Raw genomic sequence first — 56,253 nt, forward strand, 5'->3', positions numbered from 1 at the left:
CGATCACCAGCCACCCACCAGGCCCGGTGACAACACCCCCCGGATCATGACTGCGACTGGGGGCGAGAATCATGCCGGGCCTGGCTGGCCAAAGCCCCGATTATCGGGGCACGAAGATAGTAACGGGGGCGCCGGGTGCGCTCGACGACTGGCTCGACGTGTCGCGCTCATTGCCCGCCGTGCCGGTCGGACTGCCGTCGACGCTCGCGCGCCGGCGGCCCGACATCCGCCGCGCGGAGGCCGAACTGCATGCGGCGACTGCGCGACGTCAACAACGCGCTGGCCGTGTATCCCACCGACCAGACGCGCGCAGCCGCGCTCGACGATGCGGGGAAGGCCGAGCGGAGCGCGCTGGAACTCGCGCGCGATCGTTACCGGAAGGGGTTGTCGCCTCGCCGTTTCTCGACGTGCTCGACGCCGAGCGGCAAGGGTCGGAGGGGCGGCAGCAGGCGGTGCAGGGCGCGTTGCAGACGACGACCGATCTGGTCGCGCTCTACAAGGCGCTGGGCGGCGGATGGCAGAGGACCGGCCCGGCGCGGGAAGCGGCTACGCTCGGGGCGACATCGCCGCCGGCGCAGACGGCCCACGCACCTTGGTCGCGATGAAGCGGCCGGTGCGCGACATCGCGCTTACCGGCACGCACGCGAAAACAGCAGCGAATCGGCGTCGTTGAAGCGAATCCGCACCGGATCGGCATACCCGGCCTTCTGCGCGACGCGGATCGACGCGACGTTGGTCGGCGCGATCAGGCACACGCTGCGCTCGAACCGGTGCTGCGCATCGAGCCAGCCGAGCGCATGCGACAACGCCTCGGTCGCGTAGCCCTTGCCGTGCGCCCAGCTCGCGAGCGCCCAGCCGGCTTCCGGCACGCCGCGAATCGACGGCTCGACCGCGCGACGGAAGTCGGCGAAACCGAGATCGCCGACGTAGCGGCCCGACGTCTTCTCGCGAATCGCCCAGTAGCCGTAGCCGAGCAGCGGCCACAGCCCGCGATACGCGAGCAGCCGCATCCACGAATCGCGCGGCGCCGACGGCTTGCCGTTGAAGATGTGTGCGACGACGGTCGGCTCGGTCCACATCGCGGCGAGCGCGTCGAAGTCGCCGAGCGGGTGGCCTTCGAGAATCAGGCGGGGGGTGTCGAGAACCGGCGGGGACGTGACGGGCGGCAGGGCGCTGAGTGTCATCGGGCGTTCCATGAGGAAAGGAAGGCGGCGCGGTGCGTCGCGCTCGGGCCCCGTACGATACCGCGGAAACCGCGGCGCGGCCGCAAATCCCCGGGTGCGGCGGGGAATGCGATCGCATCGTCCGGCTTGCCATCGTCCGATGATTGCGGCACGGGCTGGCGGCCGCGTGGCGGCATCGCGCCCGTGCCGGGCGGTTTCTACTTGCGGCTTTTCAGGAAACTGCGCCCGTGCGCGGTGATCGACGCACCGGATCGGCCGTTCGCGGCATGGCTGACGAAGCCCGCGCCGACGAGTTCCTGTTCGACCGACCAGCCAAGCGCCGGCGCATCGCGGCCGTAGCGCACATCGGCGAGGCGCTCGAGCGCCCAGATCGCGGAGGCCGACAGGTTGGGGGTGTTGGACGTGACGTTGTCGTTCATCGCTTCCTCGGAGAGTGGTGATTCAGGGTGAACGGCACGAGGCCGTGGGATCGGGCGACGCAGCGTCAGCCCGCCTGCAGCAACGGCAGCAGCGCCTGGAGTGCGGCGTCCTCGTCGGGGCCGGTGGCGAGCACCTGCGCAGACGTGCCGCCATGCATCTGTAGTGCCGCGATGGCCGTCGCGTCCTTCGCGCTGCCGCTGAGCCCGTTGGCGAGCAGCAGGATGTCGCTTTCGAAGCGGTGTGCCGCCGCGACGATCGCGTCACGCGCCGCGATCGCACGGTTGCGGTTCCAGGCGGGGCCGATTTCAACGTAGACGACGGTTGCCACGATGCGGATCAGCCTTGGGGAAAGTTGCCGGAATGCCGTGCAACGGCCGGCCGGCGCCACGGCAGGACCGCGCTGAGCGCGGTTTCCCCACGGGGCGCCGGGTGTTGTACACCAGGCATCGGTGCGTCATTCATCTCGAACATGTCGACATCCTCAGCGAAACCGCCATCAAGTCCGGCGAACGATCGAAAGTTGACGATTATAATACGGCAACGTGTTTATGTGTATTGCATTATAATGTCGTGTGTGCGCCGTGCTGCCCGGTCGATTTGTCGACGGGGCAGCACGGCGCGCGGTCCGGCCACGCGCTTGCGTGTCCGGTATTTTTTTATCGATTGACCTGAACTCCCACCGAATGGAAGCTGCAATGAACGCCGCCCCCGCCTGCCCGCAATGCGCGATGGAAAACACCTACCCGGATGGCACGCTGACCGTGTGCGCGGACTGCGGCCACGAATGGTCGGCCGGCGCCGGCGCCGAAGCGGGCGACGAACCGGCGGGCGACGTCGTCAAGGACGCGAATGGCAACGTGCTGTCGGACGGCGATTCGGTCGTGCTGATCAAGGACTTGCGCGTGAAGGGTTCGTCGATCACGCTGAAGATGGGCACCAAGGTGAAGAGCATCCGTCTCGTCGGCGGCGATCACGAAGTCGATTGCAAGACCGACATGGGCGGCTTCATGCTGAAGGCCTGCTACCTGAAGAAGGTATGACCGCACGCGGTACGAGCGACTCTCCGATCAACCGGGCCTGTCGAGCATGAGCGAGGATCGAATTTCCTATGATGCGTTCCTGCAGTTCCTGGCGGCGCCGTTGAACGACGGCCGTCCGTTCGTGCTCGAGACCAAGCACGCGGTGTCGCTGCACTTCGACCACTTCGGCACGCAGAGCTTCATGTCGCTGAAGGATCCGGTGAGGCTCGAACTCGGCTATACGCGCGTGATGATGGGTTTTCTGCTGCTGCAGCCGGCGCCCGCGCGTATCTGCATGATCGGGCTCGGCGGTGGATCGCTGGCGAAGTACTGCTATCGGCACTTGCCCGACACGGCGATCGACGCGGTCGAGATCAATCCCGACGTGATCGCGCTGCGCGACGTGTTCAGGATTCCAGAAGACGACGCGCGCTTCGCGGTGATCTGCGCGGACGGCGCCGACTACGTCGAACGGCCGGACGTCCAGGCGGACGTCATCCTGCACGACGCATTCGTCGCCGACGGCATGCCGGGCCGCTGCACGGGCACCGCGTTTCTCGATGCGTGCCGTGCGCGGCTGAGCGAAACGGGCGTGCTCGCGATCAACTTCATGGACGATGATCCGGCGTTGCCGCGGCATCTCGAGCAACTGCGCGCGGTGTTCGACGATTCGTGTGCGCTGGTGCCGTGCGGCGACGACAACAACTTCATTGCGTTCGCGTGGAAGAACGGCAACCCGTTGCCGTCGCTGCGCATCCTGCTCGAGCGCGCGCTGGGATTCGGCTCGGCGGGCGCGCTCAAGCTGTCGTCCACCGCTCGGCGCATGAAGGCGGGGGAGCGCATCGATCCCGCGCGGCTCGTCTGGCGCGCGCGCGAACATTCACGATGGGAAATCTGCGCCTGACGGCGCCGCAGGTTTGACCGCGCCTACTTCATCCCTTACTTCACTCGCTTGCCGAGCGCGCTTTTGGTCTTGTACGTGACGCCGTGTTTGTCGAGATACTCGCGGATCAACTGACGCACGACTTGCGACGGTGTGAGGTCCTGCTCGGCGCAGAGCATTTCGAATGCTTCTTTCTTGGCGGGATCGATCAGTACGGTCAGGCGGGCGGTTTTCGTTTCCATCGGGATGGCAGGGGTGGTCGATATGTTAATCAAATTATAATCCATCCGCTTTCGGCGCCATATCCGGATGTGTCATGCCGGGTCGTGCACCGGTTCAACGCCGGTGTACGAGCCGCGTGATCGGTTACGATGCCGGTCGCCGGTGCGAGGTGGCCGCGCCGGCCGGCGCCCGGAAGCCTCGAATTGCTCGAATCATATGGAAAAGATGATAACAAGATTATCATGTGCTGCTGGTTGTATTGGGCTTTAAGTACAATATCGACCGGGGCTGCCGGCTTCGGCTTGCCCGAGCGGCTCCGTCGTCCGCGCGGCCGATGATCCGGCTGCTTCCGTTTCCACGCGGCGTGCGTGCACCGTCACTGCGGTGCTGCCCGGTCGTCACTTCGCCTTTACTGCACAGCCCACTTCGCTATTCGCCTCATGACCCCGATCAAGTTCGTTCTCCGCTACACGGCGATTCCTTTCGCAGCCATCGTGGCCGTCGTGATGTGGGCGGTCGTGCCGTCGTCGAAAGAGGTCGACGCACGCCAATATGCGGCGCTGTCGCGCGGATACGCGAGCTTTCCGCTACCGTTTCGACATGAAATCGCGGAAGCGATGGAGCAGGGCCGTATCAGCGACCGGCGTTACCAGACGCTCGTACGCGATTCGCTGGGTAATGGCGTGGCGCTGGACTGGCCGGCGTCGGGTGTCGCCGACGTCGCTGCCGAGCGGCAAAGACTGGCAGCACTGCTGAAGGCCGATTCCGGCCTGGAGGAACATCAACAATGAAGATTGCGCTGGTTTCGGTGGCTTTCGTGATGATTATCGGAAGCCTGGTTTTCGCACTGTATTTCATGAATCACGACCGGGGCGGCAGCAAGCGGATGGCGTGGTCGCTCGCGGCGCGCGTCGGGCTGTCGATCACGCTGTTCCTGTCGCTGCTGATCGCATACCGGCTCGGGTGGATCGAGCCGACCGGGCTGCCGATCGGGCGGTGATGCGCGGCATTCGACCTCGCCGCCGCAGCACACGAGCTATCGCCGGCTGAAGGATCGCCACTGGCATCCGTTTCAGTCTCCGCGCGATCGGCAGGCCGTCAAAATGCCGCGCAGCAGATCGATCGGCGGCGGTGGACATCCAGGAATCGTCACATCGACGGGCAGCACCGACGAAACGGGACCGCACACCGCATAGCTGTCGGCAAAGATGCCGCCCGTGCACGCGCACTCGCCGGCTGCGACGACCAGCTTCGGCGCCGGCGTCGCCTCGTACGCGGCAAGTACGGCTGCCTTCATGTTCAGCGTGACGGGGCCGGTCACGAGCAGCAGGTCCGCATGGCGCGGGCTGGCGACGAATTTGATCCCGAGCCCTTCGATGTTGTAGTACGGGTTGTTCAGTGCATGGATCTCCAGTTCGCAGCCGTTGCATGAACCCGCATCGATTTGCCGGATGCACAACGCGCGGCCGAGGAGGTCGAGAATGTCCTGACGAATCTGCTGTGCCTCGTGTCGCCAGGCGGCTTCGGCGGTCGGCACGGGCTCGTCGGGAAATTCGGTGCGCGCGAATTGACGGATGAGTTGCCACATCAGAGATCGTGCCCCGCGTAGTTCAGGTTGAACGATTTATTGATCAACGGGAAATCGGGAACGATGTTGCCGATGATCGCGTGCTCGAGTGCCGGCCAGTTCTGCCAGGACGGATCGTGGCAATGGCAGCGCGCGATGGCATCGCCCGACGCCGTCTCGAGCGCGACGAACACGTCGCCGCGCCAGCCCTCCACCCAGCCGATTCCCCTGGATGGCGCCGCCGCGGGCGTGACGGTGGTGGCGATCGGCCCGTCCGGGAGAATCGCCAGCAGTTCGCCCATCAGGCGCAACGATTCGTCGATTTCGGCAAACCGCACGGCGACCCGCGCGGCGACGTCGCCACGCGGATCGCTCGCCGCCTTGACGGCTAGGTCGCCGTAAGGGGCCGGCCGCAGGTTCGCGCGCACGTCGAATGTCTGGCCGCTGGCGCGGGCGGCCATGCCGCGCACGCCGAAATGCGCGACGACGTCGGCATTCAATCGGCCGGTACCGAGAAACCGGTCCTGCAGCCCGGACTGGTCCTCGTAGATCTTCCGCATCACGTGTACTTCGCGTGCGATGCGTTCGCACTGTTCGGTGAGCGCCGCCGCATCCTCGGGATAAATGTCGACGGCCAGCCCGCCCGGCACGATTCGATCCATCAGGTATCGATGCCCGAAGATCCCGTCGTTGGTCCGCACCCAGTTCTCCTTGAGCCGCGAGAACTGCGCGAGACCGAACGCGAATCCGGCGTCGTTGCCGAGCGCGCCGAGGTCACCGAGGTGATTGGCGATGCGCTCGCGTTCGAGCAGGAGGGCGCGCAGAACCAGCGCACGCGCCGGCACGGCTGTGCCGCACGCCTGCTCGAGCGCCATGCAATAGGCCCACGAGAACGCAATGGTCGAATCGCCAGCGACGCGGCCCGCAACGCGATGGCCGTTCGACGCGGCCGTCCGTTCGAACAACCGTTCGACGCCGCGATGCGCATAGCCGAGCCGCTCCTCGAGCCGCAGCACCTTCTCGCCGACGACCGAAAACCGGAAATGGCCCGGCTCGATGATGCCGGCGTGAATCGGCCCGACCGCGATTTCGTGCACGCCGTCGCCGGCAACCTGCACGAACGGATAATCCGCTTCGTTCGATTCGAATCGCTCGATTCCGGTCGCCCGCTTCTGCAGCGGAAAGTAGTCGCTAGGCCAGTTGCCGTGATTGAGCCACGGCCGCGTGTCGCGCGCATCGCGCTCGCGCAGGCCGGTCAGGTCGAAAATCGCGCGCTGCATGCGCGTTGCGGCGGGAAACACGCCCGCCAGATCGGGATAGTCGCCGTCGGCACGCGGTTCCGGCCCGGTCGCGAGACGCACCCACAGGACGCCGTCGTCGCATTCGTAAGCCGCGTTGACTGAAAATTCGCGCTCGGGCGTTTCGCCGCCCCACATCGCGACGAGCCGGCTTCGCTCCGTCCGCGCGGCATGCGCGATGTCGAGCCATCGCGCTTCGTCGACGTCAACCACGGTAGCCGGAACCTGGCCTGCTTCGTGCCCGAGGCGAGTCGAGCCGTCCGCCTGAATCAAGTCGAGTCGCATCGCTTATCCCGCCAGCATCGTTGCAGCCTGGCGATACCACATCGCCAGATAAGGCGGCACGTACAGACCCAGCATCAGGCCGAGCCCCAGATGCACGAACACCGGCAGCAGCGCCGGCCGGTGTTCGAGCGGCGTCGCCGTCGTCGTTTCGCCGAACACCATCCGCTGCACGCGCGCGAAGATCGCCGCGAACGCGACGGCGAGCCCGAGCAGCAGCAACGGCGCGGTCCACGGAAGCGCGTTCATCGCCGTCGTCAGGATCAGGAATTCGCTCGCGAACACGCCGAACGGCGGCAGCCCGAGAATGGCAAGTGCGCCAAGCATCAATGCCCAGCCGACCGTCGGGCTGACCTGCAGCAGCCCGCGAATGCCGTCGATCGCCTGCGTGCCGGCCTTCTGCGCGGCATGACCGACCGCGAAGAAGATCGCCGACTTGACGAGGGAATGGACCGTCATGTGCAGCAACCCGGCGAACGTCGCGATCGGGCCGCCGAGCCCGAACGCGAACGTCATCAGGCCCATATGCTCGATCGACGAGTACGAGAACAGGCGCTTCACGTCCTTCTGCCGGAACAGCGAGAACGACGCGATCAGGACCGACACGAGCCCGAACCCGACCAGCAATCGCCCAGGCAGGCCGTTGCCGAGCGCGCCGTCGGCCAGCACCTTGCAGCGCAGCACCGCATACAGCGCGACGTTCAGCAACAGGCCGGACAGCACCGCCGAAATCGGCGTCGGACCTTCGGCGTGCGCGTCCGGCAGCCAGCTATGCATCGGCACGAGGCCGACCTTGGTGCCGTAGCCGACCAGCAGAAACACGAAGGCGATCGACACGATCGTCGGATCGAGCTGCGTCCTGATCGCGGCCAGGCTCGTCCACAACAGCGCGTCGCCGTCGGTCAGTTGCCGGCTCGCGGCAAGATACAGCAGGATCGTGCCGAACAGCGCCTGGGCGATGCCGACGCCGCACAGGATGAAGTATTTCCATGCGGCTTCGAGGCTCGCGGCGGTGCGGTAGACACTGACGAGCAACACGGTGGCGAGCGTTGCGGCTTCCATCGCGACCCACAGCACGCCGACGTTGTCGGTCAGCAGCGCGAGCAGCATCGCGAACATGAAGAGCTGATACATGCTGTGATACAGCCGCATGCGTGCGGCGGTCATCCGGCCGCGGGCTTCCTCGATCTGCATGTAGGGCCGGGAAAACAGCGAAGTCGTCCAGCCGACGAACGCCGTGAGCGCCACGAGATAGACGTTGAGCGGATCGACGAAAAACGCGCGTCCGAATGCGAACGACGGGCCGTGCTCGACGGTGCGCGCGGCAAGCACCAGCGTTGCCGCGAACGTCAGGAAGCTGAAGCCGACGTTCAGATGGCGCGCGACCCGGCTCGGCCGCACGCAGGCAAGGCACGCCGCTCCCGCGAGCGGCAGGCCGAGCACGGCGAGCACGACGTGGGCGTCATTCATCTTTGAGTTTCTCGAGGTGATGGATGTCCAGGCTGTCGAACTGCTCGCGAATCTGGAACATGAAGACGCCCAGGATCAGGATCCCGATCAGCACGTCGAGCCCGATGCCGAGCTCGACGATCATCGGCATGCCGTTGGTCGCGGCCGCCGCCGCGAAGAACAACCCGTTTTCCATCGACAGAAAGCCGATCACCTGCGGAATGGCCTTCGCGCGCGTGATCATCGCCATGAACGACAGCAGCACGCATGCGAGCGCAATGCCGAGCGTGCCGCGTGCGACCGATGTCGCGAGCTGGCTGATCGGCGCCGCGACATTGAACGCAATGATGACGAGCACGATGCCGATCAGCAGCGTGGTCGGAATATTGATGAGCGGCTCGACGTCGGTCTTGACGTCGAGCCTGCGAACGAGCCGATACAGGAACCACGGAATCACGCCGACCTTCAGCACGAGCGTCAGCGCGGCGGACACGTACAGGTGCACGTCGTCCGTGACGAAGCCGAGGATCAGGTTCGCCGACACGAGCGCGACACCCTGCAGCGTATAGAGATGGATCAGGGACAGGATCCTGCGCTGGCTCAGCATCGCGAACGACAGCATCAGCAGCACAGCCGCGAGGAAATTGATCAGTTGTGTCGCGTAGCCGTGCATTCATGCCCCCAGCAGCAGATGGACGAGCATGCCGATCACGGCCAGCAGGAAGGCGGTCGCCAGGAATTCCGGTACCCGGAAGATGCGCATCTTCGCGTTGGCCGTTTCGACCACGGCGAGCGTGACGCCGCCTGCCGCCAGTTTGACGAAGAGCACCGGCACGGCCAGCAGCAGCGCAACCGGATCGCCCGCATTCGCGATGCCCCAGGGCACGAACAACGCGAGACCGATGCACGAATACGCGAACAGCTTGAGGCTTGCCGCCCACTCCATCAAGGCAAGGTGCCGTCCCGAATATTCGAGGATCAGCGCCTCGTGGATCATCGTGAGTTCGAGATGAGTGGTCGGATTGTCGACCGGCAGCCGCGCATTTTCGGCCAGCGCGACCAGCGTGAACGCGATGCCGGCGAACGCCAGGCTCGGATAGATCGTGAGCTCGCCGCGGCCGAGTGTCGCGACGATGCTCGTCAGCAGCGTCGACTGCGTAATCAGCGAGGCTGACAGGAGCACCATGAGCAGTGCCGGCTCCGCGAGGAAGCCGATCAGCATTTCGCGGCGGGCGCCGAGCGTGCCGAATGCCGTGCCGACGTCCATCGCCGCAAGCGACAGCGTGACGCGCGCGAGCGCAAACAGGCCGACGAGCGCGATTGCATCGGCGGCGGGCGACAGCGGCAACTCGGTCGACAGGGTTGGCACGATCGCGCACGCGAGCGTCATGGCGGCCCAGACGACATAGGGCGCGCCGCGGAACACGGGGCTCGCGCCGTGCGCGATGACCGATTCCTTGTTGAACAGCTTGTGGAGCATCCGGTACGGTTGCCAGATGGACGGCGCACGCCGGTTCTGAAGCCAGGCGCGGCATTGGTTGACCCAGCCCGTGAGCAATGGCGCGGCCGCGATCGCTATCACGATTTCGAGAGTCTGCGAGATGACGCCGGACAGGGTTACCATCGTCTCACCAGCATCAGAAGCACGATCAGCACGACGAAACTGTATGTCAGGTAAACCGCGATCTTGCCCGTCTGCAGGCGGCCCGCCCAGTCGGCGATGCGTTGCGTCAGTGCCGCGATGCGCAAGTAGAGCGCGGACCAGGTGCGATCGGTCACCGACACCCGGTAGGCCGGCTGTGCGTCGAATGGCGACGGCAATTGCCGCTCGATGTGAAGCAGCGGTGCGAAGATTTCGCGGATCGGCTGCCCGAATCCCTCCGCCGTATCCTGCATGCGCGCGGTCGTGAACGGGAAGCCGCAGCCCCACGGCGCTGCGCGTCGCAGCCGGCCGTGATAGAAACGCCGCACCAGCACCCACGCGAGTCCGCAGCAGGCGATGAAGAACAGCATGAACGCCGCCGGCATATAGCTCGCGCGAGCGGCCGATATGGGCGCGAACAGCAGCCAGCCGTGATTGTCCGCGCCGACGCCGGCGCCGACCAGCGTGTGCGTGACGCGATCCAGCAGCTTGACGAACTGCGCCGGCATCAGCCCGAGCAGCACGCTGGCGGTCGCGAACCAGCAGAACGCGAGCCGTTCCCACGTGTTCGCATCGCGGGCGCGGTTCAGCCTCGCTTCTCTCGGTTGCCCGAGGAACACGATGCCGAAGAACTTGACCATCGTGTATCCGGCCAGGGCGGCCGACATGGCGATCAGCGCGGCGGCGATCGGCACGGTCATGGCGAGCACCGAATCCGGCAAGCCTGGCGCGAACAGGAAACTCTGCAGCAACAGCCATTCGGCCGCGAAACCGCTGAGCGGCGGCAAGCCCGCGCTCGCCGCGACACCCGCGAGCACCGCCCATGCGGTCCAGGGCATGAAGCGAATCAGCCCGCCGAGCTTGCCGAGGTTGCGCTCGCCGGTGGCGTGGAGCACGGCGCCCGTGCCCAGGAACAGCAAGCTCTTGAATGCGGCGTGCGCGACGATTTGATAGAGCATCGCGGTCAGCGCGAGCGCGGACAGGCTCGTCATCCCGTATGCGCGAAACAGCACGGCAAGACCGAGCGCGACGATCATCAGGCCGACGTTGTCGATCGACGAATAGGCGAGCAGGCGTTTCATGTCGGTCTGGATGGTGCTGAACACCACGCCCAGCAGCGCGGTGCTGATGCCAAGCACGAGCAGCAGCACGCCCCACCATGCGATCTGTACGTGCAACAGGTCGAACAGGGTGCGCAGCAGGCCGTACAGACCAACTTTCAACACGAATCCGCTGAGGAGCGCCGAGACGGGTGACGGTGCCGCGGGATGGGCCTCCGGCAGCCACACATGCAGCGGGAAGATGCCGGCCTTCGCGCCGAACCCGACGAGCGCGAACAGGAAGGCGAACGATGCGGAGAAGGTATCCAGCGACTGCGCGCGCAGGTTGGCGAAGGTGTAGTCGCCGGTGCGCGCCTGCAGAATGCCGAAGCAGAGCAGCAGCGCGAGCGCGCCGACGTGCGAGATCAGGAAATACAGATATCCCGCACGGCGGATCTCGCCGATCCGGTGGTTGGTCATCACGAGAAACGTCGCGGACAGCGTCAGCGTCTCCCAGGCGACCATGAACACGTATGCGTCGTCCGCGATCAACACCAGTGCGATGCTTGCGACGCAGACGTGGTATTCGAAGCAGATCAACCCGGGCGCGGATCCTTCGCCCTTGCGGAAATAGCCGGCTGAAAAGGCGCCGATCCCCGTGCTGACGAGGCCCAGCACGAACAGGAAATAGCCGGACAAGCGGTCGAAACGCAGATGAAAGGGCAGGCCGGGAAGCCCGATCGGCAGCACGGCGGCAGACGGTTCGGCAAAGATGCCGGCGAGGCCCGCCGCGGCGGCGAACAGTCCGACCAACGCGCCGAGCGGAAAGAGGCCGTGGGCCACGAGCCGCGTGCGACGCAGCGCCCCGAGCCCCAGCGTGCCGACCGCGAGCCACGCGGCCACGGCCAGCAGGACGAAGTGGACGACCGGCACGGGTGCCATCCGGAATGTCTCCAGTACGCTCGGGTTGGACGAGGTGGTTGGAATGGCCGCTTCTCCCGCGACGTATTCCTTGCCCGCATTATGACACCGAAAGACCAATCCGGATAACAAGGTATGATAATGTCGTTATCATTAAAGTCTCATCAATCCTCGGATGGAACGGGCGCCCGTGGCGGTTTGTCGCGGCGTTTCGGGTTCCGCCCAGGGTGTCGTTGTCCCCGGATCCGGGCGAATGAGGGAAGATCCTATGCCAGCGCAGTACTTCCGAGGCCTGACGGGAAAACACCGTAGCGCGGCCGCGAACCGCCAGCTCGGGTTTTCGCTTGCCTTTGTTGCCGGGGCAACCAATGCCGGCGGTTTCCTCGCGGTCAAGCAATACACGTCCCACATGAGCGGGATCGTGTCGGCGATTGCGGATCAGACGGCGCTCGGCGACATCCGGCTCGTGCTGGCCGGAGTGGGTTCGCTCGCGTCGTTTCTGGTGGGCGCCGGCTGCTCGGCAGTGCTCGTCAACTGGGGGCGCCGCCGCGGCCTTCAGAGTCAGTATGTGCTGCCGTTGCTGGTCGAAGCCGCGCTGCTGCTCCTGTTCGGACTGCTCGGCAGCCATCTCGCGCTGTGGGAAGCGTTCTTCATGCCGGTCACGGTCATCTTGCTGTGCTTCATCATGGGGCTGCAAAACGCGATGATCACAAAGCTGTCGGGAGCGGAAATCCGCACGACGCACATGACGGGCATCGTGACGGACCTCGGCATCGAGCTCGGCAAACTCTTTTACTGGAACCGCTCAAATGCAGACGTGCACGCGCAGGCGGTGATCGCGAACCGCGCGAAGCTCAGGATTCACGGAACGATGCTGGCGTCGTTCTTCGTCGGGGGGCTGGCCGGCGCAATCGGCTTCAAGCATGTCGGCTACGTGTCGACCGTGCCGCTTGCCGCGGTGCTCGTCACGCTGGCGATCGTGCCCGTTGTCGACGACGTGCTTGAATATCTCTATCGGCTCGACCGCAGGTCGTGAGCCGGTCGCCGAGCGGGACCAACACGTGTGTGACGAATGTTTTCCGGTGCTGGTGGCAAGGGCCGGTGCATTATAATTGGATTAGCATATTCGCCGACTCTGTCCTGTAATGGAAACGAAAACCGCACGCTTGACCATCCTGATCGATCCCGCCAAGAAAGAAGCATTCGACATGCTCTGCGCGGAGCAGGACCTCACACCCTCGCAAGTCGTGCGGCAGTTGATTCGCGAGTATCTCGAGGAACACGGCGTGAGCTACAAGACGAAAAGCACACTCGGCAAGCGGGTGAAGCGAAGCGCGGGCTGAGTTCGCAAGCCGGCTAGACGTCGATTTCCCAGTGTGCATGCCCCTGCGCATGCCAGATCAAGCGCTTTGGATCGAGGCGCTCTCCTTCCTTCATGCGCCGAGCGGTTGACGACAGCTTGAGTTCGCCGGCAAACGCGAACGAGCGCGCGCGTTCGAACAGCACTCGCCTCGATGGCAAACGAAGCGGCCCTTTCCAGGCGAAAGCGACGAAATTGCTGTCGTCGTCGCAGCGGACAACCGCATACGAAGGGCCGAACACGCAGCCTAGGCGCGCGATGTGAGCGGGCAGCGACGGGTCGTCGTCCGCCAGATTGATCGCGAGCACTCCGGAATCGCTCAATCGCTCGCGACAAGCGGTAAAGAACGCGATATCCGCACACCGGCTCGGCATGCCTTCCGCGACGAAGGCATCCAGCAGGATCACGTCGGTGTGGACATCCTCCCGCGTCACGTACTCCGCGCCATCTGCACAGATCACCTTGAATCGAGAGTCGTCCGCAGGAATCCTGAACACGTCGCGTAGCGCGATGACTTCCGGATTGATTTCGACCGCATCGATGGTCACGGCGGGCAGATGCCGATAACAGTACTTTGCCAAGGAGCCGCCGCCGAGCCCGATCATGCATATATGTTCGGCGGCCGGGTGTAGCAGCAAACATCCCATCATGGTTCGCGTATAGCCGAGCGCCAGTTTGTCGGGCGTGCGAAGCGACATGAAGCTTTGGGTGGCCTGGTGATCGAAGTGCAGCGAGATGGCGTGCTGCGTTTCCAGTACGTACGGTCGCCCGTCATTCAGCGGGGTCGACAGAAATTCGACGAACGCATCGCAGGATGTTCGGTCATGCTCCATGCTCGATCGATCCGGGTAGGCAAGTTGTTGGGGGCGCGTGCAGCGAACGGCAACGACAAGCGGGTTCGCCGTCGGTGAGCGCGCGACGTCACGTTTTCTTGAGAAAGCCCGCGTTGAGCATGACGCCGCCCATGTCGGTCTTGCGGTCGCCGTTGTGATCGCCGCCGACGAGACGGATGCTCTTGACCTCGGGGCCCATCTTCAATGTGATCGACGAACCTTCACGCACAAGTCCTCGATCAGCACGACGGAATCGCCGTCCGACAGGGCGGTGCCGTTCACATCCTTGACCACGCGTTCTACCGATTCGTCTATGGATTCGGTGCTGGCGCCGGCCGGCCTTTCGTGACCGCACTCCACGCGCACGGTCAGCGAGCCGTCCGGGGCAGAGTTCATTGCGACTTTCATTTGTCAGATTCGGGAGCGGCAGGGGAAAACGGGCGTGCATTTTCATCAGCGAGGTTGCCATCGTGCCGTCGGCTCGCGGGTGCGTCCAGCTCAAAGTTTGATGTGCGCAGCATTATAATGCGATACACATTTTTTTATTGCTGTCTTATAATCACATCTTGCCGCCGATCGCCGGAGTTGCGGGCGGATTCGCGGAGGTAGTCGACATGTTCGATCTGGATGGGATGCTACTGCTGCCCGATCGGCGGCCCGTATTCCTGCCGGAGGTCGCGGGAAGCCGAGGGCTTATCGTTGTGGGTGTCGGACGCGGCGGCGAGCGCGGCTTCCAGATGGTTCACCACTTCCATGATGCGGCTGAACGGCTCGCGGCTGCCGGTATCCATCTGGCCTTCGTTTATCCGAGGGAATCGGCTCGGCATGTGATGGATCCGATCTCGGTGGCCAGTGCGCGGTTCCGGCACCACCCGCGTCTGCTTCTCGATGCAGATGGCTGTTGTTTTGCGCAGGGTGTACCTCCTCGATTGCTCAATGCCGTGTATCTGAGCAGCGAGATGAAGCGTCTCGCCGGTTTCGAGATCGACGTGCGCAATGCGGCATGGGAAATCGAGTTCCAGGCGTTTCTGATGGCCTGCCAGGTCGCCCCGTCCCACTGAATACCAGGATATGTATCACGGCACGCGCGAGGAACATGGCAACCGTCGTCCATTTCGAAATGGGTTCCGCATGGAGCCGGGACGGTGCGAACTCCGTCCTTGATGTGCTCGTGGACACGGCGCGCCGTTTCGACAGCGACATCCTGTTGATCGCGAACGGGCGTCGCGGGAATGCAAAGGACGGCATGGCGGTTTCATCGCTTCAGGTGCGTCGCGGCATGTCCGCGCAAGTTCTTTCCAGTATTTGCAAGCGACTTCGTCTCGCTGGGCTTTGAAGGCCGTGAGATGTCCTCCGTACACATCGAGGTCGGCGTCAGATGCGACTGGACACGCCTGAGTGCGTGTCTTGCCACATTTGAGCTCGAGACATGCAGCACCCTTGACCATGATCAAATCTTTGGAGACGCCATGAGCGACAAGGAAACTTCGACGGTTCAAACTATCTCGGCCTCCGCGATCTGGGCGCTCGAGCGCCTTGCCGATATTCGTTATGGTCGCGATACGCCCGCGCTTGGCTGGTCTATTACGCGAGAGCTCATTGGCGCTGGATTCGTGCGCTATCCGACGAACGGTCGAGGAAGCGTTTCGATTACGGCAGCCGGGCAGACGTTCCTGAAAAATCGGAAATAGTGCTTGTCGACGTCGCTCGGGAATCGCACGGTCGCGTTGATTCAAACATCCAAGCGGAGTCGTTCATGTTGTGGGCGGTTGCGTCTGATACGGAAAGCGCCAGCGCGGCAGTGCACGGCTGCGGATTGCTGTCGCGCGCGAAGATGAAGAACGTATCGCTGCGGACATGACAAAAGGCTGAACGTGCTTTCCTTCCTGCGGTCCCTTTTTGTTCGGCGCAAATTTCGCCGGCTTCCGGTGGTTCGTTTTCAATCCAGGCCGATCGATCTGGGCGTCGACGGTGCCCTGCATTCGGGCTGGGAAGTCGCGATCCTGGAGGCGTCCGGCGGTACCGTCGGCGCGGCGACATACAGTCTGGCGCCTCGAACCGATCGGGTCTACGTTCATCAACTGGAAATTCTCGCGTCAATGAGACGCCGCGGCTATGGTCTTGCCTTCCTGTCGTATTTGCATCGAACGTACCAGTTGCCTATCACCGCCATCGACGATCTACCGGAAGTCCGACCGTTCTGGCGCGCAGCGAGAACCTTTCAATCCGGAACATTGCGGGTAACGGCCGGACAATCATCCGATGAGTTCCGCGACGAACTGCTTCAGTGGCGGCATCGGCAGGCCGTCATGCTCGCGTTGCGCCCCCAATCACAAAAATCATCGGATTCCTAGACAAACGCGCATGCCGCCCCTCGCGTAAGCGGCCTTGCTCGCCGGTCATGCGCGACATAGATTGTCTTCATCGAGGTCCGATTTTCTGGAGGGGCTATGGAACTGTTCGTCGAACGCGTTGACGTTTGGGCGGCCACCATCGAGGACAAGCCGGGCGGTCTTGCACGCGTGTTGAACGCGTTGCGGGATGCTGGCGCGGATTTGCAATTCGTTGTCGCCCGGCGCTCACCGGAAGCACCAGGCAAAGGGGTCGTATTTGTCGCGCCGCTGCAGGGAGACAAGGAGATCCGTGCTGCCACGCAGGCGGGATTCAATGCCACTTCAGGCCTTCACTCCATCCGTGTGATGGGACTGGACCAAGCGGGGATCATCGCGGAGCTGACTCAGAAGCTGTCGGACGACGGGATCAATCTTCGCGGCGTATCCGCTGCCGTGCTCGGCTCGCAGTTCATTGCTTATCTCGCGCTCGACTCGCTGGCCGACGCCGAGCGGGCGATGGACGTTTTGCAAAGGGCTTGACTAGCCGTTGTCTCCCACTGCCTTTGCGTGCCTTCGCGCTTCGTCGTGCCATGTGCGGCAAGTTCAGTGCGAGGGCAGGAGGGTTCGAATAGCTCGGCGGTAATCATTCACGGTCGAGTTGTGAAGTAAATTCGATGCATTGTGATAAGAATACTTATCCCGATGGTGTCAATGCGAATGAACTTCGCTATTGAAATCGCCGCTTGGCACGTTCGGCCGGGAGCGGTGGCGCTGAGATATTGAGGTGCGCAACGCGCGGGCGTCGAAGTCCCGGAAGAGATCGAGCAGGATGCAGGGCGGACACCGCCGCCCGCGCATCTCTGTTCAATCACCCGTCGACCGAAGCGCGCGTTCCATCTCGGCGATCGGCATCGCCGCGATCGAATTCAGCAACCGCGTCTCCCCGGCGTCCGGGCGGGCGATTGCCCGCACGTCATCGAGCGTCTGCGCGACGTGGCGATCGAGCGGTTCGAGAAAACGCCGCAGCTCGCTGGCCGCCGCCTTGTCCCTGAGCCCGATTGCCTGTCCGAACGCGATCAGCGCATCCGCATCGATATCGACGAACCGCGTCGCGGTGCCGAGCGGCATCGTCAGTTCGCAGTGCGGCCAATGATCGCCGCGATGGTCGGGCCGGTGCGTCGGCGTGTGATACACGACCGTGCTGACGATGTCGTAGAACGGCGCGAGCCGATAACCGCGCGCGTCGACGAAGAACGACAGGTTCTTCAGGTGCGCATCGGCATTGCCGACCACCACGTTGAACACGGTCCAGCGGAACACCGACAGACGCGCCAGCGCGCGCGTGCTGGTGCGGTCGATCGCACGGGCAAGCTCCTGCGCGTTCGCGCGCTGGTACTTGAAGCCGCGGTCGTAGTTGAGCAACTGCATCGCGTCGATCGTATGCACGCGCCCGGCCGGCGCCGACGCGACGTCGCGGTCGAACCGGTCGATCACGTAGCACGCCGACGGCGCGCGCAGGAAGTGCACGTCGGGCACGTCGAGCCCCATCGTCTTCGCGAGCTTCATGCAGAAGAATTCGTTGATCGCCGAGTGCGGGTAGCCGGCCGCGCGCATGTCCGGCTTGAGCAGGTGCATCGACGGCTCGCTGCCGACCGGCTCGTACAGCGCGTAGTCGGGTGCGTCGCCGCGCAGCACCACCAGCAGCTTCTGCTGCGCGCCGGCCGCCGACATGCGCTTGGGCGCGGTGGCCGTCAGCGCGCGCTCGGGCATCGCCTGGATCCGGCGTTCGAGCTCGTCGAGCGGCAGCGGCTGCAGGCTGCCGGGTGCTTCCTGTTCACCGTCGGCCAGCAGCGTCAGCGCGCCGGCCGATTCGCGCCCGAAGTACGCGAGCAGGCCCCACGCGTCGGCGGCATCGACCTTTGCCTCGCGCGCGAGCGACGTGCGCATGCCTTCCTCCGGCAGCAGGTTGTCGAAGAACCACTGGACCGGGCGATCGGTCGACGTATCGGTGAAGGTGCCCGCGCGCAGCGCGAACGCCGGCGACAGCGGATAGGCGGTCGGGGATGCGAGCCATTGCGGGTCGTACGCGAACGACCAGATGCCTTTGTCGTCGGTCAGCGTGCCCATGCGCTCGCCGTTGGCGCAGGCGATCAGCGTTCTAGCTGCCATGGCTGCTCCTGCGGCGTTGCGCGGCCTTCAGCGCGGTGGCTTCCGTAATCTCGACCGACGACTCGGCGTACAGGCGCACGCCCAGTTCGCCGAGCAGCATCATGACCTTGCCGATTTGCGCGGTCGGCTTTCCGGCTTCCACCTGGCTGATGAATTTCGGCGACAGCCCGGTCGCGTTCGCGAGTTCGTCGCGCGTGAACCCCTGCTGGAGCCTCGCCGCGCGGATGAGGTGTGCGAGCGCGCCGATCGTGTCGACGGACTGGGATTCCGACATGACGTTCTCCGTGCTTCGTATCTGATCGGGAACAGTATCGCACAACTGGTCGGCTGAGGCATCATTTCGTATCCGCACAGGAACGGAGGTGCGGGAAAATGACTTGAGACGCCATTTCGTACCTGATCGGGAACCGAAGCTCGTGGCGCCGTATGTTGAAAACATCGCCGTATCCAGTCGAATACGAAAAGGAGGGCTCGGCGTTGCGCTGATCGCATGCGCAGGCGCAGGTGACCGGCCAGGCCGGCGAGGACGAGGGGCGGCCGGGATTCGTGAGATTTTCGCCAAAATGACCTTATGCGACTGATTTTAAAGAGAAATCAATGCTTGGGTCGAGCGGCGCTGCCCGCCGCTGGAGATCCAGCAGATAGGAGCCGAGCCGATTGATGTGCTCACGTCGATATGGCGAGAGCGCCTGCAACACCTCGGCGTCGATCGGCAGGCCCTTGTCCTGCATTGCCTTGAGCTTGCGCGACATCCACTGGACGTTGTACAGAATCACCATATTCGCGACGAGCTGGTTGTATTTGATGACCTTGCGTTGCTCGTGCCGGATATTTTCGGCGATTACTTCGCCACCAAACATCAGCCACTTCGCGAAGTCGTTGAACTGCTCGCTCTTGTTCGTTGCCGAGTGGATGGTTTGGCGCATCTCCGGATCGTCGATATAGCGCAGCAGGAACATCGTGCGGATCACGCGGCCGAGTTCGCGGAAGGCGAAGTACAGCTTGTTCTTGACGCTCTCGGAACCGAGGCGACGCAGGATCGTCGACGGCGTCATCCGTCCCGCCTTGATCGAGACCGCGACGCGCAGCATGTCGGGGAAGTGCCGCTCGATCAGCCCCCAATCGATGCTCGCCCGGAACAGCGATTCGATGTTCTTGTAGCGCCGGCGCCGGTCGGCCTTGTAGAATACCAGTTCCTTGATGTCCCGGATCCGAGGCATAAGATTGATCCCGAGCAGATGCGCGAGTGCGAACACGGGCGCGCTCTGCGCATGCGTGTCTCCATGCACGGTGTCCGGCTGTACGTCGGAGGCGTTCTTGATCAGGCCGTCGAGGATATACACCGCCTCGTGCACGCCGCACGGGATGAAGTGGCTGAACAGCGCAATGTACATGTCGGACACGTGGTAGTAGCCGATCCCGCCGTAGCCGCCATAGCGGATGTGATATTCCGACAGCAGGTTCTGCTCGTACAGATTCCACTTCGTGCCGTCGGCCGACACCCGTTTGCCCGAACCCCAGAATTTCGGCAACGCGAACTGGTTATACGCGTTGATCACCTTGACGATCGCCTTGTCGAGTCGCTCCTCGGTGACGTGCTTCAGATTCAGCCACGCGACCTGCTTTCGACTGAGATTCTTGACCGAGCGCGCGGTTTGCGTCGGCCCAAGGTTACAGCCGTAGCAGAACAACGTCGTGATGAAGCGTTTGCGCGGGTCGTCGACCTTTGCCTCGAATCCCGAGAGCGGCCCGAAGAGTCGGTGCAAGTCGAGCCATTGCTCGGTTTCGGTGAGGATATCCAGGATGCTGACCGGTCGCATTGAAGCGGTTACCGCTTGGTCGATCAGGGTTCGGTTGGGCGGGTCGGGTTTCTTCTCGAGCCGATGGAGGATAAGGCCCTGCGCGCCAATCTCAACGTGGTCGTTTTCCGGGAAGCCTGCTTCTACCTTGTCGGCCAGCGCGCCGAGCTCGTCCTTCAGTTGCTGGACGAAGGCACGGCTGTCGACTGGGAAGTCGACAAGCTCGCTGTAGCGCGGCAATTCCTCTCGGAATTCGTCCCACGACACCTGGTGTTCGCGGGGATCGTCATATTGAACGCTGCCTTCGACAAAAATGTCGCCGGAATTGAGTTCCCGCATGACTTGGCTGAACACGCAGAGCTCAAAATACTTCCGGTGCATCAGACGCGCCGCTCGGCCATCCGGCAACACGCATCGTTCCCACTTCTCCGGGAGCCAGTCGAGCGGCAATTGCGCGAGATCGCCATCGCTTAGCAACAGATATTCGCGTCGCGACGTACGCAGTTGCTTGATCCACTCGAGTGCCCGAAGCAATGCGTCGTCCTGCGAGCTGGGCTTCATCGAGAGTTGTTCGACGCACTGGAACAACAACGAGCGCAGGTTTTTATACGGCGCGAGCAGGAATGGAAAGATGTGATTGCCAGCCTGCGCGATATGCTCGTTGCAGCGGATCAGGACAGTGTCTGGATCGTTGTTCAATGCGGCACGCATCTGTGCGATGCGCATGGCCGCAGGCGTTTCGTCATCCTGCAGCACGTTCAGGACGTCGCGGAACTGGCTGACGAGCGACTGCAACTGGTCGGCGTGCGCGAGTTGGTACTGCTGGAGTCGCAGCTTGGCGGTGTGCTCGAGGTTGCGCACAGTTTTGATGAAAATCTCTGCGACGTCGTCGAGCGCTTTCTGGCGTTGCGCGAGCATGAATAGCAGCGCGAGCGTGTAGCGCTTGGCGGGTTTGAGTGCCCGCATTTCGTGCACGTCAAGCGCGCGTGCCTCGGTGACAAACTGCATGCGCTTCGCAACTGACAGCATACTCGGCACAGGCGGCAAGCCCTCCGCCAACGCGTTCATGGCCTGAATGTGCTCGAGGAAACTTGCGATCTCCCGCGGCCCGGGCCGCTTCGGTTCGCGCTTGAGTTCGTCCCACTGTGTTCGGCCGCGCCTGGCCAGCAACAGCGCGTCAACGCGGGCCTTCAAATCATCATCGAGAGAGTCGACGAAGGCACGGTAAATCGATTCATGGAGCTGACTACGGGCATAGCCGGCAATCCGGGTGAGTGTCGCGAGCGGCGGCAGTTCGTAGCGGCGCCGAACCAATTCTTCCAGCATTACGTTGATAATGTCGGGCAATTCCGCCTTGGTCCGGGCCGCGTGCGCGGCGATATCGGCCAGCCAGGCGTGGACGGTGCTGTCGACAGGGAAAATCCGGACGAACACGCGGAGAATCTTCTGGTGCCGGGACTTGCTGCCCGAGCGGTCGTAGCGCACGAGGGTTGTGCGCAGCAGCGGGCGGACGCCAAGCACGGCGCACACGTGTTCGATGATGGGCGGCGGCACGTCCGAGATGACCGGTATGTACCCTAGACGCTGCAGCAGCTTCAGTTGCGCTAGGATCAGCACGCGCGTAGGCGCCTGCCGGAACTGGCCGAAGACGAACCGGATCTCCGCCGCGCTGGGCGTGTAGACCGTTCGCAATTCCGCCTCGTCCAGTTCCGCCGGGAGTATCGGGTACGCGGGTTCGTGAATGTTGGTCATCGATGCTCCTCGGTCCAGGCAGTCCTTGCAGTGCTGGCCGATCGGGATCTCAGCAGATTGAGGCACCCCGACAATACGCCACGGCGCGGGTCGGCATAGCTCATGCCTAAGATCTGGTCGATGGTGCCCTGAGACAGTTCATCGCCCAGCGCACGAATCCGATCCTGCAGCACCGACAGCTTGGAGATCGTCGAGCGAGAAACCCTGGCCGTGGCGCTCGCGCTGGTCGAGCGAAGCGAAGGCGCGCTGTCAGCGCCGGTCGCCAAGATTCTCGAGCAGTCGCTGAGAGCCACATTCAGCTTGATCATCGACGAGATCGATCAAGCGATGAAAGATGGGGGGATCTGGGCGTCGTGATCGAGTCGTTGCGTACACATGTCGACGTCATCCTCCATCACCTGGCGACGGGACTGGCTGGCCCGTTTGACGGGCCATAGACGCAGCCTGAGTCCAATGTCTCTGGCGAGGCGATGCAAGTTCCGTCGACTGTTGCCGATGTGAGTATCTGGGTGATAATGCGCGACCGCCAGGACGGTCGCTTCGACGTGTTTCGCGAGACCCTCGCTCGTTTCGGCCGGCTCCGGCTCGTGTAGTGTGCCCTCTGATGTCTTTCGAGCCGCCGCGACGCGATCGAAGGACCGCGCCGCGGCGGCTCGTCATTGAGCCACGCCTATCAGCTTGCGTAACCCATCATCGAACCCTCGCCCTCCGAAGTCGGCACCCAGACGCCGAGATAGCCGCGCACTTGCGGTGTCGAGGATCCAGTGACATGTACGGTAAGCACGCCGCGTCCATCGGTCTGGAGGCGTTCAGGCCACTGTCCGAACATGTTGGTGAAGGTCTGGTTGGCGTGCTGCAGACCCATGTCGACGCGAATCGTTGCATCCGTCGCCGGATTGTTGCCGATCACGGTTGCGACGCCTGTTCCTCGATCCGTCCCGACGCGCACACTTGCGAGCAGATCTTGTCCGGCTACGGACGGCGATGTGTTCGTCTTGTAATACGTCACCACCTGCGCGCCCGCCACGAATTTCTGGCGGATCTTGAGCAGTCGCGTGATCGCGTCGTAATACGGCGTCTTCGTCGACACGTATGCCTTGTCGCTCTCATAGAGGTCGCCGTAGAAGACAGTAGGCACCGTGTCCTTGTTCGTCAGAAGCACGGCATAGGCGGAGGGCACGTTGTAGGGGGCGTATTGCTTGACAGCTTGTTTTCGATCGTTGTCGTAGATCGACATTTGTGCGAGCTGAATTGCCGCGTCCGGCGTGTACCCGGCCTTCTGCGTCGGCGGTACCGGGATCTTCTCGATCACGTTGTGCTCCTGGTCGTGGTTCGTGACGAACGACCAGTTCGGAATGGCCCTGCCGGCACCGAAGCGGGCCTGCCCGACGATCGACTTCGCGAAGATATCGCTGAGCGGCCCCCCCGGGTTCGCCTGTTCCAGGGTGTTGTACATCGTGTAATAAAGAGTGCCGTCGTAGGCCAGTTGGCCGTTCCCGTTGCTGTTCTCAAAGGCGATCTGGGGATCGACGTACGATTCGATCACGCTCAAGTGATTGTTCATGTCGTGGCCGTAGCGTCCCGACATCAATTCCGCCGACTGCCTCAGGATGTCCGTGTTGTAGTGGCCGGCTGCATCGAATCGGAACCCGTCAAAACCATACTTGTCGAGCAGGAACCGCTGCCAGTTCAGCGTCTCGGTCTGCACGGTGGCGTTGCTGTTGTCGATGTCGGAACCGAGCAGGAATTCATATTGGAGAACGTTCTTGTTGACGTCCGCGTTACTTGGCTTGTTGAAGCGGAATGCCGCCGCACCTGCTTCCGATGTCGCCGAATAGCCCGGCTGCAGCGCAAGGTAGTCGTTGGTCGCCTTCGTCACGGCGTCGGTATTGCCGTTGATGATGCTCTGTCGCACGGCGTCATCACTATTGCCCGGGAAGCCATGTGCGCGCATGTACGACAGGTAGGGCTGAACTGTCGCGTCGCGACGCGGGTCGACATAGTAAAGCAGATACGGTCGGTACACCGGAACAGCCGTGGCCGCGCTTTGCGCCGCGTAATATCCGTCGACCGATAGATAGGTATCGATCGTGTTGAGCGCACCGACACGTGCCGCATCGGTCGCCGCGAGCCATGCCGGAAGATGGTTTCGGGCATCGCCTGGCCCGTAGTAGCGGTACGGCGCGCCGGCGCCGTCGACCATGATGCGATCGATGCCAAGTGCCTGCGGCGACGTGCCGTTTTCATACTTCGCCTGCCACTGCTTGATCACACCGTATTGCTTCTGACCAAGACCGCCGCCCTTCGAATACCCCGGGTACAACACATTGCTGGCAGACGGATTGGTCGGATTTCCAAAAATGTCGACTGCCGTCACGCTCGCCACTTCGCGTTGCGAGAAGAACATCTGGTTCGGGACGATGTCGGCTATTGCATTGATGCGCTGCCGGTGCATGCTTTCGATCGCCTCACGAAGTTGGGCACCGGTTCCATATTTCGTCGCGATGGCGTTGCCGCGCCCCTGCGGGAATTCGCCAAGATCGTAGCGGTCGATCACTGCGTAGCCTTCACTGAATCGCCCGTCGTTCAACGCGCGATACGGAGGCGCAAACCAGACGTCCGTGATACCGAGATTACGGAGTTCCGGTGCTTGCCGTGCAAGCGTCTTGTAGACGGTTCCGTCGTAAGGCTGATAGAAGGCGAAATCCTGATAAATCACATGCTTGTCCAGCATGGCGTTTGATACAAAGATCGGTGCAGTTGCATCTCCTGCGGAGGCAGTAGCCGATGCAATAAGTCCGACAGCAACCGCAATGACTTTCTTCGAAGTGCGAATCATACGTTCTCCAAATCATGTATACGACGATTTCTCATTACGCTGTGGCACGGGCCGCGCATCGAGAAATTGCGAGCCGTGGCCGCGCTGTCCGGAGTGGGGCATGCCCGAACAGCGGCCCTGTGTCGCCTCTCTGTTCCTCGTCGGAATCGACTGTTGTTGTATAAATCGGATGGCGCTCGGAAGGGACGTCGTTTCGATATCCTTTCGCGAGCAGATTGAATGTCGGATGGTTCAAATCTGTTTGACGAATAGAATCATACCTCTAATTTTGTGTCAAACAATTGAATTGATTTGGAAATTGCAATTGGATTTATCGTTCAAATATTGATTCGCCGGCGACTCACACCGCCGCCTCGTGGCAGCTCTGGTGTTGTGCCGGACGCGTCGAGCCCGGAAATAAATGCCGCCATAAGTTCTAGCCGGAAATTTAGTCGGAAATTAATTCCAGATTTAACTCTCGATTCAAGTTCATGGCAACCGTCGCAGTGGCGATTCTCCGACAGGAGTGAATTGGCACCTGCCGCCGTATTGGCGCACGGGCACCACGACGCTCGCAAGGCATCACCAGTTGACCTTGTCGTTCAACGTCACGGAGCCTGCCTCAGGGGTCGTCACCACGCGGTTGCGACTGCCTGGAAGGTTTTCCCACGTCACGCTGCCATCGCCGTTCTTTCGATAGTATTTGTACTGAATCGGCGTGTTTCCGCGCAGGTTGACGGTATTGCTCCAGACCGGATAGCGCGACGGGTCAACGGGCAGTCCAAGGTTCGTGTTCCAGTTGCCGAGTGCGTCGGCATTGCCTGTCACGTACATATATTGTCCGGGCTGCGTGCTGGCGGTGACGTTGACCGCAACCGCGACTTGACCGGCGGGCGGCGGAATGACGCAATTGCTGTAGCGTGCGCAGACCGCAGACGGAATATCGACCACCTTTCCGGCCTGAGTCGACGCAAGCAGGCTGATGTACTCACCCATCGCCCAGTTCAACGGGGCCATTGACTTGGTTGGCGTCCCTGCCGTGTACGACGACGGGGTCACGACTTGCCAGTTTCCGGGCAACGCGGCGCTATTGGGCCAGACCTGCTCCGGAATGAAGCCTTCTCGCGTCGCGAACGAACGGATCGCATTCAGATATGGGCTGCCGGCCGCGCCGCTGCCGCTGCTTGCGATCGAATACATGCCGCGTTCCGCGGTGAAGATCGGCCACAATCGGCCTACGCCGGTGCCGTCATAATTGCTGCCGTCGTTGTGTTCACCATAGCCGTCGAAGTTGTAGCGGAACCATGCGGGACGCTGTCCGTCGATCGTCTGCTTCACGACCGAGTCGTATGCGCCGAGCGTTGCGACGATGGTCGGATCGTTCGCGCGTTTGACACCCATGCGCACGAGCTCAAGAAAGCCGCCATCGACGACTGCGCGTTCGTCATGCACACCACCGCCGTTCCCGATCGTGAATACCTGTCCTGAATCGGGATAGCTGGCCGGGTTGTAGACTTGCGGCCCGCTCCCCGTTCCACTCATGTTGGCCGGGTTGATGCGGACGTAGTAATGACCGTTGCCATACGAGCCCGTGTTCGTGTAGGTCCATGCGGTCACGTTCTGCTGCCAGTAATCGGCGGTTGCCAGATAATTGCCTGCACGGATCGAGTCGCCGTTGTCCCGCGCAATTTGCGCAGCCGCGACGAGGCCGGCAATTTCCGCGGCAATAGTCGAAGGCGAGTAGCCGGAATTCTCTTCCCAGCGGTCCTGGAACGTCCACGGCCCTTTGGCGGCCAGATAGTCAGCAGTCAGGCGAATATTCGGCCAAAGAGGGTTGTACACCGCCGCGCCGAGGCGCCATGCAAGCAGAATCGGCATGGCCTGCTCGTCCATTTGAGTGCCTTGCCAGTATTGCCATCCACTGACCCAGGCATTCTGTGGAAACCGACCGATGCGGCTGTATCCTTGCGCGCAGCCCGGTGCGTTGTACTCGGCGACTCCGCAGTCGGCTTTCTGCTGTAGTGTCTTGAAAAGATAGTTGACAACCGACGTGGGCGTGGCGGTGTCCCCGGCAGTGATCAGCGCATTGGCAAACTTGAACAGGTCGCGCGACCAGACCAGATGGTACCCGCCGCTGTTGGCGTCGGTCTGGGTTTCACCCCATGGCGTGCCGATGCCGGCGATCATCGCACCGTTGCTCTTGTCCTGCATGGCTTTGAGCGTCATGGCGGCCAGATAGTATTCGTTGTCGGCGGCATTGCCCAGCGTCGACAGGCCTGCCGCATACGTGTGCCAGCTCTCGTCATACTGTGCGCGCAACCGCTCGAGGTCGTCCCCGAGCGTGCCGTTCGCCGTCGCCATCGCATTGCCGACCGATGTGCTATCGAAGGCCAGCGCGATATCGAACGATATCGCCGTGTCGGTCCGCGCCCCGAAGTCGAGCCAGCCCATTTGAGCGACGTTGCCATTGGTTGCCGACGAATACGTCCAGTTCATTTGCCGGTCCGGCGATGTGCCGCCTAGCAAGTCCGTCCAGCCGTCGCTTTTGCCGACGAAGCCGTTCGACACCATCTCAACGCCGTCCTGCTTTTTCCATGGCAACGATGTGGCGAGCGCAGAATAGCGCGTGTTGCGGTTGGCAATCAGCATCGTCTTGCCGTTGCCCGCCGTGGCGGTATATGCGGAGTTCCCCATGCCGGAATTGTCCAGGCTTGGCTTGAACAGCAGATACAGGTTGTGATCGCTCAGTCGGGTGCCGTTCAGCGCCTGGAACGTGACGCGTTCAATCAACGCGTTGCGCGAGGGATCGGTGAAGACAGTTTTCACGATTCGCCAGTTGTGGGCCGAATTGCCAGTCGTGACTCGCCAGCTCATCGTATGCGGATCGGATTGCGCAGCCGTGTATGTCTGGCGCTTTTCTTCGTCAATGTAGGTCCCGGCGCGATCGCCGACAAGGAATTGCAGATCAACAGAATCAGGCGTGTCAAGGACGGGGTAGTACACCTCGGACACAATCCCTCGATAACCCGTGAAGTAGACTCGCGACGCGTTCGCATTCACCGCCGTTCCCAGGAACGATTTCTGGGCGGGCGCGCGCGTCGCTGTGACGCCGGGGTTGCCAAACGCTTCGCCGGACGTGGAGGCGGAGGCAATAAGAGGCAGTGTCGCCACCGCGATCGCGGTCGCAGATCGTAAAAGATTGTCGAATCGCATGATCTGCTATGTCTCCTCTCACAGTCGTGGTTGGAGCCGCACGGCGCACGGCGCACGGCGCACGCAAACGTTAGCAATCGACATGAATGTAGTCAAGCTACATTGGAAATGTAGTTTAGATTTAATTTCCATTACAACCCATCGATGTCGAGCGCGCGACTCCGTCATAGGCGCCCGCCGATAGCGACCGTACGGTTGCCTGACAGTATCGACGGAAAGGCAGTCGTTATCATTTGAACGATGACGGACAGATAAGACTTATTATCTGACCATCATCGAAAAGCGTATAAACTGGCGATCATGAAAACGCGTAAGACCCTTCCCGTCGACGACACCGGCTCCGACTTCCCGAACGAAGCGGAGCTCGCCGCACTGCGAGCCTGGTACGCCGGCATGGACGCGCGGACCGCCGTTGCACGCTATCTCGGTGATCGCCGGGAAGCAGGAGCGTCATCGCGCGGAATCCTCGGCCGCATCCGCCGGCGACTCGTCACGTTTGCGCGAGCTCGTCATCGCGAAGACTTGGCTGCCGCGTTCGTCGACCGTCCTTCGAAAGCGGTGGCGGACATCGTTGCCCGGGCCATCGACGCGCTGCGCCACCTCCCTGTGCCCGAGCCACACATATCGGACCAGATTGACACATGGTTGCCGCCGCGCATCGTGGCAGCCCTGCAGGCCCACGGTATCCGAACGCTCGCGGACCTCACCGTGCGGATTCCGCGACGCCGCCGCTGGTGGTCGGTGATCGACGGCCTCGGCGTCAACGGCGCACGACAGGTCGAAGCGTTCTTCGCCGCACACCCAGCGCTGACCGAACGGGCGCGCGCGTTGATCGCGGCGACTCCGTCCGGCATCATCGTGCCGTGGGAGCAGATTCGCGTGCCGCACGAGGTCGACGGCTCAAATGGGCAGTTCCGGGCACCGCAGGCCGCCTGCCTGCTGAGCGCATCGAACGACTATGAAGCGATCCAGTCGTGGCTATCGCTGCACGAGTCGGCGGCTACCCAGCGCGCCTATCGAAAAGAGGCCGAGCGGCTAATCCTGTGGGCGATTGTCGAACGCGGCCGGGCGTTGTCATCGCTGACGACCGACGATGCGATCGCCTACCGCGGCTTCTTGCGGCGGCCAACGCCGCGTGAGCGTTGGGTCGGACCGTCGCGGCCGCGGCAAAGTGTCAAGTGGCGGCCGTTCAGTGGCTCACTGTCGGCACGGTCGACAGGGTATGCGCTCACGGTCCTATCGGCGATGTTCCGGTGGCTGGTCGAGCAGCGCTACGTGATGGCGAATCCGTTTGCGGGCGTCAAGGTGCGCGGCGCGGCGTCACACACGGGGCTGGATGTCACGCGCGGCTTCACCGAGGGCGAGTGGCTGTTGATCCGTGCACTTGCCGACGGGCTGGAATGGTCGTATGGCTGGGGCGCACCGGCCGCCCAACGCCTGCGCTTCCTGCTCGACTTTGGTTACGCGACCGGCTTGCGCGCCAGCGAGTTCGTCGGCGCCACGCTCGGCGACATCCGGCGCGACGAACATGGCGATCACTGGCTGCACGTGATCGGCAAGGGTGGCAAACGCGGCAAGGTGGCGTTGCCTGCGCTGGCGCGAACGGCGCTGGATCAGTCTCTCGTACAGCGTGGGCTGCCGGTCACGCCGTCTCGCTGGAACCCGGCCACACCGCTGGTCGCAAACCTTGAGGAGGATGGCGCCGGCATCGAGAGCACGCGGCTCTGGCGCGTGCTGCGGCGATTCTTCCGGCTGGCGGCCGACGTGATCCAAGACGAACGGCCAGCGATGGCCGAGAAACTGCGCCTCGCGAGCCCGCACTGGATGCGCCACACGCACGCAACGCACGCGCTGGCCCGCGGCGCCGAACTGATCATGGTGCGCGACAATCTCCGTCATGCGTCGATATCGACGACGTCGACCTACCTGCATAGCGATGAGGTCCGGCGAGCGCGGCAGTTCGATCAGGCGTTTGAGGCACGCAAGGTCTAACGTATGCCCGCCTCCAACGAGGGATGAAATTCCCCATATAGATCAGTAGGATAGGGCCATTTTGGCGAAAATTTCACGAATCCCGGCCGACCCTCAGGACGCAGGGGGGCCGGCGACGGTCACGGTCAGCGAGCCAACGTTCGTCATCGACGGCCTGCGCCGCCCGGCCGTCGTTCCGCAAACAGATCGGGCCCGAACCTTGCGCCCCGCAAGCGCCGTCCGCGGCCGCACCGCGACGCGTCGCGCATGACGGACTTGAATGGAGGCGCGCATGGAGCCGATGCCGGTCGTACTTCAGTGGGATGCGGTCCTCGTCAGGATCGCCCTCGCGCTGGTCGCGGGCGGGCTGATCGGCCTCGATCGCAGCGAATCCGGCAAGACGGCCGGGCTGCGCACGACGATCCTCGTCTGCCTTGCCGCATGCCTGTCGATGCTTCAGGTCAATGCATTGCTGCTGCAGGCCGGCAAGCCGGAGGGCGCGTTCTCGGTGCTCGACCTGATGCGCCTGCCGCTCGGCATCCTGACCGGGATGGGCTTCATCGGCGGCGGCGCGATTCTCCATCGCGACGGCCTCGTATCAGGCGTCACCACGGCCGCGACGCTGTGGTTCGTGACGGTGGTCGGTCTGTGCATCGGCGGCGGCCAGTTGTCGCTTGGCGCGCTCGGGCTCGTGCTTGGACTCCTGGTCGTGTGGCAGCTGCGGTTGGTCGAGCAGCGCGTGCGGAGCGTCAGGACAGCACTGCTCACGATCGAATACGAACTCGGCTCGCCGACGCGCGACCGCCTGACGACCGGGCTGCGGGACGCAGGCTTCGCGTGCCGCACGCGCGTGCCGTGCGCGAGGAGGAACTGCTCGTAACGTGGCGCGAACCGACCAACGCCGATGCGATGCTGCCTCAACTGATCCGGATCGCCGAATTGGCAGACCTGACTTCGATCCGCTGTTCCGCGGAGAACTGAGCCGCACGGTGCTTTCCGAGCGTCAGCTGGGCGCGTGCCCCGTTCAGCGTCCGGCTTCCGGCTCGGGGCCGTCGTGCGCATCGCCGTTCGTTCCGGGCGGGCTCATCGCGAGATGAAGCGCGGCCGGGTCGACCGGTTTCACGAAATGCTGCAGAAACCCGGTCGCGAGACAACGTTCGCGATCCGCGTTGCGGCCATAGCCGGTCAGCGCGAGAAAGATGCACGGCGTGACTTCGTTGATCGCCTTCAGCCGCCTCAGCAGCTCGTAGCCGTCCATCACCGGCAGACCGATGTCGAGGATCGCGACGTCGGGACGGTAAGCGCGGTACGCGGCCAGCGCGGTCACCGGGTCGTGCACGACGGCGACTTCGTGGTCGGCCTCGCGCAGCCATTGCGCGAGCGTCGACGCGGCATCCTCGTTGTCGTCGACCAGCATCACGCGCCGGCCGGTGCGGCCCGGCGCCATGTCGCGGATGCCGAGCGGCGGCTGCGGCGCGGCGATCGCCACGGCTTTCGGCCGGTACTCGGGCAGCGAGATCGTAAACGTGCTGCCGCAGCCGGGTCCGGCGCTGTCCGCGCGCACCGTGCCGCCGTGCAGGGTCACCAGACTGCGCACGAGCGCGAGGCCGATACCGAGGCCGCCGTGCGCCTGCTTCGCGTCTCCGTCGAGCCGGTAGAACGGCTCGAAGATGCTGTCGAGGCGGTCGCGCGGAATGCCGGCGCCGTTGTCGCATACCTCGACGAGCGCGGTGCCGTCTGAACCGTGGGCCGTGCGCACCGTGATGTCGCCGCCCGGCAGCGTGTATTTCGCCGCGTTGGTCAGCAGGTTCGCGATGACCTGCGACAGCCGCACCGGGTCGCCGTGGCAGCGTGCGTCCGGATCGGCGTCGACATGCAGGCGGTGACGGCGCTGCTCGAGCAGCGGGCTCGCGACCTCGACCGCATGGTCGACGATGTCGGCGAGTTGCACGACTTCCTTCTTCAGCGTGATCTTGCCGCGCGTGATGCGCGACACGTCGAGCAGGTCGTCGATCAGCCGGACCATGTGATCGAGCTGCCGCTGGATGATCGCGATCTCGTTCGGCGTCGCGTGGCCGTCGCGGTTGCGGATCAGCTCCAGCGCGAGCGAGATCGGCGTCAGCGGATTGCACAGCTCATGGCCGAGCACCGCGAGAAACTGGTCCTTCGCCTGATTCGCGTCGCGCAGTTCGCCGAGCAGCCGGTCGCGTTCGGCATTCGCGGCGACGAGCTTCTCGCGCGCGGCGACGTGCTCGGTCACCTCGACCGCGCTGACGATCACGCCAAGCCCGTCGGCAAGCGGCTGCGGATTGAAATGCAGCCGATACACGCGGGCCCCGTCCGGCTCGGGACGGTCGCGGTGCTCGGCGATCGTCGTCGAGCGGCCGTGCGCGCGGGCGGTTTCGAGCGCGCGCACGATCGCCGGCGTATCGCCGCCGGGCAGCACGGCCGTCAGCGGCTGGTCGACGATGTCGGTCCGGCCGCACAGCGCCGAGAAGCGGTGATTCGCGAGCACGATCCGGTGCGCGGCGCCCGACAGCAGCGCGATCGGCAACGGCGCGTGCATCAGAACACCGTTGCGTTGCTGTTCGGCGTCCTCGCGACGGCGGATCTCGTCGCTCAGCGCGCGCGAGCGCTGTTGCGACAGCGCCAGCGTCAGGTGCAACTCGTTTTCGTCGTTGGGCAGCGATGCGGTGGGCAGGATGCGGCGATGCAGCGCGCAGACATGGCGGAACGTCTCCGACTGCTCGGTGCTGGGAAACACGTCGACCGGATAGCCGCAGTAAAGCGAGAAGCGGTGTTGCTCGACCAGTTCGTTCCATAGCGCTTCGAGCCGCAGCGCACCGGCGTACCGCTGCTGCGCGCACAGCAGCGCGACCATCTCGCCGAACGCATGCACGGGGCGGCCGGCGCGGATCGCCGCTTCGACGATCGTACCGATCGAGCGGCGAAAGCGCGCGGGGTCGGGGAGGTCGCCGTCCATGAAGCTGTCGAGCAGCGTCTGCGCGCTCGACATGAAGATGCGCTCGCGGGCCGCGTCGCCGATCGACGCATCGAGCGTACGCAGGCGTTCGTGCACCGCCGCAAGGCAATCGGGTCGCGCGATCACGATCGCGCTGCCGCCCGCGCGCAGCGCCTCAGCCGCGAACAGTGCGACTTCCGACACGAGCTGCGCATCGGACTCGTAGAACTGGACGAAGTGATCGGCCCGCATCGGTGTCGATTCCAGCAGGGGAGGCGTAGTTTTCATAGCTCACGACCAGGCAATGCCGTTGGCGGCCGGCGATTCCGTGCCGCGGCCATATCCGGGCCGACGCGAGCAAGCCGCGTGCCGCGCGCGTCCCCACGCCCGACGGCCGTGCGGCATGAGCCCGGCACGCGCGGGCGGCGCCGGGTGACGCTGCGTTTGTAAATTCTGCCGCGGATTGCAGGACGGATGCGCGATCGGGATGGCGCGGTGGAGGGGGCTCGATGGTACGCGTTACGCGTGAAAGCCTGTCATCAGGAAAACGTCGTCGCGACCATGATGCCGAACACCAGGCCGAGCGCGATGCCGGTCAGCCGGCCGTAGATGGATGCGCGCACATTGTCGTCCAGCTCGAACGGCGAGCGCTTGTGCTTCCATACCGTGCTGAATGCCACCGGACGGGTCAGCAGCACGGTGCATGCAATCAGCACCGGTGTCGCGACGAGCATCGCGATACGCGGCCCGTTCCAGTCGACGCCATGCATCATCAGCGAAACGAGCACGGCGAGCGGCACCTCGACGCACAGGCCGAGCAGCGATCCGCCGACGAAGGAGTCTCCCGGTGACTGGAACATGGTCGTTCGTCCGTTCGAATGAAAGCCGCGCCCGTTTGCGCGCGGTTGAAAAGGGCGACCGTTGTTGGAGGCCTCGGTCGATCGTGTGGCCGGATGTTAAGGCAAATTGTCGACCGGTTGTCGGCCATTCAAGCTATTTAACAAATGTTCGACGGAAACCGGGTATCGTGCGCGGCACGGGACGGTCGCGCCGTGGTACAAGTCGGGCTTCGCAAGCTCGGCGCGCGACGCGACGCGGTACGCCGGCGCCGCGCGTCGGCCGGCCTGAGCGGCGGCGGTCAGCTAACGACAAGGACCCGACCGCACACCGCTCTGGCCCGAAAACCCGATCCGAATACGATCCGAATACGATTCGACAGCGCGCGTTCAGTCGCGAAGCATTGCCAATCAATTTCGCGGCCGGCGCGCTTGAAACCAACCAGGGGACTGCAACATGATTGAACATCTGACCAATCATCCGGCGACGATCGCCTGCAAGGTGTGCGGTGCCGACGCGGACATCTGCGGCGTGGTCGATTTCTCGCGTTGCGGCGCGGACATGATTGCCGGGAAAAAAGTCGATCCGTTCGTCGGCGTGCCGATCTACTACTACGCGTGCAGGCAGTGCGGCTTCACGTGCACGCCGGCCTTCGACCACTGGACGCATGACGATTTCGCGCGTCACGTGTACAACGACGACTACGCGCGCCACGATCCCGAGTATCTCGAGCATCGTCCGCAGCAGCACGCCGACCTGATCTGCACGAGCTTTCCGTCGATGCGGGAGAACCGCATTCTTGATTTCGGCTCGGGGCTCGGGCTGCTGGAAAAGAAGCTGTCCGCGCGCGGGTTCGCGGATGTGACCTCGTACGATCCGTTCAGCCATCCCGTCGCGCCGCAGGGGCAGTTCGATGCGATCCTGTCGTTCGAAGTCTTCGAGCATCATCCGGATCCCCGAAGCCTGTTCGCCGACATCATCCGCTACAGGGGGCCTGCCGGGGCACTGCTGTTTCAGACGTCCCTGATCACGCCGGAGATCCTTGCGCGCGGGATCGAGCAATGGTGGTATTGCGTGCCGCGCAACGGGCATATTTCGTTCTACACGAGCCAGGCGCTGACGCTGCTGGCGACTCAGCACGGGCTCGAATTCGGCTCGTTCAGCCCGGAATTGCACGTGGTTTTCGATCGTGCGGCGGCGCCGGGGTGGCTTTCGAAGTTCTTTCAGTGAGGCGGGTGGCTCGGTCACCCGCGTCATCGGGCGCCAGGATTCCGTGACGCCATTGCTCCGGAAGCGAACCCTCATCGCGAGCCGGATATCCGCACCGACGCACCTGGCCCCGCAGGCGTGAAACCGACCTGGTTCGCGGCTTCCAGTGCGAATGCCGCCCGGCGACGCAGCGCCGTTCGCGCGTCGGCCTCCGTTCTTGATGCAGGTCACGAGAGAGGCTGAAGTGTCGGGCCACGATGACCGTGTTCGGCCGACCGCGCCGGCCAATGCCGGACCGCGCCTGTCGCATGTCACTCGGGGCCGCGACCATCGGAGGGCTCGTCATGGATCACGGGAAAGCACACGTCGTCTGGTTCGACGACCTGCGGCGCGGCGACGTGGCACGCGTCGGCGGCAAGAACGCATCGCTGGGCGAATTGATCGGCAACCTGTCTGCACAGGGTGTAAGCGTGCCACCCGGGTTCGCGTCGACCGCGGATGCGTACTGGCGATTCATCGATGCGAACGGATTGAGGCAAGTCATCGGCAGCACGCTCGAGGCGTTCGGCGCACGCAAGATGGCGCTCGCCGACGCCGGTGCGTCGATCCGGCAGGCGATCCTCCACGGAGACTGGCCCGACGACATCGCCGACGCGATCCGGAATGCGTATCGGCAACTGTGCCGACAGGCCGGCGGAGACGACGTCGATGTCGCCGTGCGCTCGAGCGCGACCGCCGAGGATCTTCCCGACGCGAGCTTCGCGGGCCAGCAGGAAACCTACCTGAACGTGCGCGGCGAACATGCGCTGCTCGCGGCGTGCCGCCGGTGCTATGCGTCGCTGTTCACCGACCGCGCGATCGCCTACCGCGAAGAAAAGGGCTTCGATCACCTGCGCGTCGCGCTGTCGGTCGGCGTGCAGCGGATGGTGCGTTCGGACCTCGGCGCGTCCGGCGTGATGTTTTCGCTCGACACGGAAACCGGATTCGACAAGGTGGTGCTGATCAGCGCGGCGTGGGGGCTTGGCGAGAATGTCGTGCAGGGCACCGTCGACCCCGACGAATACGAGGTGTTCAAGCCATTGCTCGGCGATCCGGCGTGCACGCCTGTCATCGGCAAGACGCTCGGCGGCAAGGCATGCAAGCTGATCTATGCGCGCGACGAGCATGCACCGACCCGCAACGTGCCGACCTCGAAAGCCGAGCGTGCCACTTTCGTGCTGGCGGACCGCGACATCCTGGCGCTTGCGAAGTGGGCCTGCGCGATCGAGGCGCATTATGGCCAGCCGATGGATATCGAGTGGGCAAAGGACGGCATAAGCGGCGAACTGTTCGTCGTGCAGGCACGTCCTGAAACGGTGCAGTCCCGGCGCGAAGCCAGCGCCATCAAGACCTACCAACTTGGTCAGACCGGCCGCAAGCTGCTCACCGGCGTCAGTGTCGGCGAGGCGATCGCGGCCGGCAGCGTGTGCGTGATCGACAGTCCGCACGACATGGGGCGATTCGTCGACGGCGCGGTACTGGTGACGCACACGACCGATCCCGACTGGCTGCCGGTGATGCGCCGCGCGGCGGCGATCGTCACCGATCATGGCGGCCGCACGTCGCATGCCGCGATCGTGAGCCGCGAGCTGGGATTGCCGGCCATCGTCGGCACCGGCAACGCGACCCGCATGCTGCACGATCAACAGGAAGTGACGGTATCGTGCGCGGAGGGCGAGGCCGGGTTCGTGTACGAAGGCATCGCGCAATACCACGTGGAGGCGATCGACCTGACCGATCTGCCGGCCACCCGCACGCAGGTCATGCTGAATCTCGCGAATCCGGCCGCGGCGTTCAGATGGTGGCGACTGCCCGCCGACGGAATCGGGCTCGCGCGCATGGAGTTCGTGATCAGCAACCATATCAAGGTTCACCCGATGGCGCTGGCCCACTACGATGCGCTGACCGACGCGCATGCGAAGCGCGAGATCGCTGCGCTGACGTCGGGGTACGACGACCCGTCGAACTATTTCGTCGACCGGTTGGCGCATGGCCTCGCGCGTATCGCGGCGGTCTGTCATCCCGCGCCGGTGATCGTGCGCATGAGCGACTTCAAGACGAACGAGTACGCGCATCTGGTCGGTGGTGCGCAGTTCGAACCGCAGGAAGAAAATCCGATGCTCGGATTTCGCGGCGCGTCACGCTACTATTCGCCGCGCTACCGTGACGGATTCGGGCTCGAATGCCGGGCGATCGCGCGACTGCGAAACGACATGGGATTCAGGAACGTCGTCGTGATGATCCCGTTCTGCCGGACGCTCGACGAGGCGGACCGCGTGCTCGAGGTCCTGGCCGCCAACGGCCTGAAGCGCGGCGAAGACGGATTGCAGATCTACGTGATGTGCGAAATCCCGTCGAACGTCATTCTGGCGAGCCAGTTTGCGCAGCGCTTCGACGGCTTCTCGATCGGAAGCAACGATCTGACCCAATTGACGCTCGGCGTCGATCGCGATTCGGCGGAACTGGCCGGGTTGTTCGACGAACAGAACGAAGCCGTGAAGTGGATGATCGCCCGCGTGATCGAGTCCGCCCGCAACGCCGGGGCCAAGGTTGGCCTGTGCGGCCAGGCGCCGAGCGATCATCCGGAATTCGCCGATTTTCTCGTCGCGTGCGGCATCGACTCGGTTTCCGTCAGCCCCGACAGCTTCATTGCGGTCAAGCGGCGCGTGGCCGCCGCGGAAAATGCCGCGCCAGGCGAGCGTGCGTCGCCGGGTTGAACAGTGTCGGATGGTTGTTCGACGACCATACCGGGCCAGGCGGACGGCGCATCACGCTGCGCACGAGCGGGCCCGGCCGTGTTCGGCGCGGGCGAACGCCGCCTGCAGTACAGGATGCACGTCGGTGCGCCAGTGATCGCCGGTAAAGAGTCCGTAGTGATCGCAATCGTCGATGTCGACGCGTTGCCGCGCATTCGCTTCGAGACCGCTGCACATCGCCAGCGCGGCATGAGTCTGGCCGGCACCGGTGACGGCATCGCATTTGCCTTCGACGGTCAGCAACCCGATCGAGCGCAGCGCGGCGGGCTCGACCCGCTGGCCGTGGACGTGCCACGTTCGGTTTGCCAGGCATGCGCGCTGGAAAACGATGTCGACCGTATCGAGGAAGTATTCGGCCGGCATATCGAGAAGCGTCAGGTATTCGCGGAGCGCCCGGCGGGCGGTTGCGAGTGCGTCGGCGTCGCCGCTCGACACCGCTTGCCGATAGCCATTGACCAGCGCCATGTAGTGTTGCGGGTAGGTGAGCGCGATCTCGGCGCGCTGCAGATAGGCCGGAAATACCTGTCGTCCGCATCCGGCGAAGCCATGCGGCACCGTATCGATCAGCGTGGCGCGACACCAGTCGAGCGAATGCGAGCGGGCCGCGGTTCCGAGCGCACTCGGATTGATGCGGGCATCGAGCGGGCCGCCGATCAACGTCAGGCTCGCCGGCAGCGCGGCGTCGCGTTGCGCGCGCAGCGCGATGGCGCCAAGCGACGGAAACGTCGCCTGACAGACCGCGACGACGTGCACCGGACGCGCGTCCGCCAGCAGGGTATCGATGAAGCGGTCGAGCATCGACACATATTCGTCGAGGCCGAATCGACCCGCGTCGCACGGCACATCGCGCGCATCGATCCAGTCGGTGATGCACACGTCGCCGTCGACAAGCAGCGTCTCGACCGTCTCCCGCATCATCACGGCCGCATGGCCGGCCAGCGGCACGCAAAGCAGGATCACGCGTCGCGCACCCGGGCGCGAGAAGCGGCGCAACGTGCAAAACGGCGTGTGCGCGACGATCGTTTCGTCGACGTCGATGCGACGGCCGTCCACGTCGACCGAATCGATGGCGAACCGTGGCGCATCGGCATGCAGGTCGAGCAGGGGTTCGCACAGGTCGGCGTAGCACGACGACGCGACATCGGGCCAGAGACCGCACGTGAAGCGCGCCGCCGCTTCCCACGTTCGCAACCATTGCCGTTGCTGTTCGATCAGGTCATACCACATGGCACATGGGCGGAAAATCGCGGGAAATTCGAACAAGCCTACTGTCGCCCGAACGTGCCGCGACGGTTTGACCTGCATCAGCGTCGCCCCGATCGGCGGTGCATAAGCTGGTCTACGGATCCCGGACGGATGCACGGAGTGGAATATGGACACGTCTCGACGCATGCTCGTCGTTTTCTACTCGCGCAGTGAAACGACGGCGGCGATTGCACGCCGGCTTGCCACGGAACTCGACGCGGATTGCGAACGGCTTCAGGAAGTCGACGATCGGCGGCGGGCGGGGGCCGTCGGTTTCCTGCGTTCGCTCGCTGACGTGATCCGCGATCGTGCCGCGGACCTCCGGCCGACGGCCTGTTCGCCGTCCGCATACGATGTGGTCGTGATAGGCACGCCGGTCTGGGCGGGTCGTGCATCGACGCCGGTTTCGACCTGGCTCGCGCGGCACGGGAGCGAACTGCGCGCGACCGCATTCTTCTGCACGATGGGCCAGCGCGGCGACCTGACAGCATTCGGGCAGATGCAGGCGCTGGCGCGGCAGACGCCGATCGAGACGTGCGCGATTTCCGGACGCGATATCGGTCGCGGCCTGGCCGCCGGGAAGCTCGCCCATTTCGCACGGTCGATCGCTCACCGGCTTGCCGACCGCGAACGGCGCATGAGCGCGTAACGGGCAACGTCACACGACCGGCGAAGTGCGTGCCGCGCTGACGTCGATGCCGGTCCCACGCCCTGGCCGAACCACGGGATCCCGGCGCCGAGCGACGCGACATACCGTGTCCAGCCCCCAAGGATTGTCTGCGAACCGCCACGCGCACACGAGCTCGGCGAGCGCATCGCGATCGAGCGGCTCGTCGAGCAACAACGATTGAAGAAAATGATTCGCAGTGCCGGATTGAACGAGATCGTGCCGCACCGGGTGAACGAAAAATTCCACATGAAAAACCGGGCAGCAATCCGGCCTGGTCTCGCGCCGCGAGCGCGTCGGTACCTCGATGGCATTGGGTCAGACGAATCAGCGACCGTTTCGATTGCTCGCGCGCCAGCAGGATGACCTGCATCAAGAACGATTGCCCGGCAGGAGCGAATATCGACGTTCTCGCATGTCGAACTCGACCACGATTGACATGCCGCGTGCCGTCTACGTCTTCACGTTCATGATACGGACATCAACATGCCCCTCTTGTTCACGAACACGTCGAATCGCCAGATCATTTCCCGTTCCGAAGCATCGGCACTGCCTGCAGTCGCGCCTCACCTGCAGCAGCCGATCGACGCCGATGGCGACCGGCTGCTGAGCCCCCACGAAATCGCGATCCTGATGGTGCTCGCCAGCGAGCCGATGCGCCCGCAGGGCGACCCCGCCGACTTGCGCTGCCTCGTCGATCGCGGTCTCGTTCGGCTGGATTCGGCGCCGCTTGCGGAAGCGGCTGCCCGCCTGTCGGCCGACGGCCGTCAGATGGTGTTGCGGCTCGCCACACGCGATCGCGCCAGGCGAGGGCGCAATGTCGACGTCACGATTGCGTGTCGCACGATCGCGGCGGAGGCCTCGGCCGGGATGGTGCACCACGCCGTGCGCTGACCTGTATCAATTCCACGCGGCGCCGCGGGAATTACCGTTGCTTTCATCGATTGCGAATCGGAGTCGATGGCCATGACTGGCGACAGCGAGCGGGACCCGTCGATCGACGTGGTGCGCATCGGCGTGAAAGCGTACAAACGCATCGTGACGTTGACCGGCCAGGTGGGCTCGCCGGGCGAACGGCGGCTTGCCTTCGATGCCGCATGGTCGGCGGCGGGCGTGCGCGACGTGGTCGATCAACTTACCGTTGCATGATGGTTCGGGCGGCGGCGGACATCGATCGATGTTCCGCCTCGCCCCGGCCGGGAGAACGAACATGAATGCCGCGATGCTCTGTACCCGCGATGTTGCCACGTGTTCGGCACAAGCAACCGTCGTCGAGGCGGCGGAAATGATGCGCGACGCGCACGCCGGCGATCTGATCGTCGTGCGCGAACAGGAGGGGCGATGCGTGCCGGTCGGTGTGGTAACCGATCGCGACATCGTGCTGACGGTGGTCAGCCCCGATGCGCAGGCCGGCTCGCTGTTCGTCGGTGACATCATGTCGGCGCCCGTCGCGACCGCGAACGTCGACGACGACATCTGGCTCCTCGCGAAGCGGATGCGCCAGCACGGCGTCCGTCGATTACCGGTCGTCGGCGGCGACGGCGAACTGGTCGGCATCGTCTCGCTCGACGATCTGCTGCGCGCGGCCGCGGCGCTGCTCGACGAGTTGCGGCTCGTGGCGGCCCGCCAGCCGTATTTCGAGGAGAAGCAGCGTGGCTGATCCGGTCGATTCCAGCTTCCGTCGCGCCGCGCATGGCGCAGCGGCGGTCTCGATGTCGGTGCGACGCGCCCTCCGGACGCGCGCGAATCCATGACACGCGGCCGGCACACCGACCCGCGCAACCGGATGCGCCGGTGGCTCGGCGCAATCGGTCTCTGCCTGCTGCTGTCGAGCGCGACGACGTGGCTCGGCGCGATCCACGACCATCCGGTGAGCACCGGTGTCGTGGCCGGCATGACCGCGCCGGAATGCGGGCGCGTGGGTGCTCGGCCGGCCGGGTCGATGCTGACGACACCGATCCCCGAACAGGACGTCTGCCTGCCGCTGTTCGTTTATCGCGCGTCGTATCCGGATGCCGCGAGCGACGTCGCGTCGTACCGCACATGGATCCTGCAGCAGCGGGTCGGCGAATTCTGGCAATTGTTCGGCTACGTGCTTCTGCTGTGGGCGGCGATCCTGGGCCTCGTCGCCGGCCCGATATGGCTCTTCAGGCGGCGGGCCGGAGATCGCCATCGCGGCTCGCGGCGTGGCGCGACTGATGATGGGAGCGGCATGCGCTCGCACGGCGAGGAAAGGGGTAATCATGACGATTTCCGGTGAATTGAACGAGGCGGACTGGACCGTGGCGATCGAAACGGTTGGCGTCGAGACCGGCGGGTACCGCTGCCGTGTCCACGTGACGGTCCGCTCGCCCGACTGCAAGTGCGAGCATGTGTTCCCGCATCACCGGGTATTCGCGACCGAACGCGAGGCAGCGCTGGAGGGGTTGCGAAGCGGAATGACGTGGGTCGAGATGAAGAAATCGGACACGTTCACGTACTGATGGACGGCGTTGCTTACCGTCATCTGCGCCGCATGCGAACCGGCGAGCACGGCATGACCTGAAGCCTCCGATTGCCGCGTCGCCGGCGTCCCGCCGGGCCGCGGGCATGCGTTGATCCCGGTCAAAGCTGCGCGGCGCGGCCTCAATACGATGGATCGCATCTCCGCGAAGAATGACGACCATGAACAGGCTCAGACGCGCATGCCGCTTGCTCGTCGTGTGCGCGGCCGCGTGCTGCGTGCCGACGCAGCCGGCACATGCGCAGCATGCGCGCCATGTGCCCCGCCACGATTTCCACGGCAGGGATTTCCACGGGCGGGACTTTCGCCATTTCGCGCCGAGGGAGCGTACGCGGTGGCAGCGCGGTCGATGGGTTCAGGACTGGCACGGCGGGCGCTACGCGTGGTGGTGGGTCGTCGACGGCTACTGGTACATCTATCCTGAACCGATGTATCCGTATCCGACCTACATTCCGCCTGCGATCGTCGTTCAGCGGCCGCCACCCACGCCGGCGCGGCTGCCGCCTGCGCGCGCGTGGTACTACTGCAACGACCCGCGCGGATACTATCCGTATGTCGCGTCGTGCAATGGCGTGTGGACCGCGGTTCCCTCGACCTCGGGCCCCGCGCCGCAATGACGGAAGCGACGCTTGTCGGTATCGCAGCGGCCGGCTACAGGCTGCACGAATGCGCGCGAGCGGCGCGGGAGGGCACATGATGAACGGATCCTGGCCGGACGCTGACGTCGACGACGTGCTGCTGACGGATTGGTATGAACTGACGATGATGCAGGCCGCGTTCGATGCCGGAATGAACGACACGGCCAGCTTCGAGTTCTTCGTACGGGCGCTGCCCGAGCATCGGGCATTCCTGATGGCGGCGGGACTGGCGTCCGTGCTCGACTATCTGGCGGGCCTGCGCTTTCCGGCTGCCGCCGTTGAACGACTGGCTGCGACCGGGCGCTTGCGCGCCGATTTCCTCGCGTCGCTCGCCGGCTTGCGCTTTACGGGTACGGTCGACGCGATGCCGGAAGGCACGGTGTTCTTCGCCGACGAACCGATCGTGCGGATCACGGCGCCGCTTCGCGAGGCGCAGTTCGTCGAGAGCCGCGTGATGAACCTGCTCCATTACGCGACGCTGGTTGCCAGCAAGGCCGCACGCGCCACGCTCGTCGCGCATGGCAGGTTGCTGGTCGACTTCGGCATGCGGCGCGCGCATGGCGCGGAGGCGGCGATGCTGTCCGCGCGGGCCAGCTACCTGGCGGGATTCTGCGGCACGGCGACGCTGCTCGCGGGGTTGCGCTACGACATTCCCGTGTACGGCACGATGGCGCATTCATACGTCCAGGCGCACGACGACGAAGCGCTCGCGTTCGAGCATTTCGCGCGATCGCAACCGGACAACGCGTTGCTGCTGATCGACACATACGATACGGAGCACGCGGCACACAAGGTCGTCGAACTGGCGCGGCGGCTTGCGCCCGACAACGTGCGCATCAAGGGCGTCCGGATCGACAGCGGCGATCTGGCGGCGCACGCTCGCAACGTGCGCGCGATTCTCGACCACGGCGGCCTGACGGACGCGACGATTTTCGCGAGCGGCAATCTCGACGAATTCCGGCTGCGGGAGCTCGTCCACCAGCATGCGCCGATCGACGGTTTCGGAATCGGCACGCAGATGAGCACGTCGGCGGACGCGCCGTGCCTCGACTGCGCGTACAAGCTCGTCGAGTATGCGGGCCGGGCGCGCTGCAAATGCTCGGAGGGCAAGGCGACGCTGCCCGGCCGCAAGCAGGTGTTTCGGCAATACGGCCCGGACGGACGAATCGCCGCCGACAGCCTCGGACTCGACGGCGAGCAACTCGACGGCACCCCGCTGTTGCAGCCCGTCATGATCGGAGGGGCACGACTCGCGGCCCCCACGCTCGGCGAGAGCCGCATTCACGCAATGCGCGAACTGTCCACGCTGCCCGATCCGATGCAGACGCTGGCGCCCGTCATGCCGCTGCAGCCGGCGATTTCTCCGGCGCTGGCGGCACTCGTCGCGCAGGAGAATGCGAGGCTGGACGCGCACGCGGGGCAGCAAGCGGCATGAACGACGCCCACATCCCGGCAGGCCGCGCGATCACGCTGAGCGACAAGGTGGCGGCGTTGCGCGAGCCTCGTTCGCTGAAAGGGCGTCGTTCCATGGCATGGCCACCTCGATTCATGCAGTCGTCGGGCGTCGCGAATCATGACGCGCTTTGACGTGTTCAACGGCGATGCGGACGGCATGTGTTCGCTTCAGCAGCTCCGGCTCGAGATGCCGGCCGAGTCGGTGCTCGTGACGGGCCCCAAGCGCGACATCGCGCTGCTCGCGCGCGTGCCGGCCGTCGGAGGCGACATCGTCACCGTCCTGGACGTTTCGCTCGACGCGAACCGCGCGGCACTCGATGCGCTGCTTGCGCGCGGGGTCGACGTCGACTATTTCGATCACCATATGCCCGGCGCCGTGCCCGCTCATCCGCACCTTCGCGCGCATATCGACACGGCGCCGGACACCTGTACGAGCGTCATCGTCGACCGGTATCTGGCGGGCCGGCAGCGCCTCTGGGCGGTGGTCGGCGCCTATGGCGACAATCTCGTCGTCGTGGCCGGCAGGCTCGCCGCCGCCTGCGGCCTGACGGATGCCGATGCCTACCGTCTGCAGGTGCTCGGCGAATCCGTCAACTACAACGGTTACGGCGATTACCCGGACGATCTCTTCATGGCACCGCTGGCCGTGTATGCGGCGGTGCGGCAATATGCGAACCCGCTCGAGTTCGCGAGTTCGCCCCTCGCGCGGCGGCTCGACGCCAACCGGCGACGCGATATCGCGCGTGCGGAGCGACAGCGCGCGAACATCGCGCTGCCGGGGGCGGACGTCTATATCCTCCCCGACGCGCGCTGGGCGCGTCGCGTGCGCGGCGTTTTCGCGAATCGGCTCGCGCGTGGTGACGCGGCGCGCGCTCACGCGGTGCTGACGTTGTCGCCCTTCGGTGGGTACACCGTCAGCGTTCGCGCGCCCGTCGCCGCACCGTACGGCGCCGATCGTCTTTGTCGCGCATTTCCGGAGGGCGGCGGCCGGGAAGGGGCGGCCGGCATCAACCGGCTCGCGCCGGAGCGCCTCGACGCGTTCGTCGAGGCGCTCGCGAACGCGTACCCCGCCGCGTGAGCCGACGCAGGCGCGCTCGTCGGTGCGGTACGGCGTGGCCGGAACGGGTGTCATCGGGATGCTCCTGAACGGTGGCCGTTGCGCGGCAGGACTCGCTGCAATCGTGGCGCCACGCATTGCAGGGCGGTTGACGCAGGTCAAGCGTGCCGGCCGTCCCGCCCGGGAAGATGAACCGCCATCATCGGCGGGAGAGGCGTCGTGGAGCACCATGCGGAGGTATTGCGGGGCGGGCGCTGGACGCTGCCCGTGCCGGGCTGGCGGGATCTCGCCGCGATGCTGATCGTGGTCGGTTTCCTGTTGCTGGCCGGCATCTCGGCGCACCAGATGGCCGGCCCGCTCGCGGTGGCGCATCCCCCGGCCATTTCGCTGTCGCCCATGGCGCTGCCCGGCTACACGCTGCGCACCGTCGCGCGCATGTTCGCGGCACTGCTCGCGTCGATCGTCTTCACGTTCGTCTACGCGACCGCGGCGGCGCGCAGCCGTCGCGCCGAGCGCGTGCTGATCCCGCTGCTCGACGTGTTGCAGTCGGTGCCGATCCTCGGCTACCTGTCGTTTACGGTGCTGTTCTTCCTGTCGTTGTTTCCCGGGCGGATCCTCGGCGCCGAGTGCGCAGCGATCTTCGCGATCTTCACCAGCCAGGCCTGGAACATGACGTTCAGCTTCTATCAGGCGCTACGCACGGTGCCGCTCGATCTCGACGAGGCCAGCCGCAGCTTCCGGCTGTCCGCGTGGCAGCGCTTCTGGCGCCTCGACGTGCCGTTCGCGATGCCGGGGCTCGTCTGGAACGCGATGATGTCGATGTCGGGCGGCTGGTTTTTCGTGGTCGCGTCCGAGGCGATCGCGGTCGGCAACCTGCACGTCGACCTGCCGGGCGTCGGCGCCTACGTCGCGCAGGCGATCGCGAATCGCGACCTCGCTGCCGTGGGCTGGGCGATCGTCGCGATGAGCGTCGCGATCGTCCTGTACGACCAGTTGCTGTTCAGGCCGCTGGTCGCATGGTCGGAACGGTTCCGCTATGGCGATGCCGCGCCCACGGTCGCGTCGCGCAGCTGGATGCTCGACCTGTTCCACCGGTCGCGATGGATCGGCCGTGCGGCCGGCCCGATCCGCGCGGTGCTGCGTCGAGCGGCGCGCGCGCGGCTGCACGGGTTCATGTCGGGATGGCGCGACCGGGTCGTGCTCCCGCGACACACGGGCGACGTGCTCTGGTTCGCCCTGTGCGGCGCGGGATGCGCGTATGCGGCGTACGAACTGTTCCGGCTCGGCCGCGCGACGCTCACCTGGGCGGACCTGCGCGTCGTCGCAACCGAAGGCGGGCTCACGTTCGTGCGCGTGACCGTGCTGGTCACGCTCGCGTCGGCGATTTGGGTGCCGATCGGCATTGCGATCGGACTCCGGCCGCGCGTGGCCGCTCGCATCCAGCCCGTCACGCAGTTCCTTGCCGCGTTCCCTGCGAACCTGCTGTTTCCGGTCGCGGTGTTCGCGATCGTGCGCCTGCGGCTCGAACCCGACATCTGGCTGTGCCCGCTGATGATATTGGGCGCGCAATGGTATGTCCTGTTCAACGTGATCGCCGGTGCGAGCGCGTTCCCGGCCGACCTGCGCGAAGCGGCCGCATGCTTCCGGGTGCGGCCGGCGACCTGGTGGCGACACGTCATGCTGCCGGGCGTCCTGCCGTACTTCGTGACGGGCGCGATTACCGCGTCGGGCGGCGCATGGAATGCGAGCATCGTCGCCGAGGCCGTGAGCTGGGGCAGCACGCGCCTGGACGCCGGCGGACTCGGCGCCTACATCGCGCGGATGACCGACGCCGGCGACTATCCGCGCATCGCGCTCGGCGTCGCCGTGATGTCGCTGCTCGTGATCGCGACCAATCGGCTCGTGTGGCGCCCGATGTACGCGTTCGCGGAGCGCCGCACGCGGCTCGATTGAGCCCTCCACCGATCATTTACTCACGGGAGACCCGTGTGCCGAACCTCAGCGAATACACGGAAGGAAATGTCGCGAGCGCGGCCGCACCGCCTTCGGACCCGGCGGCGGTCGTGCTCGAGATGCGGGCCGTATGCAAATCGTTCACGAAGCCGTCCGGCGAGCCGCTGCACGTGCTGGCCGATATCGATCTCGCGCTGCACGAAGGCGAGATCCTCGGGCTACTCGGCCGCTCCGGCTCGGGCAAGTCCACGCTGCTGAGGATCGCCGGCGGGCTCGTCAAGCCGTCGTCCGGCGCGGTGACGTATCGCGGTGCGCCGCTCGCCGGTCCGACCGACGGCATCGCGGTGGTGTTCCAGACCTTCGCGCTGTACCCGTGGCTGACCGTCATCGAAAACGTCGAGCTTGGCCTCGACGCGCTGGGTCTGGCGCCGAGCGACGCACGCGCCCGCGCGGCCGCTGCGATCGAGCTGATCGGGCTCGACGGGTTCGAATCGGCGTTTCCCCGCGAACTGTCGGGCGGCATGCGTCAGCGGGTCGGTTTCGCCCGCGCGCTCGTCAGCGAACCCGTGCTGATGTTGATGGACGAGCCGTTCTCGGCGCTCGACGTGCTGACCGCGGAAACGCTGCGCACGGATTTTCTCGACCTGTGGGACGCGCACCAGCTGTCGATCCGGTCGGTGCTGATGGTGACGCACAACATCGAGGAAGCCGTGCTGATGTGCGATCGCATCCTGGTGCTCGGCGCCGGTCCGGCGCACATCGAGGCGACGCTGAGCGTGCCGTTGCCGCGTCCGCGCAGTCGGCACGATCCGGCCGTTCAGGCGATCGTCGGCCGGATCTATGCGACGCTCACCGCACGCATCACCGACGCGGCGGCAGGCCGGGAAGCGACGGGCAGTGCGTTGGCCATGAAGCTGCCCGACGTGTCGAGCCACCATCTCGCGGGATTCATCGACACGCTCGCGGCCGCGCCATACGACGGTCATGCGGAGCTCGGCACGATTGCATCGGCGCTGGCGCTCCGGACCGACGCGCTGTATTCGACGGCGGCCGCGCTTCATCTGCTCGCGTTTGCCGAATGGCACGACCGGAGCATCCGGCTGAGTGCCGCGGGCCACGTGTTCGCGCAAAGCGACGACGATGCCCGGCGGTGTCTGTTTCGCGAGCATGTCGTCCGGTTCGTGCCGCTCGCCGAACATATCGACGAAGTGCTGGGCGAACGCGAAGGGCACCGCGCGCCGCGCGCGCGTTTCGAGCTCGAACTCGAGGATCATCTCGATCCGCGCAGCGCGGAGCAGGCGCTGCGGGTCGTGACCGACTGGGGCCGCTACGCAGGACTGTTCGACTACGACGACCATACCCGCACGTTCGGCCGCTGACCATTCGGGGCGCATGTCGATCGCGTGCTTGATCGGCATCAAGCGTCGCGCGGCGGGGCGTGCGACGCTGGACGAACCGTCGACGCAACCGCGTCGATCCGGCAGACACGCTCCGCAACTCGACGTCAATGACCGTTCACGGGAGGACTGACCATGAACTGGCTTTCCGAATACTTCGCCCAGCGCACGAGCCCACTGTCGCTTTCGCTCTGGGCTCATCCGCCGCTCGCGCTTGGGCCCGACGGCCCGATCTGTCGCGAGCCTTACCGTTTGCCGTACCCGGGGGTGGAACTCGTGTTCACGCCGGCGGAAGCGGTCGAGCGTGGCGGGAAGATCTACACGCTGCCGGCGCGCTATGACTCCAGGGGGCTGCTTGCCGCGCGCAGCACGGCGCACGACGACGCCGCGTCGTTCTTCCACGAGGTAACGATTTTTGCGCCGTCGCAGTTCAATCGCGACTTCGTCGTGACGGTCAACGGCGAATTCTCCTTCGTGCCGTCGTTCTGGCAGGACGGATCGCCCGGTTTCTCGGGCGTCTGCGTGCCCGCTGCGAGCGGTCGCGCGACAGGCGAGAGAACCGGCCCGCCGTGGCTGTTCCAGGGATATCTCAGCATCTAGCGACCGTGCCCGCCATCGGCGGGACCAGGTGTCACGCGCGCTCGTCCGCGCGTGTTCGCCAGAAGGCGAGGCACACGAGGGCGCCGAGCATTCCGCCGAGATGGGCGAAATGCGCGACGCCGCTCGTGTCGCCGCTGAGGCCGGACAGCAATTCGGTCAACGCATAACCGGTCGCGAAGAGCCATGCTGGCATCGGCACCGGCGGAAACAGCAGCACGACGCGCCGTTTCGGAAACAGCACGGCATAAGCGATCAACGCGCCGAAAACGCCGGCCGACGCACCGACGGTCGGTGCGTCGCTGGGCGGCAGCGCCCGGATCACCGCGAGCTGCGTGATCGCGCCGGCCAGCACGCTCGCCAGATAGAGCGCGAGAAAGCGCGCGCGCCCGAGCACGCGTTCGACGTCGCGTCCGAACATGTAGAGCCCGAACATGTTGAACGCGATATGGGCGAGGCTGGCATGCAGCACGCTGTAGGTCAGCAACTGCCAGACGTGGAAATCCGGTGTCGCCGGCGCGCCCGGTCGTGCGGGCGGCCATAGCGCGAACAGGTCGATGAGCACCGGCCAGCCGCTCGCCTCGGCGATGAACACGGCGAAGTTCACCAGAATCAATGCGTAGGTCATGGCGACGGAATCCGCGGGACGGATGTGGCGTTGCCGGCCGGCGGTGCGGCCGGAATCGAATTTCACGACATACCGTCACGTTAGCGGTGGCACGTGCGTGGCCGTTGAGACAGATCATGGACGGTCGCCGCGTTGCCGTCCGCGCGTTGTCGGCAACGACGGCGAGCAGCAGGTTGACGTGCGTCAACCCTGCCCGGGGCGCCGCGCTTACCCTGAACTCGGGAAACATGCGTCGCCGCAGGGCGCTGCGCATGCGTATCGTCCACGCGAAGGGCAACGGGAGCTTCATCATGCACATCGGAAGAATCAGTACCCAACCGGTCGAATCGTGCACGGTCGACTGCAGTGCGTTTGAACTCGCCGATCGCATGCGGCACGCGCATGTCGGCGACATCGTCGTGATCGAGTACCGCAACGGCGAAGCCATTCCGATCGGCCTGGTGACCGACCGCGACCTGGTGATCGAGGTGATGGCCCGCGGCGACGATCCGGGCGACGTGACGGCCGGCCAGATCATGTCGCGGGGCCTCGTCGTCGTGTCCGACACCGACGAGATCGGCGTCGCGCTCGAGGAGATGCGCCGCTCGGGCATTCGGAGACTGCCGGTCGTCGACGATGCAGGGCGCCTCGCCGGCATCGTGACGCTGGACGATATCGTCGAGCATCTCGCGGGGTTGCTCGGCGGCGTCGTGGAAGTCGGCAAGCTGCAGCAGATCGAGGAGCAGCGTTTCCGCGCGTGACGTTGCGGGGCCGGCGTCCGGCGCGGCGGCCCGCTTGCTTGAGGCATGCGCCCCGCGTGCTTACGTGCGCAGCGTGGCGAGCAACGGCGCCCAGAATGCGCGGCTTTCGTACGCCGAGGCATCGCAATCGGTGTCGAAACGAATCGCGATTGCCAATTCGGCTTCGGTCAGCGGGTCGGCATGCTCGATCTGTCGGGCCAGTACGGCGGTGTCGGCATCGGAGGCATCGCGTCCGTGCGCCGCGCGGGCCGCGACACGCCGGGCGAGCGTTGCCGGACTCGCGGTGAAATCGAGCATCGCAACGCGTACGTCGAGCCGTGCGGCGAGGGCGATGAACGCCGTCCGGTTGTGCTGGCGCAGGAACGTCGCATCGACGATCGCCGTGTAGCCGCTGTCGAGAACCACGCGAGCCTCCGAAAGCAGCCGTTCGTAGATCTCGTCGATCGCGGTGTCCGAATAGGCGCCGGGGGACAGGCGGGTGTCGGTCGATGCACCGGCCAGGCGCTTGCGCTCGACGTCGCTGGACAACCGGATCGCGCCGAGTTGCGCGGCCAGCGCATGGCTGGCCACCGATTTGCCCGACCCGGAAACCCCGTGACACAGGAGCAGCGCCGGCAGCGCATCGCGTCGCGCATCGGCCATCGCCGACGCAACGCGCAGATAGCCGGCGCGCGCCGCTTCGTCACCGCGCAGCCGGGCGGTCAGCGCGCGCACCAGCGCACGGTAGACGAAGTAGCACGGCAGCACGCCCAGTGCCGCATGGTCGCCCGTGCGTGCCAGCCAGCCGGAAAGGAGGCGGTGGGCGCAATCCGCGCGTCCGTGAGCGGAGAAATCCATCAGCGCGAACGCGAGATCGCTCGCCACGTCGATCCAGCGCAGCGCGTCGTCGAATTCGATGCAGTCGAACATCAGGATCCGGTTCCGCCAGCGCACGATGTTCTCGAGATGCAGGTCGCCGTGACATGCGCGCACGAAACCGCGCGCATGCCGATCGGCGAGCAACGGTGCGATGCGGGCCAGTTCGGCTTCGTACCATGCGCTCAGCGCGGCTTCGTCCGGCACCGTGACGTCGAGCGTGTCGAGCAAGGGGCGGCACTGGGCCGCGACGCTCGCCGCGCTGCCGGAATGGCCGCGTGGCGCCCGGCGCGGCGCGTGCAGATGATGGTGGGCCAGCGTATCGGCGAGGGCATCCGCATCCGCCAGACCGTCGTCGCGCGATGCGCTGCGAACCGACAACATCGCCTGCGCGTCGAACCGGCGCATGCGCACCACATACTCGCCCGGGACCGTCTGCTGCCGGCGCCGGCGCCCGCCGGTCGGCACCGGTGCGGCGAACGCGCATCGCCGGCCGTGCGCGACGAGCGGCCAGACACCCAGGTACAGCGGGCCGGCGAACGGCCGATTGAGCGTGCATTCTGCGAGCGCGCAGCGCCGCCGCTCTTCAGGCCGCATCAGATCGACGAAGGCGAAGTGCACCGGCTTGATGCGCTTGTACGCATAGCGCCCGGCCAGATAAACGACGGACAGATGGGTTTCGATCCGCTCGATCCGGCCCGCGGGGTGGGGATAGATGGCGGGTCGGCGCATTGCGCGATCGAATTGCGTCGACTTTCGTCGTGCATTTCCGCGATGCAGCGCGAACGGGACATGCGGCGCTCGGGACATGATGAACGGATCGGTTATACGGGGCGCGCATACGTGTTGCCGCCCCCGCTGGAGTGGGTTCCAAACGAGCATCGGGCAATGGCACGTTCTCGCTAGCTCGATGTCACCGGATCGGGTTGACCGGCCAAGGATCGCCGATTCGACGCCCTCTATTGCAGCCGACCCACGCATGTTTCCACTTGATGTCCGTCAAGCAGGCGCCCTGGGGGGCGGCCGATCGTCGACGGCCACGCTTGCCGTGTGAAGTCTCCGCGCCGTGCAGACGGCAAGCCGTGCGGCCCGGCACGCGGTACGGACATGCAGTTGGCATGCTAGCCGATGTTCAGTCGGCGGCCGGCAAAAACCTTCAGTTGATCCACGACGAGCGCGAAACCCGATGCCGCCACGGCGACGCCGACGATCCACTGTAGCGGGAGCGCGGTCACCAGGGTGCCGGACAAGGCGAGCGCACAGACGATCGCGACGTCGACGACGGAAGAAATCAGCAGCCAGCGGCTCGGCATCGAACTCCAGACACGCTTGCGCGACCGGAGCACGTAGATCATCGCTTGATTGCCGAATGCAATCGCCAGGAAACCGAGCGTCAGGATGGACGAGGGCGCCAGATGGCCCTCGAATGCGCCGAAGGCAATCACGCAAGCCGAAAACGCGAGCTTGCCGAAACCGAAGAGCGTTGCGGCAAGAACGATGCGTGGCATGTTCCAGCGCTGCGGGGCTTGCGCAGGCTCCGCGCGATCGGTCGTCAGCGACATCGTCAGGAAGTCGTTCGTGACCAGCAGGATGATCATGATCATCGGCGTGATCAACGGTCGGTGCAAAGTGATGAGGCCGACCGTCAACAACAATACGATCTCGATCTTTTTGACGAGCATGTTCAGCGTATAGGTGAGCAGTCGCCGGAACGCCATTCTCCCTTCGCTGACGGCCGCGACGACTCCCGACAGTCCGGGTTCCGTGAGAACGATCGCGGCGGCGGCCTTCGCGGCATCGCTGGCGTTCGACACGGCTATGCCCACTTGGGCCTGGCGCAATGCGGGCGCATCGTTGACGCCGTCGCCGCACATGCCGACCACGTGACCGGCTCCCTGCAGTGCCTGGACGAGGCGGTACTTGTCCTCGGGCATCACGCGCGCGAATACGTCGAATCGCGCCAGCTTCGCTCCATCGAAACCATTGTCGCGTGGGTACGGCGTCGGCCGCAGGCCGATGTCGTGCGCGATGGCGGCAGCCGTCGCGGCCGAGTCGCCCGTTACCATGATCGTGCGCACGCCGAGCGCGCGGAGCGACTCGATCAGCGTCGCGGCATCCGCGCGCGGCGGATCGGTGAGTGCGATGAGTCCGGCCAGGCTGCGCCGGCCGTCCGCCGTCTCCACCCCGACCGCGATGATGCGCCGTCCGTCGCGCGCGAGGGCGTCTGAGTTCGCGCGCACGTCGGAATTGCACTCCATGATCCGTTCGAGCGCCTGCAACGCGCCTTTTACGACATGCATCGGTCTTCCGTCGGCGTCTTGCACGAACGCTTGCGACATCTTCGTGTCGGGGTCGAACGGCACGCGTCGAACCGTTCGGTCCGGACACGGTTCGCCGCCTCGCATGGCCACCGCGCGAAGGATCGCGGCATCGAGCCGATCGTCTCCGGCCGGTTCGCAAGTGAGTGCCGCGAGGTCCAACAGCTGTTCCGGTGTGTAACCGGGCTGAGGCGCGACTTCGGTGACTTCCGCCGCGTTCCGTGTGAGCGTGCCGGTCTTGTCGGAGCACAGCACGTCCATGGCCGCGGCCTCGTGAACGGCCGACAGGCGTGTCGGCAACGCACCGCGCCGACTGAGCGAAAGCGCGCTGAGTGCGGCGGACAGGGTAAAGGTCGCGGGCAATGCCACGGGAACGGTCGCGAGCAGCATCGTGAGCGCGAGGCGGAGCAACTCGCCGGAGGAGAAACCAAGATAACGGGCATAGCCGAGCGCGACGAGCGCGATAGCGCCATTGATCATCCCGAGATATCTGACCGCCCCGAGCACCGCATGCTGTTCGGTGCTCGGGGCATGGGCGATGCGCACCAGTTCGACGGTTCGACCGAAATAGGTCCGCGTGCCCGTTGCCGTGACGATGCCGAGCGCATGACCGCGCTTCACGATCGAACCCGAGTGGACCAGCGATCCAGCGGGGACGTCCACCAGCGTCGACTCGCCTGTCAACATCGCCTGGTCGACCGTAGCGAAGCCGTTCGTTACGTGTACGTCCGCCGGGACGACCGCTCCGATCGGCAGCTCGATGGCATCGTCCGGCACGAGATCGGCGGCCGGAACGCGGATCCAGCGGCCGTCGCGACGGACCCGGGCCGTCGGTTCGAGTTGTTTGCGCAGCACCGAGAGCGCGGTTGCCGCGCGCTGCTCCTGTATCAGGGACAGTACGACGTTGAATGCGAGCAGAACGGTAATCACTGCTGCTTCGATATACGCGCCGATGGCGAGCTGAAGGACGATCGAGGCTTCAAGCAACCACGGTACCGGCGCCCATAGTTTGGTCAGTAACACCCGAGTGAACGAAGGTGTCGTTTCCCTGACCGTATTGGGTCCGAATTCGGCCTTGCGCGAGCGGGCTTCTGCGCTCGACAGGCCGGGCGGTGCTGCGAGTTCCGACGACGCGTGCGCCGTCTGGCGCGTCGATTCCGCAGGAGCCGTGTTGACGGGGGCTGACATAGTGCAGTAACCGGATGGATGGCGCCACGTGGACGCGGGTGACGAGGGCGGCCCACCCGGGCCGCGAGTGGTGTTCCCGTTGCTTGTCTGTGATGACGCTATCGCACGCCGATTCGTCGGTGTTGACGCCGGTCAACGGCATCGATGCAGCGAGCACCGCTTTTTCGGCGGCTGCACCGGCGCGGTCGGCATCGGCGCGCCGCCGCTCGCTGCGCAGGCGCGATTGACACACGTCAACCGCGTTCGCTGGAGTGGCAATACAGTTGAACTCAGCGCTTGCGCAATGTGGCGCGCGGCTGCATGCGGGATGCAGCATACCGGTCGCGATACCGTCGGCTTGACGCCGAGCGCGATCATGCCCTTCCGTTGCGAGCGGAACTCTCGGCCTCACGAGGCATTGGCGATGAAACGACGGTTGTTGATGGTTGGCGTGCTGCTTGCGTCGGGTGCGTGTGCAGGACCGGACCGGCTCGCGGCCTTCAGGTCGACGGAGACGCAACTTCTTGCGATGCGTCAGGCCGCATCGCTGCAATGTTCGACACCGTCCGAATGCGACCGGGCATGGAGCCGCACGCGGCGCTACGTCCAGGATCATTCGTCGACCCGGATCACGCGATTCGGCACGGACCGGATCGAAACGGCGCAGCCGTATCTGGCCGGAGAAGTCTATCTGTGGGCGTCACGCGCGGAATCGGGTGGCGGTGGCTCCGTGATCCGGCTCAAGGCGATGTGCAAGGGCATGTACGACAGCAACGGCGGCCCGGGATGGCAATACGACGTGTGCGCCCGGAAGATCCTCGATATCGAGCAAGGTTTCCGGTCGGACGAGAAGTCGCCGGGCTAGCGGCGGATGTGGGCCAGCGGCCGGCAGCTTCTTCTCGCGCCGGTTTCGTAGCGGCCCCGAACCGTTGACTTCGGTCAACGCCTGCTCGCGGCAAGCACCGATGATGGAAGCGAATCCAACGCCGCCGGCGCGTCGGTTCATCAGCGAGGTTCGCATGTACACGAATATCATGGTTGCCACGGACGGCAGT

53 protein-coding genes and 3 pseudogenes (1 of these 56 only partly in view) are annotated in these 56,253 nt (G+C 64.9%); 33 read left to right on the forward strand and 23 right to left on the reverse strand.

Annotation, left to right across the window (positions count from 1 at the left end; all coding sequences use genetic code 11):
- Positions 1-116: 116 nt before the first annotated feature.
- Positions 117-605, forward strand: a pseudogene (locus tag HWX22_RS19825) (TolC family protein); the annotation flags it as partial.
- 24 nt (positions 606-629) lie between these two features.
- Here the strand turns inward: HWX22_RS19825 and HWX22_RS19830 are convergent.
- The 3 genes from HWX22_RS19830 to HWX22_RS19840 form a co-directional block, all read right to left on the reverse strand.
- On the reverse strand, positions 630-1,184 hold the full coding sequence (locus HWX22_RS19830) for a GNAT family N-acetyltransferase (RefSeq protein WP_244135252.1): 555 nt from the start codon (positions 1,182-1,184) through the stop codon (positions 630-632).
- Between the two features lie 197 nt (positions 1,185-1,381).
- Positions 1,382-1,603 carry a hypothetical protein gene (locus HWX22_RS19835; RefSeq protein ID WP_059536799.1) on the reverse strand — a complete coding sequence of 74 codons (222 nt, stop codon included), beginning with the start codon at positions 1,601-1,603 and terminating at the stop codon, positions 1,382-1,384.
- Between the two features lie 65 nt (positions 1,604-1,668).
- Positions 1,669-1,932: an HPr family phosphocarrier protein gene (locus HWX22_RS19840; RefSeq protein WP_059536796.1), complete on the reverse strand. Its 264-nt coding sequence runs from the start codon at positions 1,930-1,932 to the stop codon at positions 1,669-1,671.
- 367 nt (positions 1,933-2,299) lie between these two features.
- On the opposite strand from HWX22_RS19840, the gene HWX22_RS19845 reads away from it, so the two are divergent.
- Both HWX22_RS19845 and HWX22_RS19850 read left to right on the forward strand, forming a co-directional pair.
- On the forward strand, positions 2,300-2,644 hold the full coding sequence (locus tag HWX22_RS19845; protein WP_031401187.1) for a zinc ribbon domain-containing protein YjdM: 345 nt from the start codon (positions 2,300-2,302) through the stop codon (positions 2,642-2,644).
- 46 nt (positions 2,645-2,690) lie between these two features.
- On the forward strand, positions 2,691-3,527 hold the full coding sequence (locus tag HWX22_RS19850) for a hypothetical protein (protein WP_059693000.1): 837 nt from the start codon (positions 2,691-2,693) through the stop codon (positions 3,525-3,527).
- 35 nt (positions 3,528-3,562) lie between these two features.
- On the opposite strand, the gene HWX22_RS19855 is transcribed toward HWX22_RS19850, so the two are convergent.
- Positions 3,563-3,748, reverse strand: a complete 186-nt coding sequence (locus HWX22_RS19855; protein WP_059452402.1) for a ribbon-helix-helix protein, CopG family — start codon at positions 3,746-3,748, stop codon at positions 3,563-3,565.
- Between the two features lie 420 nt (positions 3,749-4,168).
- Here HWX22_RS19855 and HWX22_RS19860 point away from each other — a divergent pair, with 420 nt between their 5' ends.
- Together HWX22_RS19860 and HWX22_RS19865 are read left to right on the forward strand one after the other, a co-directional pair.
- The gene (locus HWX22_RS19860; protein WP_059536789.1) at positions 4,169-4,519 is read left to right on the forward strand and encodes a hypothetical protein; all 351 of its coding nucleotides are present in this window, start codon (positions 4,169-4,171) and stop codon (positions 4,517-4,519) included.
- The gene (locus tag HWX22_RS19865) at positions 4,516-4,728 is read left to right on the forward strand and encodes a DUF2909 domain-containing protein (protein ID WP_059511443.1); all 213 of its coding nucleotides are present in this window, start codon (positions 4,516-4,518) and stop codon (positions 4,726-4,728) included. Before HWX22_RS19860 ends, HWX22_RS19865 begins: the two co-directional genes overlap by 4 nt.
- Before the next feature lie 72 nt (positions 4,729-4,800).
- Here HWX22_RS19865 and HWX22_RS19870 read toward each other — a convergent pair whose 3' ends face one another.
- The 6 genes from HWX22_RS19870 to hyfB are packed head-to-tail and all read right to left on the reverse strand — an operon-like array spanning position 4,801 to position 11,948.
- Positions 4,801-5,316: a formate hydrogenlyase gene (locus HWX22_RS19870; RefSeq protein WP_059816890.1), complete on the reverse strand. Its 516-nt coding sequence runs from the start codon at positions 5,314-5,316 to the stop codon at positions 4,801-4,803.
- Positions 5,316-6,878: an NADH-quinone oxidoreductase subunit C gene (locus HWX22_RS19875; protein ID WP_175908980.1), complete on the reverse strand. Its 1,563-nt coding sequence runs from the start codon at positions 6,876-6,878 to the stop codon at positions 5,316-5,318. The genes HWX22_RS19870 and HWX22_RS19875 overlap by 1 nt, the downstream gene beginning before the upstream one ends.
- A gap of 3 nt (positions 6,879-6,881) precedes the next feature.
- Positions 6,882-8,345: a hydrogenase 4 subunit F gene (locus HWX22_RS19880; protein WP_175916235.1), complete on the reverse strand. Its 1,464-nt coding sequence runs from the start codon at positions 8,343-8,345 to the stop codon at positions 6,882-6,884.
- Positions 8,338-8,997, reverse strand: a complete 660-nt coding sequence (locus HWX22_RS19885; RefSeq protein ID WP_175916236.1) for a formate hydrogenlyase — start codon at positions 8,995-8,997, stop codon at positions 8,338-8,340. The genes HWX22_RS19880 and HWX22_RS19885 overlap by 8 nt, the downstream gene beginning before the upstream one ends.
- The gene (locus HWX22_RS19890) at positions 8,998-9,948 is read right to left on the reverse strand and encodes an NADH-quinone oxidoreductase subunit H (protein ID WP_059536771.1); all 951 of its coding nucleotides are present in this window, start codon (positions 9,946-9,948) and stop codon (positions 8,998-9,000) included. It abuts the gene before it with no gap.
- Positions 9,942-11,948, reverse strand: a complete 2,007-nt coding sequence (gene hyfB, locus HWX22_RS19895) for a hydrogenase 4 subunit B (protein ID WP_175916237.1) — start codon at positions 11,946-11,948, stop codon at positions 9,942-9,944. The genes HWX22_RS19890 and hyfB overlap by 7 nt, the downstream gene beginning before the upstream one ends.
- A 247-nt stretch (positions 11,949-12,195) precedes the next feature.
- Between hyfB and HWX22_RS19900 the strand changes: the two genes are divergently transcribed.
- Entirely contained in the window at positions 12,196-12,963 is a 768-nt protein-coding gene (locus HWX22_RS19900; RefSeq protein WP_175909057.1) for a YoaK family protein, read from the forward strand.
- Between the two features lie 109 nt (positions 12,964-13,072).
- Positions 13,073-13,270: a ribbon-helix-helix protein, CopG family gene (locus HWX22_RS19905; RefSeq protein ID WP_059536760.1), complete on the forward strand. Its 198-nt coding sequence runs from the start codon at positions 13,073-13,075 to the stop codon at positions 13,268-13,270.
- Positions 13,271-13,283: 13 nt separating this feature from the next.
- Here the strand turns inward: HWX22_RS19905 and HWX22_RS19910 are convergent, their stop codons facing one another.
- Both HWX22_RS19910 and HWX22_RS19915 read right to left on the reverse strand, forming a co-directional pair.
- Positions 13,284-14,120, reverse strand: coding sequence for a spermidine synthase (locus tag HWX22_RS19910; RefSeq protein WP_175916238.1), 837 nt, complete (start codon positions 14,118-14,120; stop codon positions 13,284-13,286).
- 88 nt (positions 14,121-14,208) lie between these two features.
- A pseudogene (locus tag HWX22_RS19915) lies at positions 14,209-14,528 on the reverse strand (alkylphosphonate utilization protein).
- 206 nt (positions 14,529-14,734) lie between these two features.
- Here HWX22_RS19915 and HWX22_RS19920 point away from each other — a divergent pair.
- From HWX22_RS19920 to HWX22_RS19940, 5 genes are all read left to right on the forward strand, one after another.
- Entirely contained in the window at positions 14,735-15,181 is a 447-nt protein-coding gene (locus HWX22_RS19920; protein ID WP_175916239.1) for a hypothetical protein, read from the forward strand.
- Positions 15,182-15,216: 35 nt separating this feature from the next.
- Positions 15,217-15,456: an HPr family phosphocarrier protein gene (locus HWX22_RS19925; RefSeq protein ID WP_175916240.1), complete on the forward strand. Its 240-nt coding sequence runs from the start codon at positions 15,217-15,219 to the stop codon at positions 15,454-15,456.
- Between the two features lie 133 nt (positions 15,457-15,589).
- Positions 15,590-15,811 (forward strand): hypothetical protein, encoded by a 222-nt coding sequence (locus tag HWX22_RS19930; protein ID WP_059693189.1) that lies wholly within the window; start codon positions 15,590-15,592, stop codon positions 15,809-15,811.
- A gap of 183 nt (positions 15,812-15,994) precedes the next feature.
- Positions 15,995-16,474, forward strand: coding sequence for a hypothetical protein (locus HWX22_RS32030; RefSeq protein WP_244135253.1), 480 nt, complete (start codon positions 15,995-15,997; stop codon positions 16,472-16,474).
- A 96-nt stretch (positions 16,475-16,570) separates the two neighbouring features.
- A complete protein-coding gene (locus HWX22_RS19940) occupies positions 16,571-16,993 on the forward strand; it encodes an ACT domain-containing protein (protein ID WP_059816871.1) in 423 nt (140 codons plus the stop codon).
- 324 nt (positions 16,994-17,317) lie between these two features.
- On the opposite strand, the gene HWX22_RS19945 is transcribed toward HWX22_RS19940, so the two are convergent.
- The 3 genes from HWX22_RS19945 to HWX22_RS19955 all read right to left on the reverse strand — a co-directional run bounded on the left by HWX22_RS19945 (position 17,318) and on the right by HWX22_RS19955 (position 22,173).
- Positions 17,318-18,622, reverse strand: a complete 1,305-nt coding sequence (locus HWX22_RS19945; protein ID WP_175916241.1) for a HipA domain-containing protein — start codon at positions 18,620-18,622, stop codon at positions 17,318-17,320.
- Positions 18,612-18,896, reverse strand: a complete 285-nt coding sequence (locus tag HWX22_RS19950; RefSeq protein ID WP_175908995.1) for a helix-turn-helix transcriptional regulator — start codon at positions 18,894-18,896, stop codon at positions 18,612-18,614. The genes HWX22_RS19945 and HWX22_RS19950 overlap by 11 nt, the downstream gene beginning before the upstream one ends.
- 295 nt (positions 18,897-19,191) lie before the next feature.
- Positions 19,192-22,173, reverse strand: coding sequence for a Tn3 family transposase (locus HWX22_RS19955; protein ID WP_175890818.1), 2,982 nt, complete (start codon positions 22,171-22,173; stop codon positions 19,192-19,194).
- Positions 22,174-22,353: 180 nt separating this feature from the next.
- Between HWX22_RS19955 and HWX22_RS19960 the strand changes: the two genes are divergently transcribed.
- Positions 22,354-22,530 carry a hypothetical protein gene (locus tag HWX22_RS19960; RefSeq protein ID WP_175908990.1) on the forward strand — a complete coding sequence of 59 codons (177 nt, stop codon included), beginning with the start codon at positions 22,354-22,356 and terminating at the stop codon, positions 22,528-22,530.
- A 316-nt stretch (positions 22,531-22,846) separates the two neighbouring features.
- Here HWX22_RS19960 and HWX22_RS19965 read toward each other — a convergent pair whose 3' ends face one another.
- Both HWX22_RS19965 and HWX22_RS19970 read right to left on the reverse strand, forming a co-directional pair.
- Entirely contained in the window at positions 22,847-25,012 is a 2,166-nt protein-coding gene (locus HWX22_RS19965; RefSeq protein ID WP_175890816.1) for a glycoside hydrolase family 70 protein, read from the reverse strand.
- Between the two features lie 561 nt (positions 25,013-25,573).
- A complete protein-coding gene (locus HWX22_RS19970; protein WP_175890815.1) occupies positions 25,574-28,204 on the reverse strand; it encodes a glycoside hydrolase family 15 protein in 2,631 nt (876 codons plus the stop codon).
- 300 nt (positions 28,205-28,504) lie between these two features.
- Between HWX22_RS19970 and HWX22_RS19975 the strand changes: the two genes are divergently transcribed.
- Positions 28,505-30,196: a phage integrase family protein gene (locus tag HWX22_RS19975; protein ID WP_175908993.1), complete on the forward strand. Its 1,692-nt coding sequence runs from the start codon at positions 28,505-28,507 to the stop codon at positions 30,194-30,196.
- Positions 30,197-30,467: 271 nt separating this feature from the next.
- Positions 30,468-31,156 (forward strand): annotated as a pseudogene (locus HWX22_RS19980) (MgtC/SapB family protein).
- 43 nt (positions 31,157-31,199) lie between these two features.
- Here the strand turns inward: HWX22_RS19980 and HWX22_RS19985 are convergent.
- Positions 31,200-33,389 (reverse strand): ATP-binding protein, encoded by a 2,190-nt coding sequence (locus HWX22_RS19985; protein ID WP_175908996.1) that lies wholly within the window; start codon positions 33,387-33,389, stop codon positions 31,200-31,202.
- A gap of 287 nt (positions 33,390-33,676) precedes the next feature.
- Positions 33,677-33,997, reverse strand: a complete 321-nt coding sequence (locus HWX22_RS19990; protein ID WP_063552892.1) for a hypothetical protein — start codon at positions 33,995-33,997, stop codon at positions 33,677-33,679.
- Positions 33,998-34,430: 433 nt separating this feature from the next.
- Here HWX22_RS19990 and HWX22_RS19995 point away from each other — a divergent pair, with 433 nt between their 5' ends.
- Together HWX22_RS19995 and ppsA are read left to right on the forward strand one after the other, a co-directional pair.
- Entirely contained in the window at positions 34,431-35,204 is a 774-nt protein-coding gene (locus HWX22_RS19995; protein WP_151047986.1) for a class I SAM-dependent methyltransferase, read from the forward strand.
- 323 nt (positions 35,205-35,527) lie between these two features.
- A complete protein-coding gene (ppsA, locus tag HWX22_RS20000; protein ID WP_175908997.1) occupies positions 35,528-37,939 on the forward strand; it encodes a phosphoenolpyruvate synthase in 2,412 nt (803 codons plus the stop codon).
- A gap of 51 nt (positions 37,940-37,990) precedes the next feature.
- Here ppsA and phaZ read toward each other — a convergent pair whose 3' ends face one another.
- Positions 37,991-39,205, reverse strand: coding sequence for a polyhydroxyalkanoate depolymerase (gene phaZ / locus HWX22_RS20005; RefSeq protein WP_175908998.1), 1,215 nt, complete (start codon positions 39,203-39,205; stop codon positions 37,991-37,993).
- A gap of 145 nt (positions 39,206-39,350) precedes the next feature.
- Here phaZ and HWX22_RS20010 point away from each other — a divergent pair, with 145 nt between their 5' ends.
- The 13 genes from HWX22_RS20010 (at position 39,351) to HWX22_RS20070 (ending at position 49,493) form a co-directional block, all read left to right on the forward strand.
- Complete coding sequence (locus HWX22_RS20010) at positions 39,351-39,872, forward strand: flavodoxin (protein ID WP_175908999.1); 522 nt, start codon at positions 39,351-39,353, stop codon at positions 39,870-39,872.
- 504 nt (positions 39,873-40,376) lie between these two features.
- Positions 40,377-40,784, forward strand: coding sequence for a hypothetical protein (locus tag HWX22_RS20015; protein WP_175909000.1), 408 nt, complete (start codon positions 40,377-40,379; stop codon positions 40,782-40,784).
- A gap of 66 nt (positions 40,785-40,850) precedes the next feature.
- Positions 40,851-41,039, forward strand: coding sequence for a BON domain-containing protein (locus tag HWX22_RS32285; protein WP_279610116.1), 189 nt, complete (start codon positions 40,851-40,853; stop codon positions 41,037-41,039).
- 61 nt (positions 41,040-41,100) lie between these two features.
- Positions 41,101-41,550, forward strand: coding sequence for a CBS domain-containing protein (locus HWX22_RS20025; protein WP_059536698.1), 450 nt, complete (start codon positions 41,101-41,103; stop codon positions 41,548-41,550).
- A 90-nt stretch (positions 41,551-41,640) separates the two neighbouring features.
- Positions 41,641-42,150: a hypothetical protein gene (locus HWX22_RS20030; RefSeq protein ID WP_244135254.1), complete on the forward strand. Its 510-nt coding sequence runs from the start codon at positions 41,641-41,643 to the stop codon at positions 42,148-42,150.
- A complete protein-coding gene (locus tag HWX22_RS20035) occupies positions 42,134-42,373 on the forward strand; it encodes a hypothetical protein (RefSeq protein ID WP_059452422.1) in 240 nt (79 codons plus the stop codon). Before HWX22_RS20030 ends, HWX22_RS20035 begins: the two co-directional genes overlap by 17 nt.
- A 181-nt stretch (positions 42,374-42,554) precedes the next feature.
- A complete protein-coding gene (locus tag HWX22_RS20040; RefSeq protein ID WP_175909001.1) occupies positions 42,555-43,010 on the forward strand; it encodes a hypothetical protein in 456 nt (151 codons plus the stop codon).
- A 79-nt stretch (positions 43,011-43,089) separates the two neighbouring features.
- Complete coding sequence (locus HWX22_RS20045) at positions 43,090-44,466, forward strand: nicotinate phosphoribosyltransferase (protein WP_175909058.1); 1,377 nt, start codon at positions 43,090-43,092, stop codon at positions 44,464-44,466.
- On the forward strand, positions 44,463-44,618 hold the full coding sequence (locus HWX22_RS20050; RefSeq protein WP_175916242.1) for a hypothetical protein: 156 nt from the start codon (positions 44,463-44,465) through the stop codon (positions 44,616-44,618). Before HWX22_RS20045 ends, HWX22_RS20050 begins: the two co-directional genes overlap by 4 nt.
- Positions 44,605-45,564 carry an acetyltransferase gene (locus HWX22_RS20055; RefSeq protein WP_175909002.1) on the forward strand — a complete coding sequence of 320 codons (960 nt, stop codon included), beginning with the start codon at positions 44,605-44,607 and terminating at the stop codon, positions 45,562-45,564. The genes HWX22_RS20050 and HWX22_RS20055 overlap by 14 nt, the downstream gene beginning before the upstream one ends.
- Before the next feature lie 198 nt (positions 45,565-45,762).
- Positions 45,763-47,496, forward strand: coding sequence for an ABC transporter permease subunit (locus HWX22_RS20060; protein ID WP_175909003.1), 1,734 nt, complete (start codon positions 45,763-45,765; stop codon positions 47,494-47,496).
- Positions 47,497-47,615: 119 nt separating this feature from the next.
- A complete protein-coding gene (locus HWX22_RS20065; protein ID WP_175909059.1) occupies positions 47,616-48,875 on the forward strand; it encodes a nitrate/sulfonate/bicarbonate ABC transporter ATP-binding protein in 1,260 nt (419 codons plus the stop codon).
- Between the two features lie 153 nt (positions 48,876-49,028).
- On the forward strand, positions 49,029-49,493 hold the full coding sequence (locus HWX22_RS20070) for a hypothetical protein (protein ID WP_059700864.1): 465 nt from the start codon (positions 49,029-49,031) through the stop codon (positions 49,491-49,493).
- A gap of 31 nt (positions 49,494-49,524) precedes the next feature.
- Here HWX22_RS20070 and HWX22_RS20075 read toward each other — a convergent pair whose 3' ends face one another.
- Complete coding sequence (locus HWX22_RS20075; protein ID WP_175909004.1) at positions 49,525-50,118, reverse strand: rhomboid family intramembrane serine protease; 594 nt, start codon at positions 50,116-50,118, stop codon at positions 49,525-49,527.
- Between the two features lie 290 nt (positions 50,119-50,408).
- Between HWX22_RS20075 and HWX22_RS20080 the strand changes: the two genes are divergently transcribed.
- Positions 50,409-50,858 (forward strand): CBS domain-containing protein, encoded by a 450-nt coding sequence (locus HWX22_RS20080; RefSeq protein WP_175909005.1) that lies wholly within the window; start codon positions 50,409-50,411, stop codon positions 50,856-50,858.
- A 60-nt stretch (positions 50,859-50,918) separates the two neighbouring features.
- Here the strand turns inward: HWX22_RS20080 and HWX22_RS20085 are convergent, their stop codons facing one another.
- Positions 50,919-52,523 carry a bifunctional aminoglycoside phosphotransferase/ATP-binding protein gene (locus HWX22_RS20085; protein ID WP_175916243.1) on the reverse strand — a complete coding sequence of 535 codons (1,605 nt, stop codon included), beginning with the start codon at positions 52,521-52,523 and terminating at the stop codon, positions 50,919-50,921.
- Between the two features lie 311 nt (positions 52,524-52,834).
- Complete coding sequence (locus HWX22_RS20090) at positions 52,835-55,219, reverse strand: HAD-IC family P-type ATPase (protein ID WP_175916244.1); 2,385 nt, start codon at positions 55,217-55,219, stop codon at positions 52,835-52,837.
- Positions 55,220-55,247: 28 nt separating this feature from the next.
- Here HWX22_RS20090 and HWX22_RS32035 point away from each other — a divergent pair, with 28 nt between their 5' ends.
- Positions 55,248-56,063, forward strand: a complete 816-nt coding sequence (locus HWX22_RS32035) for a hypothetical protein (protein WP_244135255.1) — start codon at positions 55,248-55,250, stop codon at positions 56,061-56,063.
- A 154-nt stretch (positions 56,064-56,217) separates the two neighbouring features.
- Positions 56,218-56,253: the start of a universal stress protein gene (locus tag HWX22_RS20100; protein WP_059536668.1), read on the forward strand. It continues 438 nt past the right edge of the window; 36 of the gene's 474 nt are visible here — the first part of the coding sequence; it begins with the start codon at positions 56,218-56,220; the stop codon falls past the right edge of the window.

The sequence above is a fragment of the Burkholderia sp. BCC1638 genome (genome assembly GCF_902833195.1).
GTDB classification, from domain to species: domain Bacteria; phylum Pseudomonadota; class Gammaproteobacteria; order Burkholderiales; family Burkholderiaceae; genus Burkholderia; species Burkholderia diffusa.

Bases quoted from the DNA above. Each gene is read 5' to 3' on its own strand.
- HWX22_RS19940 (WP_059816871.1), top strand. From the start codon at position 16,571: ATGGAACTGTTCGTCGAACGCGTTGACGTTTGGGCGGCCACCATCGAG.
- HWX22_RS19860 (WP_059536789.1), top strand. From the start codon at position 4,169: ATGACCCCGATCAAGTTCGTTCTCCGCTACACGGCGATTCCTTTCGCA.
- HWX22_RS19930 (WP_059693189.1), top strand. From the start codon at position 15,590: ATGAGCGACAAGGAAACTTCGACGGTTCAAACTATCTCGGCCTCCGCG.
- HWX22_RS20010 (WP_175908999.1), top strand. From the start codon at position 39,351: ATGGACACGTCTCGACGCATGCTCGTCGTTTTCTACTCGCGCAGTGAA.
- HWX22_RS19885 (WP_175916236.1), bottom strand. From the start codon at position 8,997: ATGCACGGCTACGCGACACAACTGATCAATTTCCTCGCGGCTGTGCTG.
- HWX22_RS19970 (WP_175890815.1), bottom strand. From the start codon at position 28,204: ATGCGATTCGACAATCTTTTACGATCTGCGACCGCGATCGCGGTGGCG.
- HWX22_RS19875 (WP_175908980.1), bottom strand. From the start codon at position 6,878: ATGCGACTCGACTTGATTCAGGCGGACGGCTCGACTCGCCTCGGGCAC.
- HWX22_RS20085 (WP_175916243.1), bottom strand. From the start codon at position 52,523: ATGTCCCGAGCGCCGCATGTCCCGTTCGCGCTGCATCGCGGAAATGCA.
- HWX22_RS20040 (WP_175909001.1), top strand. From the start codon at position 42,555: ATGAACAGGCTCAGACGCGCATGCCGCTTGCTCGTCGTGTGCGCGGCC.
- HWX22_RS20015 (WP_175909000.1), top strand. From the start codon at position 40,377: ATGCCCCTCTTGTTCACGAACACGTCGAATCGCCAGATCATTTCCCGT.
- HWX22_RS32285 (WP_279610116.1), top strand. From the start codon at position 40,851: ATGGCCATGACTGGCGACAGCGAGCGGGACCCGTCGATCGACGTGGTG.
- HWX22_RS19925 (WP_175916240.1), top strand. From the start codon at position 15,217: ATGGCAACCGTCGTCCATTTCGAAATGGGTTCCGCATGGAGCCGGGAC.
- HWX22_RS19945 (WP_175916241.1), bottom strand. From the start codon at position 18,622: ATGGCAGCTAGAACGCTGATCGCCTGCGCCAACGGCGAGCGCATGGGC.
- HWX22_RS20090 (WP_175916244.1), bottom strand. From the start codon at position 55,219: ATGTCAGCCCCCGTCAACACGGCTCCTGCGGAATCGACGCGCCAGACG.
- HWX22_RS19910 (WP_175916238.1), bottom strand. From the start codon at position 14,120: ATGGAGCATGACCGAACATCCTGCGATGCGTTCGTCGAATTTCTGTCG.
- ppsA (WP_175908997.1), top strand. From the start codon at position 35,528: ATGGATCACGGGAAAGCACACGTCGTCTGGTTCGACGACCTGCGGCGC.
- HWX22_RS20065 (WP_175909059.1), top strand. From the start codon at position 47,616: ATGCGGGCCGTATGCAAATCGTTCACGAAGCCGTCCGGCGAGCCGCTG.
- phaZ (WP_175908998.1), bottom strand. From the start codon at position 39,205: ATGTGGTATGACCTGATCGAACAGCAACGGCAATGGTTGCGAACGTGG.
- HWX22_RS20055 (WP_175909002.1), top strand. From the start codon at position 44,605: ATGACGCGCTTTGACGTGTTCAACGGCGATGCGGACGGCATGTGTTCG.
- HWX22_RS19880 (WP_175916235.1), bottom strand. From the start codon at position 8,345: ATGAATGACGCCCACGTCGTGCTCGCCGTGCTCGGCCTGCCGCTCGCG.
- HWX22_RS19905 (WP_059536760.1), top strand. From the start codon at position 13,073: ATGGAAACGAAAACCGCACGCTTGACCATCCTGATCGATCCCGCCAAG.
- HWX22_RS19855 (WP_059452402.1), bottom strand. From the start codon at position 3,748: ATGGAAACGAAAACCGCCCGCCTGACCGTACTGATCGATCCCGCCAAG.
- HWX22_RS20080 (WP_175909005.1), top strand. From the start codon at position 50,409: ATGCACATCGGAAGAATCAGTACCCAACCGGTCGAATCGTGCACGGTC.
- HWX22_RS19955 (WP_175890818.1), bottom strand. From the start codon at position 22,173: ATGACCAACATTCACGAACCCGCGTACCCGATACTCCCGGCGGAACTG.
- HWX22_RS19950 (WP_175908995.1), bottom strand. From the start codon at position 18,896: ATGTCGGAATCCCAGTCCGTCGACACGATCGGCGCGCTCGCACACCTC.
- HWX22_RS19995 (WP_151047986.1), top strand. From the start codon at position 34,431: ATGATTGAACATCTGACCAATCATCCGGCGACGATCGCCTGCAAGGTG.
- HWX22_RS19865 (WP_059511443.1), top strand. From the start codon at position 4,516: ATGAAGATTGCGCTGGTTTCGGTGGCTTTCGTGATGATTATCGGAAGC.
- HWX22_RS19900 (WP_175909057.1), top strand. From the start codon at position 12,196: ATGCCAGCGCAGTACTTCCGAGGCCTGACGGGAAAACACCGTAGCGCG.
- HWX22_RS19835 (WP_059536799.1), bottom strand. From the start codon at position 1,603: ATGAACGACAACGTCACGTCCAACACCCCCAACCTGTCGGCCTCCGCG.
- HWX22_RS20025 (WP_059536698.1), top strand. From the start codon at position 41,101: ATGAATGCCGCGATGCTCTGTACCCGCGATGTTGCCACGTGTTCGGCA.
- HWX22_RS19870 (WP_059816890.1), bottom strand. From the start codon at position 5,316: ATGTGGCAACTCATCCGTCAATTCGCGCGCACCGAATTTCCCGACGAG.
- HWX22_RS20045 (WP_175909058.1), top strand. From the start codon at position 43,090: ATGAACGGATCCTGGCCGGACGCTGACGTCGACGACGTGCTGCTGACG.
- HWX22_RS20030 (WP_244135254.1), top strand. From the start codon at position 41,641: ATGACACGCGGCCGGCACACCGACCCGCGCAACCGGATGCGCCGGTGG.
- HWX22_RS19890 (WP_059536771.1), bottom strand. From the start codon at position 9,948: ATGGTAACCCTGTCCGGCGTCATCTCGCAGACTCTCGAAATCGTGATA.
- HWX22_RS20070 (WP_059700864.1), top strand. From the start codon at position 49,029: ATGAACTGGCTTTCCGAATACTTCGCCCAGCGCACGAGCCCACTGTCG.
- HWX22_RS19850 (WP_059693000.1), top strand. From the start codon at position 2,691: ATGAGCGAGGATCGAATTTCCTATGATGCGTTCCTGCAGTTCCTGGCG.
- HWX22_RS20035 (WP_059452422.1), top strand. From the start codon at position 42,134: ATGACGATTTCCGGTGAATTGAACGAGGCGGACTGGACCGTGGCGATC.
- hyfB (WP_175916237.1), bottom strand. From the start codon at position 11,948: ATGGCACCCGTGCCGGTCGTCCACTTCGTCCTGCTGGCCGTGGCCGCG.
- HWX22_RS19965 (WP_175890816.1), bottom strand. From the start codon at position 25,012: ATGATTCGCACTTCGAAGAAAGTCATTGCGGTTGCTGTCGGACTTATT.
- HWX22_RS19975 (WP_175908993.1), top strand. From the start codon at position 28,505: ATGAAAACGCGTAAGACCCTTCCCGTCGACGACACCGGCTCCGACTTC.
- HWX22_RS20050 (WP_175916242.1), top strand. From the start codon at position 44,463: ATGAACGACGCCCACATCCCGGCAGGCCGCGCGATCACGCTGAGCGAC.
- HWX22_RS19920 (WP_175916239.1), top strand. From the start codon at position 14,735: ATGTTCGATCTGGATGGGATGCTACTGCTGCCCGATCGGCGGCCCGTA.
- HWX22_RS19985 (WP_175908996.1), bottom strand. From the start codon at position 33,389: ATGCGGGCCGATCACTTCGTCCAGTTCTACGAGTCCGATGCGCAGCTC.
- HWX22_RS20075 (WP_175909004.1), bottom strand. From the start codon at position 50,118: ATGACCTACGCATTGATTCTGGTGAACTTCGCCGTGTTCATCGCCGAG.
- HWX22_RS19990 (WP_063552892.1), bottom strand. From the start codon at position 33,997: ATGTTCCAGTCACCGGGAGACTCCTTCGTCGGCGGATCGCTGCTCGGC.
- HWX22_RS19845 (WP_031401187.1), top strand. From the start codon at position 2,300: ATGAACGCCGCCCCCGCCTGCCCGCAATGCGCGATGGAAAACACCTAC.
- HWX22_RS19830 (WP_244135252.1), bottom strand. From the start codon at position 1,184: ATGACACTCAGCGCCCTGCCGCCCGTCACGTCCCCGCCGGTTCTCGAC.